At 42.4% G+C, this 57,671-nt stretch carries 31 protein-coding genes (1 of these 31 running past the window's edge); 14 read left to right on the forward strand and 17 right to left on the reverse strand.

The window, feature by feature from the left end; all coding sequences use genetic code 11:
- The first annotated feature begins 595 nt into the window (after positions 1–595).
- The 10 genes from BFS30_RS27685 to BFS30_RS03625 all read left to right on the forward strand — a co-directional run bounded on the left by BFS30_RS27685 (position 596) and on the right by BFS30_RS03625 (position 14,932).
- A complete protein-coding gene (locus BFS30_RS27685; RefSeq protein WP_157262868.1) occupies positions 596–793 on the forward strand; it encodes a hypothetical protein in 198 nt (65 codons plus the stop codon).
- Positions 794–862: 69 nt separating this feature from the next.
- The gene (gene gwsG, locus BFS30_RS03585; protein ID WP_069378014.1) at positions 863–1,819 is read left to right on the forward strand and encodes a grasp-with-spasm system ATP-grasp peptide maturase; all 957 of its coding nucleotides are present in this window, start codon (positions 863–865) and stop codon (positions 1,817–1,819) included.
- Positions 1,816–2,004 (forward strand): hypothetical protein, encoded by a 189-nt coding sequence (locus tag BFS30_RS03590; protein ID WP_069378015.1) that lies wholly within the window; start codon positions 1,816–1,818, stop codon positions 2,002–2,004. Before gwsG ends, BFS30_RS03590 begins: the two co-directional genes overlap by 4 nt.
- A 2-nt stretch (positions 2,005–2,006) precedes the next feature.
- Entirely contained in the window at positions 2,007–3,077 is a 1,071-nt protein-coding gene (gene gwsS / locus BFS30_RS03595; protein WP_069378016.1) for a grasp-with-spasm system SPASM domain peptide maturase, read from the forward strand.
- Position 3,078: 1 nt separating this feature from the next.
- The gene (locus BFS30_RS03600) at positions 3,079–5,286 is read left to right on the forward strand and encodes a peptidase domain-containing ABC transporter (RefSeq protein WP_069378017.1); all 2,208 of its coding nucleotides are present in this window, start codon (positions 3,079–3,081) and stop codon (positions 5,284–5,286) included.
- Positions 5,276–6,580, forward strand: coding sequence for an HlyD family efflux transporter periplasmic adaptor subunit (locus tag BFS30_RS03605; RefSeq protein ID WP_069378018.1), 1,305 nt, complete (start codon positions 5,276–5,278; stop codon positions 6,578–6,580). Before BFS30_RS03600 ends, BFS30_RS03605 begins: the two co-directional genes overlap by 11 nt.
- 806 nt (positions 6,581–7,386) lie before the next feature.
- Complete coding sequence (locus tag BFS30_RS03610) at positions 7,387–10,551, forward strand: SusC/RagA family TonB-linked outer membrane protein (protein WP_069378019.1); 3,165 nt, start codon at positions 7,387–7,389, stop codon at positions 10,549–10,551.
- Between the two features lie 10 nt (positions 10,552–10,561).
- The gene (locus tag BFS30_RS03615) at positions 10,562–12,499 is read left to right on the forward strand and encodes a RagB/SusD family nutrient uptake outer membrane protein (protein WP_069378020.1); all 1,938 of its coding nucleotides are present in this window, start codon (positions 10,562–10,564) and stop codon (positions 12,497–12,499) included.
- Positions 12,500–12,520: 21 nt separating this feature from the next.
- Positions 12,521–13,720 carry a DUF5000 domain-containing lipoprotein gene (locus BFS30_RS03620; protein ID WP_069378021.1) on the forward strand — a complete coding sequence of 400 codons (1,200 nt, stop codon included), beginning with the start codon at positions 12,521–12,523 and terminating at the stop codon, positions 13,718–13,720.
- Between the two features lie 15 nt (positions 13,721–13,735).
- On the forward strand, positions 13,736–14,932 hold the full coding sequence (locus tag BFS30_RS03625; RefSeq protein ID WP_083251940.1) for a DUF4998 domain-containing protein: 1,197 nt from the start codon (positions 13,736–13,738) through the stop codon (positions 14,930–14,932).
- Between the two features lie 72 nt (positions 14,933–15,004).
- Here the strand turns inward: BFS30_RS03625 and BFS30_RS03630 are convergent, their stop codons facing one another.
- The 7 genes from BFS30_RS03630 to BFS30_RS03660 form a co-directional block, all read right to left on the reverse strand.
- Positions 15,005–16,684: a sodium:solute symporter family protein gene (locus BFS30_RS03630; protein WP_069378022.1), complete on the reverse strand. Its 1,680-nt coding sequence runs from the start codon at positions 16,682–16,684 to the stop codon at positions 15,005–15,007.
- 15 nt (positions 16,685–16,699) lie between these two features.
- Complete coding sequence (locus BFS30_RS03635; protein WP_069378023.1) at positions 16,700–17,602, reverse strand: DUF4886 domain-containing protein; 903 nt, start codon at positions 17,600–17,602, stop codon at positions 16,700–16,702.
- A gap of 71 nt (positions 17,603–17,673) precedes the next feature.
- Positions 17,674–21,132 carry a hypothetical protein gene (locus BFS30_RS03640; RefSeq protein WP_208603028.1) on the reverse strand — a complete coding sequence of 1,153 codons (3,459 nt, stop codon included), beginning with the start codon at positions 21,130–21,132 and terminating at the stop codon, positions 17,674–17,676.
- On the reverse strand, positions 21,129–23,714 hold the full coding sequence (locus tag BFS30_RS03645) for a glycerophosphoryl diester phosphodiesterase (RefSeq protein WP_083251941.1): 2,586 nt from the start codon (positions 23,712–23,714) through the stop codon (positions 21,129–21,131). The genes BFS30_RS03640 and BFS30_RS03645 overlap by 4 nt, the downstream gene beginning before the upstream one ends.
- Positions 23,704–25,269, reverse strand: coding sequence for a RagB/SusD family nutrient uptake outer membrane protein (locus BFS30_RS03650; RefSeq protein ID WP_069378025.1), 1,566 nt, complete (start codon positions 25,267–25,269; stop codon positions 23,704–23,706). Before BFS30_RS03650 ends, BFS30_RS03645 begins: the two co-directional genes overlap by 11 nt.
- Before the next feature lie 24 nt (positions 25,270–25,293).
- Positions 25,294–28,446, reverse strand: coding sequence for a SusC/RagA family TonB-linked outer membrane protein (locus BFS30_RS03655; protein WP_083251942.1), 3,153 nt, complete (start codon positions 28,444–28,446; stop codon positions 25,294–25,296).
- 145 nt (positions 28,447–28,591) lie between these two features.
- Positions 28,592–30,868: an FAD-dependent oxidoreductase gene (locus BFS30_RS03660; RefSeq protein WP_069378027.1), complete on the reverse strand. Its 2,277-nt coding sequence runs from the start codon at positions 30,866–30,868 to the stop codon at positions 28,592–28,594.
- A 142-nt stretch (positions 30,869–31,010) separates the two neighbouring features.
- On the opposite strand from BFS30_RS03660, the gene BFS30_RS03665 reads away from it, so the two are divergent.
- Entirely contained in the window at positions 31,011–32,024 is a 1,014-nt protein-coding gene (locus tag BFS30_RS03665) for a LacI family DNA-binding transcriptional regulator (protein ID WP_069378028.1), read from the forward strand.
- Positions 32,025–32,056: 32 nt separating this feature from the next.
- On the opposite strand, the gene BFS30_RS03670 is transcribed toward BFS30_RS03665, so the two are convergent.
- Positions 32,057–34,789 (reverse strand): glycoside hydrolase family 78 protein, encoded by a 2,733-nt coding sequence (locus BFS30_RS03670; protein ID WP_069378029.1) that lies wholly within the window; start codon positions 34,787–34,789, stop codon positions 32,057–32,059.
- Between the two features lie 253 nt (positions 34,790–35,042).
- Here BFS30_RS03670 and BFS30_RS03675 point away from each other — a divergent pair, with 253 nt between their 5' ends.
- Together BFS30_RS03675 and BFS30_RS27350 are read left to right on the forward strand one after the other, a co-directional pair.
- Positions 35,043–38,210, forward strand: a complete 3,168-nt coding sequence (locus BFS30_RS03675) for a sensor histidine kinase (protein WP_167353123.1) — start codon at positions 35,043–35,045, stop codon at positions 38,208–38,210.
- Positions 38,195–38,959, forward strand: a complete 765-nt coding sequence (locus tag BFS30_RS27350) for a response regulator (RefSeq protein WP_083251944.1) — start codon at positions 38,195–38,197, stop codon at positions 38,957–38,959. The genes BFS30_RS03675 and BFS30_RS27350 overlap by 16 nt, the downstream gene beginning before the upstream one ends.
- An 8-nt stretch (positions 38,960–38,967) precedes the next feature.
- On the opposite strand, the gene BFS30_RS03680 is transcribed toward BFS30_RS27350, so the two are convergent.
- From BFS30_RS03680 to BFS30_RS03720, 9 genes are all read right to left on the reverse strand, one after another.
- On the reverse strand, positions 38,968–41,250 hold the full coding sequence (locus tag BFS30_RS03680; protein ID WP_069378030.1) for a GH92 family glycosyl hydrolase: 2,283 nt from the start codon (positions 41,248–41,250) through the stop codon (positions 38,968–38,970).
- Positions 41,251–41,265: 15 nt separating this feature from the next.
- Positions 41,266–42,237 (reverse strand): DUF4973 domain-containing protein, encoded by a 972-nt coding sequence (locus BFS30_RS03685; protein ID WP_069378031.1) that lies wholly within the window; start codon positions 42,235–42,237, stop codon positions 41,266–41,268.
- Positions 42,238–42,243: 6 nt separating this feature from the next.
- Entirely contained in the window at positions 42,244–44,217 is a 1,974-nt protein-coding gene (locus BFS30_RS03690) for a RagB/SusD family nutrient uptake outer membrane protein (RefSeq protein ID WP_069382282.1), read from the reverse strand.
- Between the two features lie 42 nt (positions 44,218–44,259).
- The gene (locus BFS30_RS03695) at positions 44,260–47,328 is read right to left on the reverse strand and encodes a SusC/RagA family TonB-linked outer membrane protein (RefSeq protein ID WP_069378032.1); all 3,069 of its coding nucleotides are present in this window, start codon (positions 47,326–47,328) and stop codon (positions 44,260–44,262) included.
- A 16-nt stretch (positions 47,329–47,344) separates the two neighbouring features.
- Positions 47,345–48,670 (reverse strand): IPT/TIG domain-containing protein, encoded by a 1,326-nt coding sequence (locus tag BFS30_RS03700; RefSeq protein ID WP_069378033.1) that lies wholly within the window; start codon positions 48,668–48,670, stop codon positions 47,345–47,347.
- Between the two features lie 295 nt (positions 48,671–48,965).
- Positions 48,966–51,467, reverse strand: a complete 2,502-nt coding sequence (locus BFS30_RS03705; RefSeq protein WP_069378034.1) for a glutaminase family protein — start codon at positions 51,465–51,467, stop codon at positions 48,966–48,968.
- A gap of 24 nt (positions 51,468–51,491) precedes the next feature.
- Positions 51,492–52,661, reverse strand: a complete 1,170-nt coding sequence (locus BFS30_RS03710; protein ID WP_083251945.1) for an aldose epimerase family protein — start codon at positions 52,659–52,661, stop codon at positions 51,492–51,494.
- Positions 52,662–52,685: 24 nt separating this feature from the next.
- Positions 52,686–55,148 (reverse strand): glutaminase family protein, encoded by a 2,463-nt coding sequence (locus BFS30_RS03715; protein ID WP_069378035.1) that lies wholly within the window; start codon positions 55,146–55,148, stop codon positions 52,686–52,688.
- 33 nt (positions 55,149–55,181) lie between these two features.
- Positions 55,182–57,014, reverse strand: a complete 1,833-nt coding sequence (locus BFS30_RS03720; RefSeq protein WP_069378036.1) for a glycoside hydrolase family 2 protein — start codon at positions 57,012–57,014, stop codon at positions 55,182–55,184.
- A gap of 208 nt (positions 57,015–57,222) precedes the next feature.
- Between BFS30_RS03720 and BFS30_RS03725 the strand changes: the two genes are divergently transcribed.
- On the forward strand, positions 57,223–57,671 hold the 5' end (the start) of the coding sequence (locus BFS30_RS03725) for a beta-L-arabinofuranosidase domain-containing protein (protein ID WP_237028708.1). Its footprint extends 2,074 nt past the window's final position; only the first 449 of its 2,523 coding nucleotides appear in the window; it begins with the start codon at positions 57,223–57,225; its stop codon lies beyond the right edge, outside the window.

The raw sequence follows: 57,671 nt of genomic DNA on the forward strand, positions 1-57,671 counted from the left end.
TACAATACTTTTAGCTGGTTACTTGATAACGAGGTACTCAGTCAGGAAGAATTCGATGAGAAAATTTCGGAGCTGGAGAAGTTATTACCCCCGGTCACCACTATAAAAGGATTCACACTTAATAATTAACCTGATTCTATTTAGGGTTTGTGGCTATCTCAGCTGCGCTATTTGCCTCATCCTTTACCAAGGATGAATATATAAGGTTTTTCATAATTATTTTCTTTCTTTTTATCGCATTACTTTCAACGATTTTGATCGATAAACTAGAACGCTTAAAAGCAGTTTATGTATTCCGAACCTATTATGTATTTCTGTTTTACTATACTGCAATTATTTTTCTCTTTTCCCTTTCAGTGATCGGTAACGCATTCACAAAGCTCTACGACCTTCAGTTCGTATTAAAAATGGTTACCTGTCTATTTATGATGGGAGTATAGTCAGCATTAATGTGTACCGATGATCTGACAATTTCAGATATCGAACAAAACACAACGAATATAAACTAATACATCCCGAAAATTGATTTCTTATTTAACAGGTGGGGATAAACCTATAAGTTAGGGCTAATAATCTAAATACAAATCCCAACGCTATGAAAAAGTTTGAAAAACTAAATTCAAAAAAAGTAGAATCAATTCATTCTATCAAAGGTGGAAGAGCGATGTACATGGAAAACTCAGTGGGTGTTAAGCCAACATTTCATGCTCAACCATCTGATCATGGAGACCACACCTGTACAGATGCGATTCCTGACCCTCCAGGTCCTCACGATTGCCCAGGCGGCTTTTAGAATTAAAGGCGATGCTAAATAAGCATCGCCTTTTTTAACCATACCTGCTTCATCCACCATAAAAAGAAAATGACAAAGAAAGTTTTAATTTTAAGCCAGTCCTATTCGGAAGGAACAACAGACTATGTTTGTCTGTGGCTTGATTATTACGGGGTTCCGTTTATCCGGCTGAATGGGGAAGATTATTTCAAAATGAAAAGATTGACGGATATTCCTGAAAACGAGGAAATCGCCTTCGCATGGTATCGTAGAAAAGCAGCCAGATTTCCAACACGGTACAGTTTTAAAAAAGAATCATTTGAGACCCATTATCTGATGCGCCGGTTTCTGATTGAAGAGTTCAAGGTACTGCATTCTCGTCTGTTTTATTCAATTGATAAACAAAAATGGCTTAATGATCCCATTATTGAAGATAATTTAAATAAGCTAAACGTACTCTTCCTGGCGCAAAAATCAGGGCTAAAAATTCCTTATACAGAAGTCCTGACCGATAAACAATCGGTAAAAGAGCTGCTCCGGAAGCACCCGGAATTAATCGTGAAACCTTTAAGTGAATGTATGATGCTGGAGGATGCAGATGGGGGACATTATAAGATGCTCACCAAGCCGGTTAGCGAAAGAAATATCCATTCTATTCCTGAAACCTTCTTTCCTTCATTGGTTCAGGAGCGTATCAATAAAAAATTCGAAGTACGAGTCTTTTATCTGGCAGGGAGCTTTTATGCGATGGCCATTTTCTCCCGGGAGAACAAAAGAACGGCATCCGATTTTAGAAATTACGACCACAAAAGGCCCAACCGTACCGTACGCTACCAACTACCCGATGAAATAGAAAGTAGATTAAAATGCCTCATGAAAGAGCTCAAATTTGAAACCGGATCAATTGATTTAATGGTCGATACAGAGGGCAGTTATTACTTTCTGGAAATCAATCCTGAAGGACAATTTGGAATGGTCTCTTACCCCTGCAACTATCATTTAGAAAGAGAAATGGCGCAGTTATTTATGCAAAAAGCAACGACATGAAAAAAAAATTCATCAGCAATCTAAAGGACAAGAAGTTCCTGCCCTTATCTATATATCTTCTGGAAAAAGACAGTTACGAACCAAAAGGTCTTCAGGGAAATATCGCCAAGTATGAAAAAGCGGTTAAAATTAATGCAGAAGGATATGAGTTACTGAATTTCTATAAAGCAATTTCGAAATTCTAAGCATGGAATATTTAAATATATATTCAAATTGTCAGCTGGTTAAAGGCGCGAGCAGATCGTTGATTTGCGACCTGCAAATGCGGAAATCTTATCCTGTTTCCAACGATGTATACGACGTGTTTTGCTTTTTAAAAGATCATTCGATCGAAGAATGTGTTGCGCATTATGGTGTAGATAATCAGGAAGCCATTCTAAGCTATGTAGATTTTATAGTTAAAAAGGAAATGGGTTTTAAAGACAAGGGTATTTTAGCGGAACTCAGTTCTTTAGATTTAAGCTGGGATGCATTTACAGATATTACCAACGTTATTCTGGAGTATAACGAGGATTTGAATTATGACAATCCTTTTTTCAAAGCGTTGTTTAATCTGAATGTCCACGGCCTGGAGGTTCGTTGTTACGACCAAACAGACCTGAAAAAATTAGAAGTGTTCTTAGCAACCTTTAAAGGGTCTGTTCTAAAATATATCAAACTTATCCTGCCCTATTCTTTGGCAACCAACACGAAAGTACTTGAGCAGCTGGTAAAAGACAACCTGAGGATAAAATCTTTCCTGATCCACTCGGCAGCTGAAGATCAGTTCATTCAAATATACAAGGATTCTGTTCCTGTTACCTATTATTCTGAAGCCATCAATTCCTGTCTGTCCTGTGGCACGATACGTTCCGCATATTTCATCACCAATATGGAGCTATTTACGGAAAGTCAGCAGCATAACACCTGTTTAAACAGAAAGCTATCCATCGATTTTAATGGCTTCATCAAAAATTGCCCTTCCATGCAGGATAGCTATGGCCATATGCTGGAAACAAACTTACCCGGACTATTGGAGAATCAGGATTTCCGTAAATACTGGGGTATTAAAAAAGATGACATCAGCGTCTGTAGAGATTGCGAATACCGCCATGTATGTACTGATTGCCGGGCTTATGTGGAAGATCCGGATGACATTTATTCAAAGCCTTTAAAATGTGGATACGATCCTTATACCAACGAATGGGAAGATTGGGCAATACATCCTATGAAACAGGCTGCAATAGAAGAATATGGTTTAAGCGCACTTATCAAATAGTATGAAACGGAAAGAATTCCCTTTTTATAAACAACCGGATAGTAAAGATTGTGGCCCTACCTGTTTACGGATTGTCAGTAAACATTATGGAAAACTTATTCCGCTTCAAACCTTACGGGACTTATCTGAAACCACCAGAGAAGGCAGCAGTTTTTGGGGCATGAGCAATGCTGCAGAACAAGCGGGGTTTAGAACCCTAAGTGTTCGTATTGATTTCAATACCCTGGTAGCAGATGTTCCCCTGCCTTGTATTGTCCATTGGAACAAGCAACATTTTGTAGTTGTTTATAAAATTGAGGAGAAGAAAGATCAGACAACGATCCATGTATCTGACCCAAGTTTTGGATTGATAAAGTACAACAAACAGGAGTTTATCAAATCCTGGATTGGCGGACAGGTTGCTGACGATGCAGAAGAAGGAATGGTCCTGGTGTTGGAAACCACACCGGTATTTTATCAGGCAGATTGGGATAAAGAAACGAATAAGATGAGTTTTTCTTTTCTTTCCAAATACCTGATCAAACACAAATCCCTGATCGTTCAACTTGCATTGGGCTTATTGGCCGGAAGTATTCTCTCTTTAATTTTTCCCTTTTTAACACAAAGCATTGTCGATATCGGCATCCAAAACCAGGACCTGAACTTTATCCATTTGATCCTGATCGCACAACTTATGGTGTTTATAGGAAGAATGGGAATTGGAGTGATCAGGAGCTGGATTTTACTACATCTTTCTGCCCGGATCAACATTTCTATCTTATCAGACTTTTTTATCAAGCTGATGCGCCTCCCGGTTAGCTTTTTTGACACCAGAATGATCGGCGACATTATGCAACGCATTTCGGATCATAACCGGATAGAAAAGCTATTGACCATCTCTTCCCTGGAAACGATCTTTTCTCTGGTGAATCTGATTGTATTCAGTATCGTTCTTTTACTTTATGACTATAAGCTATTTCTCATTTATATAGCGGGTTCTGCACTGTATGTGACCTGGATCTTATTGTTCCTGAAAAAAAGGAAGGAACTTGACTATAAACAGTTTTCACAGCTTTCTCAGGAACAGAGTAAAATGTATGAGCTGATTAACGGCATGCAGGTTATTAAAATACACAATGCCGAAAAATCTAAGCGTTGGGAATGGGAATATTTACAGGTAAAACTATTCAAAATAAAGATCAAAGCACTTTCATTAGAGCAATGGCAGTCTGTCGGGGGAGATTCTATTAACCAGTTTAAAGATATTTTTATCAGCTTTTTCGCTGCAAAATTAGTGCTGGATGGTCAACTTTCCCTGGGAATGATGCTCTCCGTGCAATACATCATCGGGCAATTAAATGGCCCCTTAATGCAACTGGTAGAATTTATCCGGCAGAGCCAGGATGCCAAAATTGCATTGGAGCGGTTGGGTGAAATACATGATAAAGAGGATGAAGAGCAAACTGGCATGCGTTACGTTACAGATGTACCCGAGCAAGGTATTGCACTTCAAAATGTTTCTTTCCGTTATACGGGATCAAATGATGCGGTTCTGGAAAATCTGGACCTGACTATCCCCTATCAGAAGACCACGGCAATTGTTGGGGCCAGCGGAAGCGGCAAGACGACCTTACTCAAATTGCTCATGAAATTTTATGAGCCTACAGAGGGAGAAATCAAAATAGGTCATTGTGACCTGAAGCACATTTCTCCAACAGCCTGGAGGGAGAAATTTGGTGCGGTATTGCAAGAAGGCTATACTTTTAATGATACCGTAGCCAACAACATTGCTATCGGTGAAGAGTATATTGATAAAGAGCGGTTAAAAAAAGCGGTGGAAATTGCCAATATCAAAACCTTTATTGAAGGCTTGCCTTTAAGCTACAATACACAAATCGGGCATGAAGGGCTGGGCATGAGTGGAGGTCAGACCCAACGTTTGATGATCGCCCGTGCGGTATACAAATCTCCTGAATATATCCTCTTTGACGAGGCCACAAGTGCCCTGGATGCAAATAATGAAAAGGTCATCATGGAAAACCTCAACCAGTTTTTTAAAGGAAAAACAGCTGTCGTTATCGCCCATCGTTTATCAACAGTGAAAAATGCCGATAAGATTGTGGTATTGGACCGAGGTAAAATTGTAGAAGAAGGAACCCACAGCCAATTGGTTGAGTTAAAGGGTGAATATTACAGACTGGTAAAAAATCAATTGGAACTTGGAAACTAGAAAAGACATATTAGAGGATCTTCAACTAAGGTCCGAAGGCGTTCAGGAAGTACTTTCCGAATCGCCAGCCTGGATGGTAAGATGGGGTAGCCTGCTTTTTTTGGCGATTATCTGCATGCTTATCGGAATCACTTACCTGATCAGGTATCCTGAATTTATACCGGCTCCTATTGTCATTACTTCTCATAATCCCCCGGAAAAATTAGAGGCGAGAACAGATTCTAAAATAGAATATGTTTTGATCAATGATCATCAGCAGGTTAACCAGGGAGATCTCTTAATGGTCTTGCAGTCCACCGCCGATTATAAGGACGTGCTGCAGCTGAAATCATTGATGAACCAGGTAAAAGACAAGGATCTTTCTCTGTTTCCTTTAAAGCCTGCCTCTAAATTCAATCTGGGAGAAGTTCAGGAAGTGTATAATACTTTTGCAAAATCTCTGCAGGATGAATACTTGTTTAATAAATTGCGCCCTTACGCACCTGAAAACCTTGCGGCCAATCAAAGTATCGCCGAATATAAAAGAAGGATCGTCAGCTTTAAGCACCAGAAACTACAGGAGATCGATAAATTTGAGCTAACGAAGAAAAATTATGAGCGTTCCGTTGGCCTTTTCAAAAGAAACGTGATTTCTGCTCTGGAACTGGAAACCGAAAAAATGAAATTCCTACAGGCACAACAAAGCCTGGAGAACATCGATATCTCATTGTCTCAGATGGAGGAGTCTGTAAATAATGCAAACAAGGCCAGGACCGGAGCCGCAATCAATGCGGAAAAGGATCAGGTAAATTATAAAACCTCATCTGCCCGGTTATTTGAGCAATTGAAAAAGACGATCAGAGATTGGGAACAACGTTATCTAGTGATTTCTTCCACAAAAGGTGTTGCCAGCTTTCAACAATTCTGGGCCTCCAGACAATTTGTAAAAACAGGGGACATACTCCTTACCATTATTCCTCAGGATAAGAAGATGATTGTAGGACGGATGTTTGTTCCCGCTGTAAATTCAGGGAAAATTATAAAGGGTGAAAAAGTGCTGATTAAATTGGATAACTTCAGGTATCAGGAATTTGGTATGGTTACCGGAAAAGTTCAGAATATTTCACTCTCTCCGGATAAAAATGGGAATTACTATGTAGAAGTCATTTTGCCGAAAGGACTAAAAACTTCTTATCAAAGGGAACTACCTTTTGATAAAGAGCTTCGTGGTAATGCTGAGATTGTCACGGAAGACCTCAGGTTAATCGAAAGAGTTTTTAATCAGTTAAGGAGTCTTTTAGGGCATCAAAATTGATTTATTTTAGATTAACACAGCATAAACCACTTATGAAACTATTCATAATTAAAACGTTTATCCTGGATTACAGAAATGAGTAACATTTCATGGTATCGAATTACCACTTGATCAGCATAGTAATCCAGGCTACAGGAAAAGTCATTCTTAATCCGTTATTATTTCATTTAGTCCTTAATGCGATAATTGAAATAATCAATAAAAAAATATCATAATCATTACAGAAAACCTGATCCAAAATACAACTACAGCAAGGCCAACATTCCTGCTTAACTTCTTTTAAAGAAAAATCTGGCATATGCAAAACTGTTGCACTTAAAGTAAATCAAACCATTCCCGTTAAATACAGCCATTTCAATCATCCAATTGTACATACAAACTACATAAATGTATAGACATTTTCCATTAAGATGCTATAATTTCTCGTAGCACCTATCTATTCGCTATAAAACAAATAAGAATTACCTTTTATTAAAAAATAACATAAGTATTGGTGACAAAACAACATAATATTATGCCAAAAATATCAAATAATTTGTTTGATTATAATTGTCAATTTGTTAATACCAATAATTTTCAGGTAAGTCCAAACATCTGAAATACAAGTTTTAGAGCCGCTCCTTTTTCTATAAAGAACTAAGATTTTACCAATATTATAACACCATCTTCCAGTAAAACTTAACCACAAATCAACCAGACCAATCAACCCTATTTCTCAACCAAACCCCAATCATCCTATCGAAACAAACCAGTAAAAAACCCCCACTACACAACCAACCAAATTAATTAACCAAACCAAACCAATTATGAAAATTACTTACCTTAGTTTTCTGGGGTTTCTTGTGCTCTTTTTTGCAGGATGTTTAGCATCGCTGACTACCCGGGCACAGGAAAAAACCACTGTTACGGGGACTGTTGTAGATTCTCTTTCTCAACCAATTCCCGGGATTAGTATTATTGTTGAGCGTGCGCCGAAAAATGGTACCAGTACCGATTCTAAAGGAAAATTCACCATCGAAGCGAAGAGCAACTCGGTTCTTGTTTTTTCAGGAGTCGGCTTTATTTCTAAAAAAGTACCTGTAGCAGGTAAATCCGTTATTAATGTAATACTTAAAGAAGATCAAAGCGGCTTAGATGAAGTTGTCGTAACCGCCTATGGAAAGAAGCAGAGGAAAGAAGCAGTTGTTGGCTCGGTTACCTCTATAAGCGCTAAAGATTTGAAAGTGCCCTCCAGCAACCTGACTACTGCCCTCGCCGGGCGTTTAGCTGGTGTTATTGCTTATCAACGTAGTGGGGAACCCGGCGCTGATAATGCCAATTTCTTTGTCAGAGGGGTAACCACCTTTGGAAACGGCAGTGGAAATCCCTTGATTTTAATTGACAACATCGAATTGACTGTTACCGATCTCGCCAGGTTACAACCGGATGATATTGAAAGTTTCTCCGTTTTAAAAGATGCCAGTGCTACCGCATTGTACGGTGCCAGAGGTGCTAATGGGGTAATATTTGTAACCACCAAACAGGGAAAGGAAGGAACTGCTCAGTTTAGCTTCCGCCTGGAAAATTCGGTTTCTGCACCTACAAAAAAACTAGAAATTGCCGATGCCATCACGCATATGGAGCTGTATACCGAGGCGCAATTAACCAGAGATCCACTGGCCAAATTATTGTATTCCCAAAATAAAATTGATCATACTAAGGCTGGCGATAACCCGGTTATTTATCCTGCAACAAACTGGACTGATCTCTTGTTTAAAGACCGGACCACCAATCAACGGGCTAATTTAAGTGTAAGGGGCGGTGGTAAGGTGGCACAATATTATGTAGCAGGGAGCTATAACTTAGACAATGGTACATTGAAAGTTGATAAGCGCAATAATTTCAATACCAATGTAAAGCTCAGTACTTATCAGCTACGCTCCAACGTAAACATACAAATTGCTCCTGAAACCGAATTGGTGGTAAGATTTTCAGGATTCTTTGACGACTATAACGGCCCGGCCGACGGAGGTTCCGGGGTGTATAAAAAAGCACTCAGAACAAGTCCTTCTTTATTTGCTCCCTATTATGCTCCTGATGCGGCAAATGTTGCTGCTCAGCACATTTTGTTTGGGAACTATCGTTCGGGTAGTTCGTTTTACATCAACCCCTATGCTGACCTGTTACGAGGATATAAAGACTATTCTCAAAGCAGAATGCTGGCCCAACTGGAACTGAATCAAAAACTATCTGTAATTACTACCGGCCTTAATTTTAAAGGCTTATTCAGTACCAACCGCTATTCCTATTTTGATGTGGTAAGGGCATATGGACCTTATTATTACGGGATATCAACCTACGATAAACTAAACAATGTGTATGCGTTAAACTGGTTAAATGAAACTCAGGGACCAGGTGCCCATGAAGACATCAGGCCGTTTGGAGGAAGCCGGGATGTAAATACAAATCTATATGCACAGGCAGCCCTGGATTACAGCAGGTTATTTAATGAAAAGCATAATGTGGGCGCAACGCTGATTTATACGATGCAGCAAAGTCTTTTTACAGCAAATGATTTTAGTGTGCAGGCTTCCCTTCCCCGCAGAAATATTGGCCTATCAGGAAGGGCTTCTTATGCTTACGACAACAGGTATTTTACGGAGTTTAACTTTGGGTACAACGGATCAGAAAGGTTTCATAAAGACAAACAGTTTGGTTTCTTCCCAACCATCGGACTTGGCTGGGTAATCTCAAATGAAAAATTCTGGAAGAGTTCATTTGTTAATAAATTGAAACTAAGAGGATCCTACGGACTTGTAGGAAATGACCGGATAGGTAGAGATGAGGACAGATTCTTTTATTTAAGCAGTGTAAATCTGGCCGCCAATTGGCGTGGTTCGTCCTTCGGATTTGACAATTCCTATTACAGGCCAGGGGTTTCAATTGACAGGTATCCCAATGCCCTGATTACATGGGAAAAGTCGTACCAAAAAAATCTTGCCATTGAGTTGAGCCTCTTTGATAAGTTAAATTTTGTAGGTGAGGTATATGAGAAGAGAACCAAGAATATATTACAGGACAGATCTTCCATACCCACTACTATGGGTTTATCGGTTACCACCCTTGCCAATGTTGGTGAGGCAAAGTCCAGAGGTGTTGATTTGAACCTGGATTATACGGAAAACTTTAGCGGAGGAGCCTGGTTTACTGTCAGAGGTAGTCTTACGTTCGCCAGAGGCGAATACTACAAATATGAGGAACCGGAATATAATGAGAAGTACAAACTTCATCCGGGACAATCTATCTCTCAGACCTATGGCTACATCGCCGAGCGCCTGTTTGTAGATGAAGATGACGTGCGAAATTCGCCTAAACAAAATTTCGGGCGATATCAGGCCGGAGATATTAAGTATAGGGATGTAAACAATGATGGCCAGATTACCTCACTGGATCAGGTACCTATAGGAAATCCGACAACCCCTGAAATCACCTATGGAGGTGGGATATCAGCGGGATATAAAAACTTTGATTTTTCTGTTTTCCTGCAGGGATTAGGAAGAGAGTCATTTTTTATAGATCCCTGGAAAACGGCTCCCTTTGTAAATTATGATCCTGATGGATTAAATTTTGGGCGTATCGGAGAAAACGCATTGTTAAAGGCATATGCAGACAATCATTGGTCTGAAGAAAACAGAGATATTTATGCGCTTTGGCCAAGGCTTTCCATAAGTCCGGTCGAGAACAACAACCAAACGAGCACCTGGTTTATGAGAAGCGGTAATTTTCTACGTGTGAAATCTCTTGAAGTCGGATATACCTTACCTAAGAGGTTCATAGAGCGGCTTAAAATGAATTCATTCCGTCTCTATTTCAGCGGCACAAACCTGCTTACTTTCAGCAAATTCAAGCTTTGGGATCCGGAACTTGGAAGTAGTGGCTTGGGATACCCGCTGCAAAAGGTATTTAACCTCGGTCTAAACGTAACTTTTTAATATTTCTGAGATGAAAAAATATATAAACATATTTGCTACGGCTCTTATTTTGTTATTTGCTGCCAGCAGCTGTAAAAAATACCTTGATGTAGTACCGGATAATATTGGCACCATAGATTATGCGTTCAGGATGCGTTCTGAAGCCGAAAAATACCTGTTTACCTGTTACAATAACCTCCCTCAATTTGGGGATGTTTATTCAGACCCAGGCTTCTTTACCGGGGATGAGTTTGCCGCGCAATATCCAAGTTCCATCTATTTTGATATTGGATTATACAGAATAGCACGGGGCGAACAAAATATTGTAAGTCCAATTGGCAATTATTGGGACGGAGCAAGAGGCGGTAAAGCCTATTATCAGGCCATAAGGGAGTGTAACCTGTTCCTGGAGAACGTGGATAAAGTACCCGATTTGTCTGATGTAGAAAAGAGAAGGTGGGTTGCGGAAGTTAAATTACTGAAAGCTTACTACCATTTCTTCCTGTTCCGCATGTACGGGCCTATTCCGGTTATCCGTAAGAATTTACCTGTTTCCGCTCCGATAGATGAAGTAAGAATACCGAGGATGCCTGTGGATTCTGTGGTGAATTATGTGGTCAGCTTAATTGACGAAGCCAGCCCGGACCTCCCTCCTCAGATCATGAATGAGGCATCGGAACTGGGTAGACTAACCAGGCCAATTGCCCTGTCCATAAAAGCACAGGTGTTAATTACTGCAGCCAGTCCATTGTTTAATGGAAATACGGGTTATGCTAATTTTAAAGATAAAACCGGGGTTCAGTTATTTAATCCGGCCTATTCCCTGGAAAAGTGGAAAAAGGCGTCAGATGCGTGTAAAGCTGCCATAGATGCCGCAGAAGCGGTCGGATCGAAACTACATTACTATATTCCGGAATCCGGGGAAAAGGTTTCTGATTCCACTAAGGTAACGATGAACATACGGTCGGCAATATCGGAGAAATGGAATTCGGAGACAATTTGGGGTGCCTCAAATTCGTATGCCGGCGGCGTTCAGGCCTTATCCCAGGCAAGGATTACTTCCTCAGATCCCTCCAATGTACCTACCCCACCAGCTGATAATGAGTCAATACGTTCCATATTATCCCCCCCTATCCATATTGCCGAGATGTTTTACAGCAACAATGGGGTACCTATTGAGGAAGACGTCAACTATGATTATGCAAACAGGCTGACCAGATTAAGAACGGTTACTGATAAAGACAGGTTTTACCTGAAAAAAGACTACGAAACCATTCAGTTAAATTTTGATAGAGAGCCAAGATTTTATGCAGACTTAGGTTTTGATGGAGGAATCTGGTATGGACAGGGTTTATATGATGATTCTAAAACCTGGTTTTTACAGGCAAAAGCGGGTCAGTTTGGAGCCAGACTTGGTGCCTCTCTTTTTTCAGTTACTGGTTACTGGCCAAAGAAACTGGTGAATTATAGAAATGATTTTGGCAGTAATTCCCAAGGCTATAATGTTATTGGTTATCCATGGCCGGCCATCAGACTTTCAGAAATGTACCTGCTTTATGCGGAAGCCTTAAATGAGCTCAACGGACCAGGTCAGGAGACCTACAAATGGATTGATCTGGTGAGAAAAAGAGCTGGACTGAAAGGAGTAGTTGAAAGCTGGGCAAACTTCTCTAAAAATCCGGCAAAACCAAATACAAAGGATGGTTTCAGGGAGATTATTCAGAGAGAGCAGATGATTGAACTGGTATTTGAGGGCAAAAGGTTCTGGAGCATCAAACGTTGGAAAAAGGCCGAAGAGTATTTAAATATGCCCATCAGAGGTTGGGATCTTGAACAGGAAGAAGCAGTCAATTACTATCGGATAAGGCAAATTGTGGCTCCTGTATTTACTCCCAAAGACTACTTATGGCCGCTTTCAGAAAATTCAATTGTGGTAAATCCTAAGTTGGTGCAAAACCCGGGATGGTAATTTTATCTTAAAAAGACGATTATGAAAAAAATATTTTATTACCTGTTTGTTCTGGCAACCGTAATGGGTTTATATGCCTGTTCGAAGACAGACTTGAATGTTCAGAAACCAATTGAAAATGATGATGTAAAACCAGGTATGGTTACCAACATTAAGGTTCAAAATAATCCAGGTGGTGCAATTATCACCTATGCAGTACCGGGGGATGTGGACTTGCAATATGTATTGGCTGAATATAACATCAATAGCACCACGGTAAGACAAGCCAAAACATCACGCTTTAGTGATACCATAAAAGTAGACGGTTTTAATAAAGCGGGTGCATATGATGTCAGGTTGTATGCCGTTGATAAAAGTGAAAACAGATCTGATGTGGCGGTGGTCAAGGTAAATCCGGATACCCCTCCCTATCGTTCTATCGCCAATACCCTCACTTTGAATGCCGATTTTGGAGGGGTAAACATCACTTTTGCCAATCCTAATGAAGCTAAAATTGCAGCGGTTATCATTACCAAAGACGCCAATGGGGAACTTGCCCCGATTGAGACCTTTTATACCGGGACAAAAAATGGCATCTTCTCTGCAAGGGGCTACTCCCCTTCTCCGAGGGTATTTGGGGTATATATAAAAGACCGCTGGAATAACAATTCCGATACCCTGTTTAAAACAGTTACTCCATTTTTTGAGAAGATGTTGGATAAAACCAGATTCAGGCCCTATAAATTACCTAACGATCAGCCATCTGCATATGGTTGGGATATGCCGTATATGTGGGATGGTAAAACAGGGGAACCTGGTTTCCATACGCTTCAGGGTGCCTTGCCTCGTCCGCATAGATTTACATTTGATCTTGGAGTAGTTACAAAACTGAGCCGTTTCAAAATACTACAAAGGATAGATGGCGGTTGGGCATATAATCATGGTAACCCAAGATCATGGCGTATGTGGGGTACTGCTACACTACCGGATCCTTCAGGAAATTGGGATGGCTGGGCAAAACTTATGGACTGTGAATCAAAAAAACCTTCGGAGTTACCTTTTGGACAGACAACGAATGAGGATATCGGTTATGCCAGAGGATCTGATGGCCTGGGTGAAGAATTTACCTTTCCAATAGCTGCGCCTGCTGTCAGATACATCAGAATGGAAATATTAAAGAACTGGGGAGGTACAGACTTCTTCCACTCACTTGAAATTACTTTCTGGGGAAATACACAATAACTAAAAAATAAGATCATGTTTAAAAAGAATATAAGTTACATAGGCTTGATTGTGGGCATAGCAATTTTTGTGTCCTGCCAGAAATCAGATGATTATAAAAAATATCTGGTTGACGGAGAAAAGGTATACCTGGATGGAGCAACGAAGTTTAAGGTTTTTCCAGGCAACAGAAGGGTTTTACTAACCTGGGCAAGAGGAGTTGACACCCGGATAAAGAGGTACAAAATTGTATGGAACAACAAAACGGATTCTGTAGAGTTCGACGCTACAGCATTTAAAGCAGGCGATACAGTTAAACGTCTTCTGACAAATATGGCCGAAGCCAATTACGCCTTCTCTATTTTTTCAATTGATGATAACGGAAATAAATCGATTCCTGTTCTGATCCCTTCCGTAAATGTATATGGACCGAAATATCATTCCACTTTACTAAACAGAACCGTCAAAGCTGCAATCTACTCAGAAAGCGACAAAGATGTCACTATTGTGTGGAAAAAGCCGGATACGATTAATCTCTCCACAAGCATATGGTATACCAATCTTGCAGGTACGCAGACGAAGCTTATGCTCGCTCCTAATGTTGATACCACAAAAATCGCTGACTGGAAAATGGGAACAAAGTTTTTCTATCAATCTTCTTATAAACCGAGAACGTTGGCGATTGATTCATTTCTGGTGCTGACTAAAGATTCTTTGAGTATCAAGAATTTGCCGTTGAGCAAAGCACTTTGGAAAAAGATAAACCTGCCGAATGATGTAGACGGAAATGGCTATGGCTCTAATTTTGCATCCATTTGGGACGGTCAGGGGGGTGGATATCCCAATATATATCATACCGAGGGAGGCAGCTTACCACATCATTTTACGATTGATCTGGGAGGCGTATATCAGCTGACAAAATTTGAAGAAATAGGCAGAACCGGCTGTGCCTGTCATAATCCAATTAAATTTGAAGTATGGGGAATAGCTGATATTACCAATGCGGCAACAACATTGCCAGGTAATGATGAAGGATGGAAGGCCCAGTCTATAGCAAAAGGATGGACACTGCTTAAAGAAGTGGAAAGATCTGATGATGGAATGGCGCCGTTTAAGGTAAATCTTTTGGAAGGGATTCCTCCGGTAAGATATATTAGAATCCGCGTTACAAAAACACTCGATAATAGTGTAGAAAGCCATATGAGTGAAATCTCCTTCTGGTACAACCCTTAAAAGAACCAGACCTGATTAACCCCGCATGCATACAGAACATGCGGGGTTATTATATCAGACCAAGCTACGTTATCAACTGGCTTTCCTCGAAGCATTAAAGGGAATCCATGCACTCAACAAGATGAGTGTTGCTATTCCGGCAACCATCCCTGTCCCTTTGGCTGTAAATGCGCAAAGTATATATAACATGAGTGCAATGAAACCTAATGAAAATGAAATGACCTGTAAGCCGAATTTATTTTGTCTTTTGATTTCTGCTGCTTCTGTTTCATCCACTATGATCACCTTTGCGTTTCTGGCCGCTTTAGTCACCTGTAGCTGCAGGTATTCTGAACTTACCTTGCCTTTTGAAGCCGCATACAACTCATAAGCCAGCAACAACAGGAAGGGAAGCAATACCCCCAGCAACATTTCATTTGCACGACTCAGCTTATAATCGATCAAAAGAGGTAACATGATCTTAAAGACCAGATTCACCACCAAACTGATCATGGTAATCCAAATCGTCGCTTTACCTGTGATCCGTTTCGAAAACAAAGCCCATATTGGCGGCGCAAGTAATGGCCCACCGGTAATCGCGCCAACACTCAGCGTAAACTCTACAATCCCCCCGATATAAGGTACAATCAGTGCAATCAAAATCATCCCGAATCCAAAACACCAGGAGGATGCACGGGCAATCTTCATTAACTTTTCATCAGATGCCCCCGGATTGATCGTCCCTTTATACACGTCGTTGGTAAACACTGCAGAAACTACATTTAAAGCCGTATTTGCAGAAGCGGAGGTAGAAAAATACATCCCTGTTAAGATCAGGCCCATCAAGCCCGCCGGAAGTACCTGCTTACAAACCATTAAATAAGCATTTTCCGTTTCCAGACCCGTTAAGCCAGGATTAATTGTCTGGTAAATCATCGGTGGAAGCATCCACAAAACCGGACTTACAATGTACAGTCCGGCAAAAAGAAAGGCTACTTTAGAAGCAGATTTCGGGGTATCCACACTCGTGTAACGCTGTACAAAAGTCCAGTTTCCACCAATATAAAAGATGTGATAAAGTGCAAAAGCGATAATAAAACCCCAGGTATATTCACCATTAACAACATTAAAAAAGTTATCCGGAACCCTAGATACAAAAGAAGCTATCCCCCCTGCTTCTGTAAAAGCCAATGGAATAATAAGCAACACGGCAGTGGTGAGAATCACAAACTGTAGGATATCCGTCACCATTACTGCCCATAAGCCACCAACAGCAGTATATGCAATCATAAATATTCCCAGCACTAACGTAACCGGTACGAGAGGAAATTCAAGTGAAGAACCCACCAGTTTAGACACAGAATACAATACCGAACCTTTAATGAACAGCGAGACCAACATGAAAATATAGATAAAGCTCTTTTGAACATGCTCACCAAGTCTTTCTTTAATAAATTCTGCAGCGGTCAGGTTCCCGGTTCCTTTCCATTTAGGCGCAATATATAATCCGGTCACCAGTCCTCCGATACACATCGTCCATTGAATGGTAACTGCTACCCAGCCATATTTATAGGCAATTGATCCCCAGGCTACAAAAGTACCGGCAGAGAAAAAACTCATAAAAAGAGACAAACCTCCGATAAACCAGGGTACAGCCTCACCACCTGCAAAAAAAGACTTAAGATTCCGGCCTGTACGTGAAAACAGCAAGCCTATAATCATAATGAATACTGAAAATACAACGATAACTGTGGTGTCTATTACTGAGTTCATATGCTTTTTTAAATATTATAAATCTCCAACTGTTTTTGCAGCAACACTTCTTAAATATGCAGCAAATCCTGCAGGAACCTCCTTTGGCTGGTATTTTATTTTCTCAGGCGACTCCTTAAATAAAACAGCATACCAGATTAAAGAACCCAGGTATCTCCCTGCTTCATTCGCATGATTGGGATCAAATACCAGGGCATTGTCTTTCCAATAATAGCCCATGTTTATGGAATTGCTCTGAACAGGAAGATTGGGGAACACCGGATGCTCATAGTCAAAATTCATATCTTTTGTAAAACGGTATTCCGTACCGGTGGCAACCGCATTAAAGGCATCTCCCACAGGGATGATGTCTACCTTCAGTTGCTTTGCGATCGTATGATAAGCAGCCCTTGATTTCCGCCACATTTCCTCCTGATTTTTGGCTGGTTGCTCGGGAGCAACGCGACCAAACTTCTTGGCGTCTGAGCGATATGCCCATCCCTGATGTAAAACGATCTTTGCATTTGGCTGCAATGATTTGATGTAATTGTAAAGCTTTTGAGCATATGGGCTATAGCTGTCCACATCTGCAGATAGATAAGAGAACTGCTGCATTGTCACCACATCCCAGGTACCGGCAGATAAAAGCATCCGCAATGATTTCCCTTTGTAGGGTTTCCCCTTAGGGTCTTCGGCATTGGCCTCTGCAGCTTCTACATATTCCCAATGCTGCTGTAAAGAGTGACCACCAAGTTCAGCCCGGCCAATCACCAGTTGCTGGTTATTTTCCTTTACCAGATTCGGTAAATAGGCCGTCGCATTTTGCGAAAAACTGTTGCCAATGATAAATAATCGCAAGGCTTTTTCGGCGACCTGTCCGAATGAAACCTGGCTGATCAACAGCAAGGAGAGCAATAAGGTTTTTTTTAGGTATTTCATCTTTATATATTCTAGTTTTAATCTTCAATATTTTTCATAACTATTTAAGTATCACCCTTATTCTTCCGATGTTATTTTTCATCAACTTCAAATACAACATCAACCTGCTGAACCTCAGCACTTCCCTTCTTCTTCAATTTTAAGCTGATGGAAGCCGGTTTAGCGGGATCAATCCGACTAAAAGACCATTCAAAAGGATAGCCTACACGCTTCACAAGGGTAGCTGGATCTTCATTTAAGCCCATCTCCGCTTCCACTCCCGTTAAAGGTGCTGTGCTCAGGTAGGCATAGATAGAATCCCAGCCAAAAGGTGAGCGGATTCTAAAAGCGTGGAGCTTGCCCCATGGTGCACCAATGTTAATTTCCTGCATCCCGTTTTTAACCGGCAACAACACTTTCTCTGCTATAGGCTGTTGAAGCGGAAAGGAATAAGCCGTTAGTCCTTTGCCCGCAATAACAGATTTCATTTTCCTCCCGGAAAGCACCATACTTTCTGGTTCAGCAGCTATTCCCTTGTAAAACTTAACCCCCGTATTTTTAACCGCCAGCTGATTCAGATCCAGTCCGATTTCAAATTGCTGTTCCTGCTGAGCTTCATTTAATAACACCAGCCAAAAACGATCATCAGAGATTCCTGTAATGTAATTAATCGCAGGATTATCAATATTAACCAGGCCTTTCTTTAGCCAAAGTTTTACACGGCTATCGTCAAAAATAGTTCCTTTGCCAGACCCATAAATCCGGTTGTTAAACCAAACAAAGCCCTCTTGTTTTCCCCATGGAAAAGTAATGCTGCCTTTAGACCTTTGAATCGCTTCCGTAACCAGAAAATCAAGGGTAAAAGCCAGGTGTGGCGAAATGTGATGGTAATAGATAGAATTGATATCCGGCCCTTTGTAAGGATAATCTGCCCGGTAAGTCAGGTCGGTAAAACCTGTAGCATAATAACCCGGATAGTTAGAAAAACGCCCTATAATGGAGTTTCTCGCATAGACCTCAAAAATATCCTTGTTGCTTTCAGCAGACAAGCGCAGTAAATGTGGCGCCCAGGTCGACATGAAGATATGACGTACATTTTTATTGGGAAGGAAGAAGGTAACCGGTTGTTCCAAACCCAAACCCACTGGTGATATCAACGATTGAGGGACATCTTTTTCTGTGACATCTCCATCTACACGTGGAAATCCTAAACGGAATTTCTTTCCATCTTTCCACCACAAATTCGTATTCCCCTCATAGCGGCCTCCTTCATGAATCAGCTGTTTTTGATTTTGAACAAGCGGATACGAACGGATACCGGCGATGGTAAAAAATGAAGCGTACTTAGCGGCCTCTAAAAAGACCTCGTCTTTATTGATTTCATACAGGTCCATCAAGTCCCACCAATAAGGATAAAACGAGGTATTGTAAAATGGTTGAGCCGTTAATAACTGTGTCTTTTGGCCATAAACTTCCTTCTGTACAAATTCCTGTGCATGCAAAACCGCTTTATCTAGCCATTGTTTATCTTTTGTGAGTCTGTAAGCCGCTAATTCCTGCGTCCATGCCGGAAGGTTTACGCTATAGCCAGACAGTTTTCTGGGTTGCTGATCCGGCATCCCCACCTGCACTAGCCATGGGTTCTTTTGATCCAGCAACTGGTTTAGCGCATCAAAATAGGCTGTATTAAACTGTACATTTTTATAAGGGTCTAACACCAATGAAGCTTCTTTGAGGTTGTATGGTGCACCAACAGCCTTAGCCCATCTGAATGCACTCCTTGATAAAGTATATTCTATGGTGGGCAGGGCACGGTTCAGATAAAGTTCTTCATCCCGGCCCATTATCGCTGCAGAGATCAGGGCCAGGGGGGCCGACTGAGCCACTGTTGGCGCTACCTTCGGATCCGCTTCTATGTCGTAAAAACCTTTCAGTTGTGCATTCCATCCCGAAGCATCGTCATTTTTGACCAGGTCAATCATGTTAAATACAGCATTGGTTAGGGAGCTGGAATCCTGAGAACGATAGTCCTTGACCTGGTAAATTGAGTTGGAGATGTATTCCAATGCGCCATTCCAGTTTTCGGGTACCGCGCCAAGGTTGAATGTCCTTTTTAAAGACTGACCTGCCTGCAATTTCGAATCTTCCAGACCGGGAACAGGCGCAAATGCAACAGGCTGAACCTTATTGAAGGCATTTTTAAGAGAGAAACCAATCCGGGAGGTACTGTCCTTGCCCCAGTCTAGCGGTAAATCAGTTAAAGAACCGGTTACAAAAAAGCTCAATTGCCTGTTACTCTGGCCAACCTCCACAATAGCCAGGGGCTGGGGAGTCATTGCCCCCGGAATCATGATCGGGGTTGTTGGCAAACGTTTATAATTAAACATCGGGGGAAGTTGTACATGCTGTACTTCTGCCTCAGAAACATCCTGGAAGGCCGAAACCACAAAGCTGTAGAAGCCGGATTCTTTCGCCGAATAGGCTAAATTTAGCTCATAATGTGATGCGCCGGGTTTAAGTTTCCATATTCCTTTCACCTCCTGACCTTTATCAGTCAGATAGGTCACCCAAAGTTCTTCAGGCGAAACCTGTTTCACTGCTGAGGGAAGACAAGCAGATAGTTCTCCGGACAGGAAAGGATTCTTTGCACCGTTCTGGTCCATCGGCCTATAGGTTTTACCCTTAACCACAAACTCTGTTAAGCTGGCCGAATTCTTCCAGGAGGCAAAGTAGGCCCCAAATTCTATTTTAGCTTTTTTAGTACTCAACAGGAAGATCCGGTTTTCTTCTACCGTCGCTTTCAATGTCGCCCATCGTTTATCCTGAAAGACAGCGGTAGTCGCAACAATCTGATGTTTCCCCGTCTTATCGTTCAGTACCTCTTCAAAATTCAACTTTAGCCGATCATTAGACAGTGTTCCGAGTAATTTTTCCTTTTTTGTAAAAGAAGCCGCTTCACTTATCGTTAATGGCATCGGAGTTTCCTTTACCAGAGTTGGTTTTATGGCATAACCTGCAATTGCTGATCCTTCCTTATTCGGATCAAAAGCTTCGTCAGTGCTCAACAATATGGCATCACAACGTACAAAATTTTTACTGGTATTTTTTAACCTCAACACATTTTCGTCAGCATCCAGATCAATCCGACCTACCTTTTCCCATGCATATCCTTCGCCGAGATGGGTACCGGACTCCTGAGTCATATTCTGCTCATTTATCAATAAAAGATACTTTCTCGTTCCCGGTTTATTGTCTGCATAATCCCTGGATCTGGTCCATACCAAAAAGCGGCCTTTCGTTTTAATGGAAATTACAGTCAGTGCATCAGGAATCGAATCTTTTGATGCAGCCGCAAATAAGGCCCCTTTTCCAGAAACATTTGTCCCTGCTTCCTTACTAAAGACCCAACCTGCCGGAAACTGAAAATCTTCTGCTTCTATAAAATAGGTGCTTTGTGCTTGTCCATATGCTTTACCTGAAGTAAAAACACAACAGGAAAATACCATATACCGCAAATAATAGCCATAGCTCAGGTAATTTATCTTTTTCAATAGCATACTTCTATTACTTTTAAGCCAAAAGGAGCTAGTTCAATACTCAGGGAATTGGAATTACCGCTCAGTAAGGTTCGCTTCCCTGCTACATCAATCAAAGCAATTTCTTTTGACACCGCCTCTGAGATGCCCGGAATTTTCCGCGGATTGAGCAGGACCTCCGTTTTCAAAGGTTGCTCACTATTGTTCATCAATACCACAAAACATTTACGCTGATCAGCACTTAATGCCGTCACATATTCTACATAAGGACTTTCGGCTTTCACCAATCCCTCTGTTAAAATCAAGGAGGCAGTTGTCCCATATACTTTACCCGCGGCGAAGCCATAAGTCTGATGCGGGCCTACTTTAGGAGTAATGAAACCTCTTGGAAATGAGACCTGCCCTCCTGAACGAAGGTCTGTCTCTGAAAGCAAATAATCCATGATCCAGCCAATCTGCCACCAGGCATGATGAGGAAATGGCCCTGCGCCCTTATCCATCGCATCCCAATAATACGAAGCAACACCCGTTTTCTGATCCACAAAAGCATCTCTGCCCCATGCTGCAGCCCTGGACATGGTTAGAAATAAAGAATCTTTAGTAATGGAGAACATCCTTAAAAACATTCCCGCATGACTGGCCAATAGAATTGGCCCATGATGATTGGCAGATCCAAGGATCCCTCCATGCTCAAAGCTTAATCCCGCCTGACTGATTTCCCAGTCTGCTCTTTTAGCCCCATTTACCTGTTTTTCCGCGGAAGAAGGAATTGGATGGGTGTAAACAGAAGCAGTGTAAATCTTTGCCGCAGCAATTGCGGCATTCTGGTATTTGAGGTCTTTCACCACCTCATAAAGATCCAATAGCGCCTGCACGCTTTGTGCAGTTGCAAAATCGGGTGCAAATCTGGTATCACCACATACCCCGATAAAAGATCCTTTATTTATCGCTTGTTCGATATACCAGTCGGCTCCTTTTTTAGCGGCCTCCAGGTACTTTTGATCTCCTAATAATTTATAGGCGATAAATAAACCATAAAACGTAGGCCTCAGGTCTAAAACATCCTTAAACATAGCTTCATTGGTTCTATTGTCATAAGCAACTTCCCAGCTTCCGTCCGGTTTCATCCAGGACAATAATTTTTCCGCAGCCAGCTTCAGTTCTGCACGTAAATCCCGATCCTCAGGATTAAACAGCAGCATATTTCCAATATCCATCATCAGGTAATAGGTACTTCCGATAGGCTCAGTATATGGCCCCCACTCTTCCGTAAATTTCCTGCTGTTTTGTAAAAAGTATTGTCCCTCGGCAGCACCATAGAAAAAATCTCTTTCCGAATGCTGTTGCGCCAGTTTAAAGTTTCTGGCATAAGGAAGCCGGTTATTGATCAGTTTCTGATTTCCTGTTAACCGCGCCAGCATCCACATCGCCCCATAATCGGAGTTTTTAATCGCATCTTTTTCGGAGCCATATACCCCGCCCAGGTATTTTTGAGCACCGATTTCCAGGTTCTTGTAGGGTGATAACTGCCACATGGAAAGGCTATCATCAATCACATAGTTTGCCATTCTCAATACACGATTGGTTAAAGAAGAAGATGTTTTCTTTAAGGCCAGCGCTTCTTTAAACCGGTATACATCATTTGCGGCATGTTTCATTACCGTAAACCAGTCGGCCGGCTGTATGGTATACCGGAAAGAGAAACTGAGCGATTCATTTTTTGCCAGATAAGATTTTCCCTGTCCCAATACAGGGTGATATACCGTTGGCATCATATGGCCTTTTCTGTTCAGTACAGACAGACCGAGATTCCAGGTTCCCTGAGTTTTTGTATTTAATGCCCAGGGATCCCTTCCTGTTCCAGGTTCCGGAATTACCGCTAAGGTGATGTTTTGGCTGTTTTGCACCAAGGGCGATAAAGTTGAAGTCGTACGCTCCCTTACCATCACCGGCACATCAGGGATCCCCTGCCCGTAAGCATAGGCATTGATAAAATTAGCATTTAGCTGATTGCCTTGAAAAACTCCCGGAACAGTGGCCCATTTAAAATTACTTTTATCAAAAAGTGCCAGCTCCGGCGAGGCAATGGAATAATAACCAGCCTGTTTAGCCTTTAATTTTACCGTCACTTTAAGATCGTTCGGATGTTCCGTATCAAACTCCCATGAGGAACTTAGGGAAAACAGCGTATGTTCTTTCTGCAAGATCAGTTGATCCTTCATTTCCTTTTTCCTGTCGGGGTAAAATTCAATCGCTTTTCCGGCCCTATTCAATTGTACTGAAGAAGTCGCCTGCTTCCAGATTGGTATAATGTAACGGTAAATAGATTCAGGGAATTCTCTTCCCCTGGTAATATCTCCCCCCTCCTTCAGAGCTAACGTATCTGCAGCATACAGGACAGAAAACTCTCCTGATGTTTTTGCAGATAAATCCATCCATGATCCTTTATCAAGGACCGATATTTTATTCAGGTGATATCCTTTTTTAGAATTTACCCATTCTAAATTCAACTGACCGTTAGAAAGCGACGGTCCTTTGGACTGAGCACAAACGGAGAAGGGGAAAAGGAATATCAACCATCTTAATCTACCAACCATAATTCTGTTCTATAAGCTTATTAACCGTTAGTTCTGTTGTGGGGATCGGGAAAAACAAGTCTCTCTCTGTTGTATTTTTACCGGCATTTGCAGCGTACTTGTACGCCGAAGGAGCTGTGGTGCTGATGCTTGTCCCTAAATCATTCATTGTTTTGACATAGATGCCCCATCTGATCAGGTCATGCTTACGGATTCCTTCAAAGCATAATTCTCTTAAACGCTCGTCCTGAATGGTCGCTAAAAACTGTGTTTTATTTTGGCCTGCCGGGATATCACAAATGGCATTTACACTTCCCAAAGGCTTATTGAAGGCCCTTCTTCTCACTTGATTTATGGCGTCATAAGCAGCGGGTGTAGGTCCTCCGTTTACTTCGTTTTCTGCCTCTGCCTTCATCAGCAACACGTCGGAATAACGGATCACAGGGAAGTTCGTGGAGGTAAAGCTACGGGCTTTGGATCCGGTTTCGTATTCTCTTCTCCATTTGCCAGGATTACGGTCATAGATCTGCTTATCCGTAAAATTAGACTTTACGGTATTGCCACCAGAAGTCACAAAGCGATACGGCGCAATGCTCCAGTTTCTCCTCGCCGTATCTGCAGTACCAAAAAGTTCATAAAGTTTGGCCGTAATCTTCATCGCACCTCCGGAATAACCAATAGCCTCACTCGGGCACTCAACCCCATTTTCTACACCCATAGACCCGGCAAGGTCTACCGTTCCTACTTTATTGCCATACATCCCCACTTCCCAGATACACTCTTTCTTTTCATTGATGTCCTGGGTGTGGTTGATGAAAATCTGTTTGTAATTCAGATTAAGCGAATGTTTATTCGATAAGATCACTTTATCTGCATATTCCAAAGCGTCTTTATACCGGGCAACATCTTTTAATGGTGCTCCCGCCATCTTCAGAAAAACCCTGGCCAGGATAGCCTGTACCCCGGTTTTAGAGATACGTTCATTATAAGCGAAATAATCAATGTCGTTCACCAGTTTTTCAGCTTGCTGCATATCATTTATTATTGAAGCATAAACCTCCGCTAATGGGGCACGGGGAAGATAGGGATCATCTGGTGATTGGGTAGCCCTTAATTTTAGAGGAACAGGCCCGAAAAGATCTGCAAGCAGGTAATAATAATAACCTCTTAAAAATAAGGTTTCCCCTTTGATGGCATCCCGCTGTTTCAAGTCCATGTTCACGCCGTCAATTTGTTCTAATAACAAATTTGCCCGGTTCACTCCTTCGTATAATACTTCCCAAAGCCTTCCGATATCCAGATGACTGGCATCCATCACCATTACGCGGATGTTGTTAATTGAAATGCCTTTAAAGAATGCTTCATCACTTACCACAAAATAGCTATACAATCCACGTCCGTACATACGTCCGTTAGGATCAATTAATCTGTTATACACGCCATTCAGACCATTTTTCAGGTCTTCCTCTGTCTTGTAATAAGTATCTGGCGTAACAAAATCAGGATCCTTGTTTAAGAGGTTGGAGCAGGAAAGCATCATGATGCTCATCAGCAATATTAATATTTTCGTTTTCATATCTCAATAATCTTTTTAACCGGTTTAAAAATTAGCGTTTAACCCTATCGTGATTGATCTTGGTCTTGGATATGGGGACCAGTCGAATCCCGGAGTCAGGGCAGTATGTCTGGTAGAAACCTCCGGATCCAGACCAGAATATCTGGTCCAGGTGATGAGGTTTTGAGCAGACACAGAAAACCGCAGGCTCTTCATTTTTAACGATTTCATCAATGATGCAGGTAAATTATAGCCAAGAGACACCGTTTTTAACCTGATAAAAGAGCCATCTTCGATGGTACGGGAAGAATAATATGCCGGCCCCTGTCCGCCTAACCGGTATAAATCATTGGTTTGATTTTCAGGGGTCCATCTGTTTGCAAAGGACTCAAACATGTTTAACAAGTTTCTCTGGGTAGGATCCCCACCTTCAAACTCTATACGGTTGGCGTTTAAGATGTCGTTACCATAACTCCATTGCAGGAAAATGTTCAGGTCGAAATTACCATAGCTGAAATTATTGCTAAAACCACCGATATGAACCGGATTCGGATCCCCGATTACACTGCGGTCATTATCATCGATCTGGTTATCACCGTTAATGTCCTTAAACTTAATATCGCCGGGAAGGATGTTGGCCCGTGGATTACCATTGTTGGGCACATTCGGTTTTAATACATAAGATCCATTTGGCTGAACTTCAAAGTCGCTATACTGATAGACCCCATCGAACGTCATTCCATAGAACTGAGCGATCGGTTGTCCTGGAACAGCGATATATGGGAAGGCGTTGTTAAAATTCCCCCAGGTGACCCTCGAAAGCAGGCTTGGTTCACCGTCATTCAGGGCAAGCACCTTGTTCCGGTTAAATGCAATGTTGAAACTCGAACTCCATGCAAACTTCTCCCCTTTAATGTTAGTACTGCTGAGGCTGAGTTCTATCCCGCTGTTAGATACCTTTCCTACATTTTTAAATGCAGACAAGAAGCCCATGCTAGGCGCCAGAGTAGCATTCAGTAAAAGATCATCTGTTTTTTTATGGTAATAATCAGCGGTTAAAGAGATGCGGTTTTTAAGGAAACTGAGGTCAATCCCCACATTGGACTGCACCGTGGTTTCCCATTTCAGCTTTGTATTTCCAAGGTTAACCGGTACAATTCCTTTTCCCGGAACATTTCCCGTAGGGTATCCGGTTGCAGGCAACATTTTCAAAGCAGTAAGTGCGGCATAATCATCCACCCGGTTGTTACCGGTATGTCCATATCCTACCCTGAGTTTTCCATCACTCAGAAAGCTTAGTTTCTTCATAAACGGTTCGTCGGTAAAACGCCAGGCAAATGCTCCGGAAGGGAAGGATGCCCACCTGTTGTTTTTAGGAAATCTGGACGATCCATCGGCACGGAAGGAAACCGTGAATAAATACTTCGATTTATAATTATAGTCGATCCTTCCCAGATAGGAAAGCAAACCATTTTTCAGATCTGAAACCGGAGCCACAACCAATTGTCCCTCTCCTAATCCTTTCATGCCCAGCGATTCATTCGGGATTTGAATAGAAGAAAAGCCATTCGAATAATTCCGGACATCCTGCATGGTTAAACCCGCAAGCACCTTTAAGGAATGTCCTCCCTTAAATTTGGTCTGGTAAGTCAAGGTGTTTTCATTTAAAAGATTGGTGATTTCGGTATTGTTGACCGAGCCATTTACTTTGTTGTTATTGTTCGGATTTCCAAGACGGGACGACGAATTATTGAAAATCTCCTGTCTGATGTTTGCTTTATTGAGTCCGCCGGTAATTCTTAAGGACAGATTTTCTAATATTTTATAATCCAGATAAGAATTGACCACCAGGGTGTTATTGAACAAAGGTTTATACTCGTTCTGTGCTGCCAGAAGCGGGTTAATCCGGTAATCGGCAGTCGCGCTTAAGTCCGGATCGTAAAGCTCATCGATCATATTGGCGTCGAAATCAATATTTCCGGTCACCGGGCGAAAGCCCCAGGCACTGTACATTAAACTGGCAGTAGGGCTTGTTTGCGATTCTGCGACCACCGTCCCAAATTTCTTTGAAGCCACGTAATTCAGGTTTACTCCTGCTTTCAATTTCTTACTAATGGTCTGATCTACAACAACGCGCCCCTGATAACGGCGGAATCCGCTGTTTATAATAATCCCCGGTTGTTCTAACAATGATCCGGAAATGGCGTACTTAGTTTGCTCGGTACCTCCGCGTAAGGAAAGACTATGGTTCTGAACATAGGCATTGCGAAAAATCTCATCCTGCCAGTTGATTCCTTCGCGGCCTCTATAACTTTCGAGTGTTTGTCCGTCTTTAAGATAAATGTCCCCGTATAATTCCGGATTTAGTTCTAACTGATATTTAACAAACTCATAAGGGCTTAACACCTTTTGTTGTTTGATGATAGAATTGATTCCTGCCCAGCCATCATAGCTGATTTGAGCTGCTCCGGTTTTCCCTTTTTTGGTCGTAATCAACACGACTCCATTTGCACCCCGGGCTCCATATATTGCTGTTGCAGAAGCATCCTTCAACACTTCAATAGATTCAATTTCTTCGTTGTTGATGCTATTGGCAGCGGCAATTTCTGTAGGAAAACCGTCAATTACGTATAAAGGAGAATTATCCTGTGTCACTGAGTTGGCTCCTCTGACGATGATATTCAGTTCATTTCCCGGTTGCCCATCGGCAGAAGAAACCTGCACTCCGGCAACCCTGCCCGCCAGGGCTTCCGTAAAAGTACCCACGGGTGCTTTGTTCATATCTTTTAGGTTTGCAGAGCCGACAGAACCGGTCAGATCTCGCTTAGTAGTGGTACCATATCCAATTACAATCACCTCATTCAATCCTTTGAGATCTTCATTCAGCGTAACATTGTAGGTACTTCCTGCAGCTAAAGTTACCTCCCTGGTCAGAAAACCAATATAGGAGAACACTAAAATCCCCCTCCCACCGGGAACGCCGATTTTATAGACGCCATTGTTGTCGGAGGAAACCACCGTTGTTTTCCCCTTTAACTGGATGCTCACACCAATAAGGGGTTTTCCTTCCTGATCGGATACTGTTCCGGTCATCAATTTGACAGGTAAAGCTGATTGTCCGTAGAGCAATTGCAGGGACATACAGAGGACCATTGATAACAATAGTCTTGTTCCAAAAATCGGGTAAATTTTTCTCATGCACTTAGTTTATATTTGGTTAGTTGGTTCAGTACAATTAGACCCGGGGCTTTACCTTCCCCGAATCTGTTGGCGGTTTAGGCCGAAAATAGCAAAACAAGGTTACCCCAAGGATAACAAATGCTTTACGTAGGTTCCATAAAACCTAATTATAGCATCGGATTGCAAACAAGGCAGCTGGTATATCTGCCGATGGATGCTCAAATTGCAACGTCAATTCATCGGTTAACACCGTCTCTTTCAATTCAATAATATTGATGGATTGGTAATTGTCTTTTTTAACAAAGAGCTGATTTCCATTTCCATCTGTTATGGTATAATTTCTAATACAAAAAGGCATTGTTCTTTCCGGATGGGTCATCAAGACTGATTCCATAGGATGATCGTAATCCGTATCAAAACAAAGCTCTATCCTGCTGATGCTGGTTTGATCCGCCCATTTTAAAGAGATCTTAGGATTTTGATCGTTGATCGACGACACCCAGGCATTGGGTCCATTGACAGGTCTGCCGATTCCATTTTTTAGTTGCTCAACTATAAAAGGATTTATTGGCGGATCTATTTTTAAAGCGATGTTATGCCCCTCAGGTCTGCGCTGCGGGCACCAGAATTCAAATTCATCCACGCCAATATCTTCCGTTGGTTTTTGGCTGCCAAAATTGGAAACGGCTTTATTTACGGAATTGAACACCGATAAAATGCCGGAAATGCGGGTATTGGAAAAGCCAAGTTTAACCGCAGGATTTTTTCTGAAACAAAGGTACACATAAGCGTTTTCGTTCAGTTTACTGCCAAAACTTGTGCTTAGTGTCTGAGCCCCGGTTTTTAGGGGTATTTGCTGAATTTCCAATAATTCATCAGGGCTAAAGTTTCCAGATTTGGTACTGATTCTGAGTTCGACTTGTAAGGTCGTTTCTTCTGATGATTCTAGTGAGAAAGTGAAACAAGGCACTTGCCCAGCCTGCAAAGGAATCATTTGTCCGGCGGAGATGTCGAGACTCTTCATGAAATCAAAAGGGATTTCATCGAGCTGCATTTCACTGGAAGCAGTAATATCTGCCGATTGTGTCAGGTCTGCGGCATCTGTCAATATCACCCCTGGAATATGCTGACCACTCTTCATCAGTTCCAGTTGCAGGGATTTCATCATCCCTTTTTCGTTAAGTTCTTTGGGCTGTAATCCATTTTTCTTTGCAATGAATGCGGCCATACCCACTGCTTGCCCCAGGTATGCTCCTGTTGCCATCACCCTCGAAGAGGCAAATGCGACATGGCTTGCACTAATGATCCTTCCGGTAAGGAAAAGGTTTTTGATGTTTCTGCTGTACAGGCACCGGTATGGTATCTGATAAATACCTTTACTATGCCATTGGTTACATCCTGGTTTATTGCTAAACACCCCATCTGCCGGATGCAGGTCAATAGACCATCCCCCATAACCGATGGCATCTTCATGCTGATGCTGGGAAACGATATCCTGTTGGGTCAACATGTAATCTCCTTCAAATCTCCGGCTTTCTCTTTTTCCCGGGATACTTCCCACCCATTCCAGTGTCATGGTTTCGGCTTCAGGAAATTCACCCGAATTTTTAATATAGTTCCAGACACCGTATACGACTTTCCAAAGTTCCTGCTTGATGTTTTCACTTTCATGAACGGTATCCATACGTCCGCCATATTCCAGCCACCAGAGTTTACAGCCAAATTCTTTGGCATTGAAACTTTTAAACCTTGGGATCTTTGTGATGTCGGCCAGAGCAAATGAAGGCGCAATATATTTGACGGGCTTGCCTGTGTCTTTACTATAGAAATAAATGCTATGTCCAAGAAGCTCTCCATACTCTTTGTCGGGCGCAAATTTTTCTCCAAACTCCTCTTTGTTCTCTGCTCCCATTCTAAATGCAGCTCCTGCTAAGAAACCTAAAATACCGTCTCCTGAGGCATCACAAAACAGACTGGCAGATAAGATATATTCGGTTGAGTTCTGGCTGCAAAAACATCTCACAGAGGAAATTTCATCGGCATCAGACTTTTCAAGGTCATATACCACTGTATTTAAGAGCAGTTTAATGTTTGGTTCCTGATATATTTTATCGAGTAATACGGTGTCAAAGATTACCGGATTACCTTCCGGATTGCGTTGCATGTTTTCAAGTAGAATTTCGTCAACTACTCCTCCTTCTCTGGCCCAACGGTTGTTATTTCCCATATGGGAGGTTGCTCCCAGGATCCATAACCGAACTTCACTTGATGAATTGCCACCCAGAACTGGCCTGTCCTGTACCAGAACAACTTTTAGCCCTTTTCTTGCAGCAGTGATGGCACAACATACACCAGATAAACCTCCTCCTACAACAACCAGGTCATAGCCGGCAGATTCTGATTTAACAGCTCTTTTCTTTTGAGATTCTTCCCTTATCATTTAGAAATATATTTGGTATTGGTTTCAAATGTATTCTGTACATGACAATTACGTATTGAAAATCAGGGCAAAATAAATTGGGAGCGCTCCCAATTTTAGGGACCGCTCCCATGAAACAGAAATTATGATATATTTGATCAGCATGAAAAATCATCAGATCACCATATTTGACCTGGCAAGGGAGTTAAATGTCTCTAAATCGACGGTATCGAGGGTATTAACAGGTCATCCGAACGTACATCCGGACACCAGGAAACGGGTATTGGACCTGGCAGAGAAGTTAGATTACCAGCGCAATATGATTGCGATACAATTGGCTACCCAACAAAGCCGTACCATCGGAATCATCATTCCCGAGATTTTGAGTTCATACTTCCCTTATGTCATTGCCGCCATTCAGGAAGAAGCCCGTAATGAAGGCTATAATGTGATCATCAGCCAATCTAATGAGTCGTATGAGACAGAGGTAACGAATGCGAAGGTCATGCTGGATAATCGCGTAGATGGGGTAATTGTCTCTATTACTAAAGAAACATTGAACTTCGATCATTTGAAGATATTTCAAAAGAAAGGAATACCAATTGTGTTCTTTAACCGGGTGTGCAATGAAATGGTGGTGCCGAAGGTTATTGTGGATGACTATGAAGGAGCATTTGCTGCGGTAGAACATCTGATCTTGTCAGGAAGAAAAAGGATTGCGCATTTATCCGGACCACCTTCATTAGCGATTAGCGTAAAAAGGTTGAATGGTTATCTGGCTGCATTAAAGAAACACCATATCCCGGCAGATCCGGAGCTGATCATATCGTATGACTTTAGCAAGGAAAAAATAGCCATATATGTGAATCACCTGATTAACCTTAAAAACCCACCTGATGCGATCTTTGCCATCAATGATCCTACAGCGATAGATACGATACAAATTATCAAAAAGAATGGTTTAAGCGTTCCTGAAGATATCGCTGTTGTTGGATTTAGTGATGATTACATTTCTGCGCTGATTGAGCCACCGTTAACCACAGTTGCCCAACCGGTGAGGGAGATTGGGATCACTGCAGCACAGTTATTATTCGATCAGATCAAGAAGGATTCTTCGCAATGGAAAACACCGGTCAAGGTACTTAAGACAAAACTGATTATTCGAAAATCATCATAAATTCAGTACATCAACTGAAGAGCACCTATTTATCATTTCATAGGGTACTCAAACTGATAGGTTCCTGAACCGATACTAAATCCAACATCTTTACCCTGAGTTGAGATCTTGCCAATCCTTTTAACCGCGTTTAGTTCCGTTCCACTCTCAGTAACCCGGGTATCGGCAGCAGCGGGCAAGCTGATCTCTGCAGTAGCATTTGCAGGAATCACCACTTTCAACTTAAAAATTCCGTTTTCAATTTTCCAGTCACTAACCGTTAAGCCATACAAAGTTTCCAGCTCTGCAGCCGCATGCGTAATATTTCCGCCTGGTCTGGGCGCAATCCTTACTTTTTTATATCCAGGTGCCGACTCATCCGTATCCAGACCTGCCATTACCCGGTACATCCAGTCCCCGATTGCACCATAAGCATAATGATTAAAGGAATTCATATCGGTAGTTTGAAAGCTGCCATCCTGTTTAATCCCATCCCAGCGTTCCCAAATGGTAGTTGCCCCCATTTTTACCGGATACAACCAAGAGGGATAAGTTTCCTGCAGCAACAACCGGTAAGCGATATCTGTACGACCAAAGCGGCTCAGCACATGACAAAGATAGGGAGTACCTAAAAACCCTGTTGTTAAGTGGTTGCCATAGCTCTCGATATTCCTGACCAGAAAGTCTACCGCTTGTGGTCTTAAATTTTCCGGAAGCATGTCAAAGTTCAGGGCCAGGACATAAGCGGTCTGAGATCCTGAAACCATTCGGCCATTGGGCGTAATATATTCTTTAAGGAATGCTTTTTTAATGCGATCCAGTAAAGCAGTATAATGATCCTCATCTGCTTTCTTTCCTAAAACTCTGGCCGTATTAATCAGCAGCTGAGTAGAATGTGCATAAAACGCCTGTGCGATCAGGTATTTATCAGTTATTGCCGAACGACCGTCATTATCATCATTCGGGCGATAAAACAACCAGTCCCCAAAATGAAAACCCGTATTCCAAAGATCATCTTTGCTTTTACTGGTCATAAAATCAACCCAGCCCTTCATACTTGGATACTGGGTAGCCAGTATTTCTTTATCACCATAAGCGACATACATGTTCCATGGTATAATGGTGGCTACATCTCCCCAACCTGTTGAACCGGCTTCATTTTCTCCCAACACATTGGGTACCACAAAGGGTACACTTCCATTCTTCAGCTGATCTGAAGCCACATCTTTCATCCATTTTGTAAAGAAACCAGCTACGTCCATATTAAATGCCGCCGTGCGGAAGAATACCTGTGCATCTCCTGTCCAGCCTAAACGCTCGTCACGCTGCGGGCAATCCGTAGGCACGTCCATGAAATTACCTTTCTGCCCCCACTCGATGTTGTGTTGTAACTGATTTAACAGCGGATTTGAGGTATGAAAGGTGCCTGTCGGATCCATATTCGAATAAACAGCCACCGCTTTAAAAGACGAGGGTTCTACCTTAGCTATATCTCCTGTTATCTTTACATAACGAAATCCCTGATAGGTAAAATGAGGTTCATAGCTTTCCAGACCGCCTCCTTTAAAAATGTATTTCACATGCTGTTTGGCATGCCGGAGATTGGCATCATAAAAATTGCCTGCCTTATCCAGTACTTCTCCATGCTCCAGCTGAATATAAGATCCTGCTTTAGCACTGAGTTTAAAAGATACCCAGCCCACCAGGTTTTGTCCAAAGTCAAGAACAGTCTCTCCTTTTGGCGTTTTGATGAGCTTAACCACGCTAAACTGTTCGTGTTTTTGTGCAAGCGGGCTAATGCTGCTTTCCAATATTTCTTTATCTGCCTTCATCACCACTGCTTTCTTCCAGCTTGCATCGTTATAATTTACGGTAGCCCAATCCTTTTTCTCCAACCTTGCATCGTAGATTTCTCCATTGTACAGGTCTGAAAAAAGAATAGGCCCTTCAGTGTATTTCCAGCTGCCATCACTATTGATGGTTTTCTTTGTACCATTGGCATATTCAATCACCAGTTGTGCCAGAGCGCTTAACCGTTTGCCATAATAGCCGCGTTTACGATCAAAACCAAGGTAACCACGATACCATCCATCGCCCAGTGTAAAGCCGATAGCATTTTGGCCATCTTTCAGCAAATTAGTCACTTCATAACTCTGGTAAAGTAATCGTTTATGATAACTTGTCCATCCCGGTGCCAGCTGATCATTTCCAATGCGTTTTCCATTCAACTGAGCTTCGTATAAACCATGTGCGGTGATGTAAAGTACCGCAGATTTCACCTTTCCTTCAGTAGCAAAGACCTTCCTGAAAACAGGGCTTGGCCCTTCAAGTGTATCTGCCAAAGAAGTACTGATCCATTGAGCTGACCATTCAGCAGGACTAAACAAACCGGTATGCCATGAATTGACGTCACTCCAGCCTGATCTATTGCCTTGATTGTCTTTTATCCTTACCTGCCAGTAATAACGTGTATCCGATTTTAAAGGGGAACCTCCGTAGCGCACAAAAACAGAAGCCTCGGTTTTCTGATCCCCACTGTCCCATACCAATGCTTTCCCTGCTGATAAACCCACAGAATCTGTACCTACCCGTATCTGATAAGCACTTTGCATGACATTACGCTTTGAGGAAACGATCTTCCAGCTTAACCGTGGTTCAGCAGCATCGATTCCCATTGGGTTTTTACGATATTCCGTTCTTAAAACGCTCACACTTAATTGCTGCGCAACAGCAGATAAATGAAATCCCATACAAAGTAATACGATTCCTATATAGTAGTTTTTCATAGTTGATGATTGAATTTTTTGTGGCCCCCGACTTCTTTTTTTAAGGGAGTAGCCCGAAAATAAATCAATGATTCCAAACTGGCAACCTGCTCCATCCTGTATGCAGTTTCATTAGACATCAGCCGAAAATAATTCAATAATTCAGCCCGACCCCGCAGATTTGAATCAATATTTCAGCATTTTGTATCAATCTCTATTATATACTAAAAGCAATGATATCTTTAATATATTTGAGATAACGAGCCAAATAACATTGAAGATAATCACTATTATTCTTTTGCTGCTATTCGCAGAAATATTGCATGCACAACCCTACTATTTTAAACACTATCAGGTAGAAAACGGGCTGTCTCATAACAGCGTATTTTCCAGTGTTCAGGATGATAAAGGGTTCATGTGGTTTGGAACAAAAGATGGTCTGAACAGGTTTGATGGTTACTCCTTTAAAACGTATCGGCATGATCCTGCAGATCCGACAAGCCTGGGAAATGATAAGATTTATTCCCTGCTCAGCAATAAGACTGCAGGCCTTTGGGTAGGCACGGATCTCGGGCTTTACAAATACAACCCGGAAAAGGAAACCTTTAGTCCGGTAAAGGAGACGCTCCAGATTGGCATCCGCAGCATACATATCGATAACAAAGGCAACTTATGGCTCCTTGCCAATAACAAGGTGTATCGCTATAATCCAGCAAGCAAAGCATTTTCAACAATACCAGTGAAGGACTCATTTGAAGTGGGTTCAATTTACTGCCGGTCGAACGGAGAAATTTTAATCACCAGCTCCGATGGAAAAATTGCTGTATATGAGCCCCGGAGCAACTCTTTTATTACCCGTTATCAAATGAATAAAAATAGTTCGGTTCGCATTGGCTGGATTTCGGTATTCACAGAAACGAAAGACAATCAGCTGCTGCTTGGATCCAATAACCAGGGGATTAAACTATTTGACCTGAACACAAAAGTGCTAAAAGATGTGATCACCCTGAATAAGGACCAGACTCATATTTTTGTAAGAGACATAGAGGCCAGAAACGACCACGAATTCTGGATCGGCACGGAATCAGGGTTATACATCTATAATCATCAGACCGGAAGCATTTCTCATTTACAAAAACAATACAGCAATCCCTACACACTTTCCGACAATGCCATTTATTCGGTATGCAGGGACAGCGACGGAGGCATGTGGATGGGAACTTATTTTGGCGGGACCAACTATTACGCTGCCCCCTCTTCCATTTTCACCAAATATTTCCCGGAGCAACAAAAGAACTCCATTAGCGGAAGTGATGTCCGCGAAATTTGTAAGGATAAGAACGGTAACTTCTGGATTGGCACCGAAGACGCGGGCCTGAATAAACTGGATCCCGGAACCGGTCGCTTTACTTCCTTTTTTCCAACGGGAAGCAAGACCACGATTGCGCATTCCAATATTCACGGCCTGGTAATGGATGGCGACCGGTTATGGATCGGCACTTTTGAACATGGATTGGATGTGATGGACATCAACACCGGCCTTGTGGTTAAACATTATGTACCTGGAAAGGGGAACTCACTGAAATCCAGTTTCGTATTAAGTCTCTTCAAAACCAAAAGCGGAGAAATATTGCTTGCGACAACGGTAGGCCTCTATAAGTATAACCGCAAAAAAGATGATTTTGATGCCATACCGGGCATGCCTTTTCACTTCTTCAACAATATCATGGAGGATAGTGAAGGGAACATATGGGCTGGAACCTATGATAAAGGGCTTTTTCGCTTCAGGCTGGGAGACAACCGGTACATCAACTTCATGAATAAACCGGAAGATAAAAGCAGCCTGAGCAACAATACCATCAACGGGATTTTTGAGGATAGCAAAAAGAACATCTGGGTGGTTACTGATGGTGGCTTATCCTTACTGGACAAGAAAAAACTAAGCTTCAGATCTTACCATACCAGTCATGGATTCCCAAGCAATTTCCTCTTTAGAATTCTGGAAGATCATGACCATAAATTATGGATCAGCAGTACCCGCGGACTGATTCGGTTTGATCCTGAGACAAAAGAAGTAAAGACCTATACCAAAGCTGATGGTTTACTTACCGATCAGTTTAACTACAACTCTTCCTATAAAGATACCGATGGCAGAATGTACTTCGGCAGTCTGAAAGGAATGATTAGTTTCTTACCGGAACAGCTCAACACCACTACTAAAACAGCCCCCCTATTTCTAACCGGCTTCCAGATCGACAATGCCGAAAGTCCGGATCCTGCAGCAGCGAAAGTGTTGGACAAGTCGGTGCTTTATACAAAGAGCATTACCCTGAAACACAACCAGTCGTCCTTTAGTATAGACTTTGCAGGAATAAGTTACGCTTCGCCCGAGACAACAGAATATGCCTATAAGATGACAGGTCTGTACAACAGCTGGGTATATTTAAAGACCAATAGAAAGGTGTATTTTACAAAATTAGTACCCGGAACTTATACCTTTCAGGCAAAGGCGATGATTAGCGGAAGTAAGGCCTGGAGTACAGATAATATTCGGCTAAGCATCACCATTCTGCCTCCTTTCTGGAAAACCTCATTAGCCTATGCGCTTTATTCCATTCTTTTCCTGGGATTGATTACCGCGCTGATCTTACAGTATCATAAAAAAACAGACCTCAAAAATAAGAGAAGGATGAAGCTCTTTCAGCATCAAAAAGAGAAAGAGATCTATCAGGCCAAGATTGAGTTTTTTACCAATGTAGCACATGAGATTCGCACGCCGCTCACCCTGATCAAAGGGCCGATGGAAAAGATCATGAAGTATTCAAAAGAGGTACCCATTATTGAGAAGAATCTGAAAACGATGAACCGAAACACAGATCGCTTGCTGAACCTCACCAATCAATTACTGGACTTCAGAAAAACAGAGGTTCAGGGGTATTCTTTAAACTTTGTCAAAGTCAACATCTCTGAACTTATTGAGGATGTCAGAATACAATTTCAGGATGCTGCAGAGAGCAAACAGCTTAGTTTTGAAACCGAGCTTCCTGCAGCTCCGTTTTTTGCCTATGTAGACACCGAGGCATTGTATAAGATTATGAGTAATTTGGTGGACAACGCGATTAAGTATGGCAAATCAACAGTAAAAGTGGTATTGAGCTTAAATCTGGAAGAAGATAAGTTTAGCATACAGACCATAAATGATGGACTTAAGATTGCACCGGAAATAAAAAACAAAATTTTTGAACCTTTCTTCAGATCCAGAGAAACCGAAATGCAACGGGGTACCGGTATTGGATTATCCATATCAAGATCACTGGCAGAACTGCATCAGGGTCGTTTATATCTCGAAGAAAGCGGTCCGGACTATAATGTATTTGTGGCGGTGTTCCCGATTCACCAGGCAATGGAATTTAACTTAGACGGAAAATGGAAAAAGAGATAACGATTCTGCTCGTAGACGACAACGAAGAAATTTTAGAATTTATCGCAGATGACCTGAGTGAAAAATTTCAGATCCTGACGGCAACGAATGGCCTGGAGGCGCTTTCAATTTTGGAGAACGAAATGGTCCATTTAATCATCAGTGATGTGATGATGCCTGAAATGGATGGTTTTGAATTTTGTATGAAAGTGAAGTCGAGCATTGAATTCAGTCATATTCCCTTAATTCTTCTGACAGCCAAGGACACCCTGGACTCTAAAATACAGGGTCTGGAACTGGGAGCAGATGTATATGTAGAAAAACCATTTTCACCGGAGTTCCTGCAGGTACAAATTAGTAGCCTGATTGCGAACAGAAATAAGATTAAGGCCTATTTTTCCAGTTCGCCGCTACTGCACCTGAAAGGAATTGCCCATTCTAAAGCAGATGAGCAATTCCTGGAGAAAATACAATGCATCATTGATAAAGACATCAGCAACCCCAATCTGGATGTAGATCATCTGGCCAGTCACATGAACATGAGCAGACCTACCCTATACAGAAAGATCAAATCCATTTCAAATCTAAGCCCCAATGAGCTGATCAATATTTCCCGTTTAAAAAGAGGTGCAGAACTCTTGCAGCAAGGTGCTTTAAAAATCTATGAGATTTCCGATCTGATTGGATATAGCTCTCAAACTCATTTTGGAAGAGTCTTCTCCAAACAATTCGGAATGTCTCCTACGGAATATGCCAATCACAAATCATAGCATTTTCTTTATTTTCCGATATCCTTACTGCTTAAAGAAAATGGCTGGTCTGCTTCGGCAATTCCTCGTGTCAGTTCCGGCTGGTCTGACATTTCCAGTTTCAATACCCCTCCTTTTAGAATATCGCCGTGGCGAATAAAATTAGCGGTATAGCTCTTTCCATTTAAAGTCGCAGATTTTATATATACATTTTTCGGACTGTTTGCCGGAGCCTCTATAATAAATTGCTTTCCATTCTCAAGATTGATGGTGGTTTTCTTAAACATCGGACTGCCGATCACATATTGATCAGTACCAGGTGTTACACTGTAAAACCCCAGCGCACTCAGTACATACCAGGAAGAAGTTTGGCCCTGATCCTCATCTCCGGGATAACCATTTTCTGTAGCGTCGTAAAGCCTGCTCATGACCTTCCTCGCATGAAATTGAGATTTCCAGGGTTGACCGGCATAATTATAGAGATAAACCATATGCTGAATGGGTTGGTTCCCATGCGCATATTGCCCCATGTCTGCCATCACCATTTCTGTCATCTCGTGAATCATTCCGCCATAGGTACCCACATTTACGGTATTAGGCTGGCTGAATACAGAATCCAGTTTGGCGGTGAAATTTTGCGGGCCTTCCATTAAATTGACCAGGCCTTTGATGTCCTGAAATACCGACCAGTGGTAGTGCCAGGCATTTCCTTCCGTATAAGGCCCTCCCCATTCAAAAGGATCAAATTTTGGTGTCCATTGTCCTTCCGCATTCTTGCCTCTCATAAATTTTGTGGAGGGATCATATACATTTTTATAGTTGTACATCTGCCTTTCGAAAATACGGGCATAAAAATCGTTTCCGGTCATTTTAGCCAGGGCCCAGGCACAATAATCATCGTAAGCATATTCCAACGTCTTTGCCGTGGCCTCTCTGTATTTAGGATAGGGTACGTAGCCCAGCTCAAAATATTCCTTCCAGCCATCTCTACCATTTGCAGGCCCCCAGGGTCCCTTGTTGCTGGCTTCATGTAAATAAGCAGCCAAAGCTTCTTCAGGATCAAATGTCCTGATTCCTTTTGCCCAGGCATCGGCAAGCAAAGAGATCGCATGGTTACCAATCATACTGCCCGCTTCACTTGGAAAGGACCAGGAAGGCAGCCAGCCACATTGTTTATAAGCATCGATTAATGCCTGCATATAGCGCCCATGCATCTCCGGATGCATGAGGGTATTTAGCGGAAACTGAGCACGAAAAGTATCCCAGAAACCAGTATCTGTAAACATATAGCCCTGATGCACTTTTCCATCATAGGGACTAAAATAATAAGGCTGTCCCTTCCCATCCAGTTCGTAAAACTTCCTTGAAAAAATACTGGCCCTAAAGAAACAGGAATAGAAGGTTGCTTTATCAGCCTCAGTTCCGCCTTCAACAATAACTTTCGATAATGACTTATTCCATACCTCAGCAGCTTTAGCCTGGGTAACTTCCAGCGTTTTATCGGCGCCCAGCTCTCTGCTCAGGTTCAATTCGGCCTGTTCCATGCTGATATAAGAAGAGGCCGTTTTAACCTGCACCTTTACGCCATCCTTAAACTGAAGATAAGCACCTATGCCCGGCCCTTCTGCTGCTGTCTCCTCTGCATTAATGATGTTTTTCCTGTTTTCCCATGTTCCATAAGCTTTAAATGGCTGATCAAAGCGGATCACAAAGAAACTCCTGAAACCTTCTTTGAAGCCCTCTCCATTGTTTACAAAACCCGTAATCTTGTTTTCCTTTGGATAAATTTTAACCCCACTGATACCGGTATAGCCATCCAAAACTAAAAAGCTTTTCTTACCCGCCGGATAGCTAAACCTCAAATGAGCGCCCCGTTCAACAGGGGAGATTTCGGTACTGATCTGATTTTCAAACCGGACTTTGTAGTAATTGGGCTTAGCAATTTCGTCGTTGTGACTGAACTTCGCTTCCCGGTCATTTTCATTAACTACCAGGCGGTCTGTCATTGGCATTAAAGAAAACACAGCATAATCCCTGGACCAGGAACTGCATTGATGTGCCTGTTGAAACCCCCTTATTTTATCTTTAAAATATTGGTACTTCCAACCATCTCCATTTCTTCCCGTCTGAGGTGTCCAGGTATGCATGGCAAAAGGCAGGGCCGTGGTAGGATAGGTATTTCCCCTGGTGAGTTCATGTTTTGAATTGGTTCCCTGCAGGGTATTTACATATTTTACAAGGTCTGTCTGCTGTGCGGAAACCTTTATCCAGGTCTGCAGACAAATAAAATAGACGATAAATTTGAGTTTCATACTGCGTGATAAAATTTAGGGTATAATGATCGTTCCCTGTTGGTCTTCATCAGGAATTAAGGTATTTCTCTTTCTTTCCAGTACCATCGACCCAACAAACCGGTAGTCAATTGGGAATGCCGGATTCGAAATGTCACTATACTCATATTCCAGATAGACGGTAGTATAGGTTCTCTCCAGATACGGAAGAACACCATCTTTTTCTTTCTTCACCGTATAGGTGCCGCGTTGCTGCGAAAACCGGATTGCGGGATTCTCAGCGCTCAGTGTTACGGTCTTATCAGCTGCATTAAAGGATGCCTTTATTTTATATTCGCGACGATCAAGTGCTTCTTCTTCCGTCACACCGGCGAAGAAGAAGACCGTCTTTTCATCTACAACATAGGCATTTCTATAAGGTACGGTTAATGGCTTTTGCTCATTCTGAGGGCGACTTCGATCCCAAACCTCACCGGCAATAGAGTATTTCCCGGAATAGTCATTAAATGGTACAATCCGCATCAGGGATTTTTTATATCCCCTGCCGGTAGCAATAGCCAATGAGGAAGTGGAGACGATCTGCACAGGTAAAATGTATTTATTACTAAAATCCAGTCCGGCCAGCTTCAGGTTCAGGTCGAATGAACCTACATTACTACCCGATGGGATGGTGGTGCTCATCGACCCAAATTCATAATACTCCTGAGGAAGTTCATTGAAGTACAAATCACTCCTCAGCCTGAACCGCTCGAAATTAAGATTTTGAAGGGTGTCTCTATCCGTATTTATCGTCACACTAACATTCCCGCTGTTCTCTGTCGATCCGCTTACGATAACAGGAACTTTAACCGGGATGGAGCCACCCGCCGCGCTATATTTAACATGGACTTCCACCACGCCGTTGTTAACAAATGAAACCGATTTCCGGAATAACTCATCCTTCCACTCCTTATTACAGGCACTGATGAGCATGCAGCCGATTAAAGCCAATATATATCCTCTTTTCATAAAATTTTAGTTAAAAGTAGTCCAACCTGGATTTTGGGTCAATTTTCTGTTTTTTCTCAATTCACCATGCGAAATAGGCCACAGATACATTTTGTCAACGAAAATGGTAGGCATAGAAGGAATTGGTACCGGGGTATTAAATAAGTCCCGCTGACTTTCCGTCATATTCATATTACAGCCTAACACGGGGCTTGCTTCTTCAACAGGAGCATCCTTCCAGCGTCTGAGGTCAAAATACCGCTGGCCTTCTGCAAACAATTCTACCTGTCGCTCTCTTTTTATTGCTTTTCTTAGCAGCTCCTGGTTTCCATAAACTTCGTTTCCAAAATCCGGAAGCCCGGCTCTGACACGTACCTCGCTTAAATATTTGCTCATTTCTGCGATATCTCTGCCCACAGATATGGGTTCACCGGTGTAGCTCGCAACCATATAGGTTCCGTTGAGCTCGTTCATCGCCTCGGCATAAATCAGTAAAATATCAGCATATCTCATCGCTGGCTCGACTTTCGGCACAATGAAACCGCCTTCCATATAAGAATCAATTGGGTTATAATATTTCTTGATACCCAGACCTGTCCTGATGTAAAAATCGGGAGATGAAGCCTGTTTTCCATTGGGATGATCCCTATAATAAAAGATCTGTATGTGCCGGTCGTCTGGCCTTAAGGCACTGGTATTTTCCCATATGCTTCCATTATAGGCAACAGAGGCATAGAAACGCGGCTCTCTTTCTGCATACTGCAAAGATACATTTGCAGGCAGTGGTAAATGTGATGTCGCATCAGTCGTGTATCCTTGTCGGCGGGGAAAAGTGGAAATATTACTTCCGTCATTCATATAATAAGCATCAGCTTGTTTCTGCGTAATTCCATGGGTATTCCACCCTTTCATAGAAAATGGCATCTGATGCAGCACCATCTGGTCTATTCCTTCTGTACTTTGCTCTGTAACCCTTGAAAAGATCAGCTCAGGATTATCTGAATAAGAAATGGCACCATTAAACAATTGCCGGTAAGATTCAAAAGGATCAATATTTTTCCACCCCTGAGGGAAGTTCTCATTTGAATATTTTGGGTGATGAGGAGGCACTATGGTTTTAGGTTGACCGGGCCCCTGATCAGCCGCTTTAAAGGGAGCGGTGAATAACCGGTATACATTCATGTTGATGACATCCCGGGCTGCCGCTGCTGCTTTCGCCCATTTTTCGTTCTTATATTCCTGAGGGATCAGTTTATTGCCTTCATTATCCACCAGGCCTGCAAATGCCGTATTGCCGTTGAATAAAGGGCTTGCTGCAAAAAGATAAACTTTTGCCCTTGCAGCCAGGGCAGCACCTCTGGAGGCCCGTCCTTTATCCCGGTTGCTATTGGAAACAGGCAGATCTTTTGCCGCCAGTGCAAACTCCGCAGTGATGAATTCTACACATTCGTCGTAAGAACTTCTCGGCCTTGCAATCTCTTTATACTCCTTGGTATAATCTTCCCCTTCATCAGGCAATAGCGGAATTGGTCCGTATTTCCTCAGCAGTAACCAGTAATAATAGGCCCGGAGAAACCTCGCCTGAGCCTTCGTATCGGCCACTTCACTTTTACTCATTTCCTGATTGCGATCGATGTTATGAATAAAAATTGACGCATCGCGTATGCCTTCATAGCAAGCCCCCCAGGTGCCTTGTTCGGCTTCCTCATTGTATTCGCCATTTTTGAAGGTTTTATAAGTATTACTGCGGTCGCCATAAAACATATCATCAGATATGAAATTAAAAGGTGTGAGTCCCTTACTCGCAACTTCTGCGTTGGCTCCCCGAAGATGCGTGTATACATCTGCAAGCCATTGATGGGAATAATTTTTATTTGAGAAGACTTTATCCAGACTCAGACGGTCTTCTTTAAAATAATGCTCTGTGTTCAGGTATTTTTTACATGCCCCCAATGAAAGCAGTACACCGGATAGCATCACTATATAAATATATTTTTTCATCAGTCTATTTTGTTTGTGGTTCATAATTGATTACCTCTATCTCTAAAAATTGACGGTCAGTCCGAGGGTGATGGTTTTAGAGATCGGATAGTTCATGCCATTGCCGCTACCCAATTCCGGATCCCAGATTTTCAAGCTATCCCATACCGCAAGATTATACCCCATCACATAAACCCTGGCCTTGTTGACATGAATGGACGACATCAGGCGGGAGGGTAAAGTATAGCCCAGCTCTACATTTTTCAGCCGCAGGTAAGCACCGTCCCGTAGCCAATAGGTAGATTCTCTATAGTTGTTTGCATTTCCCCCATAACTCAGACGCGGGTATTTGGCATTGGGATTCTCAGTGGCCGGGTTTCCTGAAATTTCTTTGGAGATCCAGCGGTTTTTAGGATCGCCTACCTCTGTTAACACATTCCCCCAGCCACTATCCACAAAGGGATACACACTTGCTCCGTTGATAAAATAAGAAGAACTACCGGCACCCTGTAAATGAATATTGATGTCGAACCCTTTCCACAGCACAGAAAAGCCAAAGCCATAGATTAAACTCGGAACACGTGACGCACCAATCGGTACCACATCATCATTGTTGATGATACCGTCTCCATTCACATCTTTGTATTTGACATCCCCCGGCATATATTCCCCGAAGGTTTGTTTAGGGCTGTTTCTGATTTCTTCATAAGATTGAAACAAACCCAAATCGATCAGTCCCCTCGCCTGTCCGAAGCGATAACCCTGTGTCATCCGATAAGGTAAGTTGTTCGCTTCTTCGTCAAACTCCAGCACTTTATTTTTAGCATAGGTGACATTTCCACGCAAAGTAAATTCTACCTCATTAAAGCGTTTGTTAAAATTAAGCTGTCCGTCAAAACCTCTGGACTCCATCTTGCCCACGTTTGCCCATGGCTTACTTGGTACGCCAACCATGGCAGGCAGATGGTCCCTTCTTTTAAATATCTTTTCCCGGGTGTCTTTGAAGGCATCCAGTCTGAAAGAGAATAAATTCCCCAACACATTCACATCAAAACCTAAATTATGCTTCTTTGCTACCTCCCAGGTCAACTGATCAGATGCAACCTGTGAGAAATATAATCCGGTATAAATATTCGGACTGATGCTCTCGCCAAAATTGTATCCTGCTCTTTCTTTGATCTCGCTCAGGTAAGGAAAACGATTGGCACCGAAATTATCATTACCTACTTCACCATAAGAATAACGAACCTTAAAAAGGTCCAGCCATTTCGTTTTTTTCTTCAAAAAGGACTCTTCAGATATGTTCCAGCCTACAGATACTGCCGGAAAAAATCCGAACTGATGACCTATCTTAAAATTCTCTGAACCGGTATAACCGAAGTTGAACTCTGCCAGATAACGGTCTCTATAGCCGTACATCAAACGTCCTGAAACGCCCATATTACGCCTGGCAATGCCTTTGATAATGTCTCCGCCAACATTTGAAGTTTCCCGCTGTTCGCGTTGGTTGTACTTGATCAGAGCCCCGATATTGTGTCTTTCGTTGATAACCGTATTGTAGATCAGGTCCGTTTCCAATACATTGATCCGTTCTCCCCAGGCATTCGACTCCTGATACATCAGCCTTTCCGGCGACACCCGTTTCATGATTAAGTTACCATCTCTGTCCCGTCTGCGTTCTACATTATATTGTTCCGGCCATTTCATCCGGTTGATGTTGTTGTCGTTATTGGTATCGTAAGCAAAACGGACAATAGTTTGCAGGCCTTTGGTCAGGAAATCCAGCTTTTGTTCAAGCGTGACGTTGATCTCGTTTTTATTTTTCCAAAACTCCCGGTATCCAGTTTGAGTAGCCAAAACCCATGGATTAGTCCGGTCACCGGTTCCAAATGAAGGAACCAGGCCATTGGAGTACATTACAGGTGTAGAGACCGGAGATTGTCCGACCAGTGAATTCCAGATTCCTGAAGTCAGGCCCGGAAAATTCTGCTTTTCAAGGAATCCGGAGACGCCCAGCTTCAGCAAAGTGGTTTTGGTAATGTCCATATCCACATTCGCCCGGTAATTAGACCTGGACATATTCGCATTGGTATTGTAGTCTTTAAGCGATTTATCTGATTTATACATTCCTTCTTCTTCGATGAAACTTCCGGATACGTAATACCGAACTGTTGATCCCCCACCGTCCAGGTTAAGGGATGCCCTGTAAGTATTGGCACCATCGCGCAACATCACATCCTGCCAATTCACATTTGGATATAAATCAGGATCAAGACCATTTTTAAACAGCATCAATTCGATGTCGGTATATAACGGTTCCTGATTACGTGTCGTCTTTGCTTCATTCACCAGGCCTGCATAAGTTGGCCCATCCACAAATTCCGGTGTACGGGTACGGGTAAGGTAACCGTATTCCGTCTTCCCGTTGATGTTTATTTTACCTGCATGTCCTTTTTTGGTGGTGATGAGCACCACCCCATTTGCCCCCTTTGAGCCATAGATTGCCGTAGCTGAAGCATCCTTCAGGATGGAGAAAGACTCGATATCCTCAACATTAATCTCGTTAAATGCACGTTCGAATCCATCTACCAGCACCAGGGCAGCAGTATTGGCTCCGAAAGTTGAAATTCCGCGAATCCAGAATTCAGAACGGTTGTTTCCCGGTTCTCCGGAACCTTGCATGGCAATTACCCCCGCAACATTTCCTGCCAGGGCATTGGTGATGTTTCCGGTTGGCGTACGCAGGTCTTTCACGTTAACCGTGGTAATGGCTCCTGTTACGGTCACCTTTTTTTGAAGCCCGGTACCGGTTACCACCACATCAGTGAGCACATTTGCCTCACTTTCCTTTAACAGGATCGAAATAACAGTTTTGCCGGCTATCTGGATTTCCTGCTTTTCGAAACCCAGAAAAGAAAAAATCAGGGTACTATACATTCCGGTTTTGATTTTATAATGTCCGGTTTCGGTGGTCATTGTTCCCAGTCCGGGACGGTCTTTTACGACTACAGTTACTCCCGGGATAGGTTTATTGTGGATATCTTTTACAGTTCCTGTGACCTCTATATCTCCCTGCGCATATATACTTATGGTGCAGAAGAGCAGAAGTAATGTGATATAATATAGTTTCATTTTAAGGCGTTTTAGGTTATTCGATAGAAATTGCGCGTATGCGACGGTTAATCAGATCCGCAACATAGAAGGTTCCTGTTGCAGAGTCGTATATGATTCCATACGGTTGATCGAACTGCGCATCTCTAAGTGCTCCATCTGCATAACCTGCGCTGCGGGGTCTGCCGGCAAAAGTGCTCACCACACCCTCGGGAGTGATCTTGCGGATACAATGATTAAATATATCTGCTACATAAAAATTATCATTTTCATCGAATGCACCCTGATGGGGCTGGTCAAATCTGGCATCTACCCCAACGCCGTCATTATGCCCTGCGCGTCCTCGTCCCCCAACAAAATGTACAGGGGCTTCCAGCTTTCTGGTTTGCCGGTTATACCTTGATTTCAGAATGTAATGTTGGTTAACTACAACGATGTAGGCAAAATCACCACTTGGCGCAAACTGAATGTTAAATTCCCAGTTATTATCGTCGACCCGGAATAATAATTCTGAGGAATTGGTTTCTTTGTTCCATTTAAAGACCTCTCCTTTTACATAACTATTGTAAAAAAAATCTCCTGTCTGAGGATGTGCAGCCCCTCCATTGGTGGTTCTGTTATAAATAAGGGAGTTCCATTCCGTAAAACCTGAAGCAGGTGTCAAAGCAGCGGTGCTCAAACCCCGTTCATCCCACTGATCATTCGTAACATATAAAGTCTCCCAGCTTGGGCTAAAAGAAAGCGTTCTGGGTCTGTCCAAACCTTTTCCGGTTCTGAACAAGGTTTTAACCTCTTTCTTAGCCATATTGATAAAACGTAATCCTCTCCTTTGCTCCAGTAAATAGATATTTTTATGTTGATCAAAGATCATCCAGTAGGGTTCTTCAAACTGTGCCTTATCAAAGGGTCCGTCTACAATTGCCGTCTTTCCATCTTTATCCGTAAAGCCCACCAGGGTGCTTACCGCGGGTCTGAAAAGGTATCTAAATTCGTTCTTAGAGATAATTTCCTGAACCTTATCGCCTTTACCAACCTGTACTTTGATGAGGCCGTTAGCGGCGCGGGAAGGCACCAATACATATAACGCTGAACCACTGGCACCAACAAGCGGTGCAGGCTTATCATTGATGAATACTTTAATCACCGAGGTATCCGTTCCGAAATTATTCCCTTCGATTACCATTTGTGTGCCGACTCCTCCACTATCCGGAAGAAAACGCAGCAGTTCAACGGGCTTATTAGGATCGTAGACCTGCTTAACCTGTTCAGTTTCTTTCTTACACCCCCAAAGGAAAAAGAGGAGGGTAAGAAAAAAAAGGCATATCCTGATATGCACTTTTAATAGCGTAAAATCTTTGTTCATATTTGTTTATTTGGTTTATAATCTGGCTCGTTAATGAAGTCCCTGTCGTCCGGAACTTGCGCAATACAAGTCCTGACAACCTGAAAAGAGATCATCGACTAAATTTTAATAAACCCGACAGAAGTTGTTTTGTGCGGGTTAACGATGGTTAACCTGCTAAGTTGAGTTACCGAAATAAGCGTTGCTGTTCATGGTTTGGTTTGGTTTAAAATATCTGGTTATTCTTTTGAATTCAACTTAATTTTGTCACTCGCAACTTCATCTAAACAATATGATTTTATGTAGCCTTGCAGGGCTACTTCTTTGTATTACTATTTCCTTCTTTAGGATCTTTATTCCATTTACGTTCCAGTAGTTTTATAAAATATCCGCCCACTACACTCCTTGCCGTGAAATTCTGACGAACGGCATCTTTGGTTTCATGCCAGTCGCTGATTGGAGAGCGGGAAGGGGTTTCTATCGCATATAAATAAATCGGATCTATTAAAGCTTCGAAATCCGGGCGGTTGCCGGCCAATACCGAGGTCCAGAGTACCCAATCCGATTTCGTATAAGATTTACGGCTATCAAGGGGTAAACCATACTTATTCTGCTTGCTCAGGTAATACTTCACTTCCGTATCATAAACCGTTTTAGTAAACAGCCCAAGATTTAACAACTTGTCCCATACCAAATTATACTTTTGGCTCCAGGTTCCTTTCTGACCAAAAGCCAGGCTATAATGATCTCCATCATCTGCCAGCTCCATCCATTTCTTAGCCATTTCTCTGGCCATATGGGTATACTTTACCGAAGTTTCGGTATCACCAAGTTCCTGAGCCATCCAGCCATAGGCACCGAGCGCGACAATTGCTTTGATGGATAAATTGGCATTTCTGTTCAGGTGCCCGGCAAAATCATCTGTACACAACTGATTGCCAGGGTCAAACCCTTCTTTACTCAGGTATTTTGCCCAGGTGCTCAGGGAACTCCAGTGCTTTTTAGCATAGGCCGGATTACCCTCTGCTTTTACTGCCGCAGCAGTAATGATGATCATATTACCCGATTCCTCTACCGGCATATCTTCGCCATAAGTCTGGCCATTTGCCAGAGGATAGGATCCCAGATCATGTGCCGGATAGGGCTTTTTCCACCGCCCGCTTTCACTATACTCAAACATTCCATTCAGTAAACCTTTAACCAGTTCAGGGTTATAAGCCAGAAATAAAGGAGCAGATGGGTACGTAATATCGACGGTATAGATGGAACCATTGCTATAGTTCTCTTTTGACATAAACAATAACTCTCCCTTTGGGCTCTTTACTAATTTATGGGCTGAAATCGCCTGTCTGTAAGCAATCACACATAACCCGGCATACTTTGCTCCTCCGGATGCTAAGGCATCAGCATACATTTCGGCGTCGAATTCATTGCACTTTTTGATGATCGGAGTATATTCAGCAGCGGATTTTTGAAGCAGGGAACCGAAGGTCCTGCTGCCATCATTGTTCCACCAGGCTTTTAGGTTTTTACCAAAATACTGTACAGACTCCAGGTCTTCATAGGCCAGCATCACAAACTGCCGTTTTGCACGATGATCTACCAGACCAAAATCCAATACCGTATTCAGCGCATACTTTGTGCCTTTAACCTGACCCGCGTTTACAGGTATTCCTCCCGACTGGAATAAGGCGGGACTTGCAGCAGCGGGGGCAATAAATTGCGTGCTTTTCTGTGACTCTGGTACTGCCACATATACATAACCCCAGTCTATGCGTACATTATCCCCACTTTTTTGCAGGACTGGCTGCGCCGTTGTACCGGCTCTTAAAACCGACAATCCAGGAAGGCTAACTGATTCTGCAACAATTTCCTGAGCAGGAGAATGTACCGCAATATCAGAGGATGCGCTAAACAGAACTTTAACCTGATGTTTCTTTTTATCGTTAGACTTCAGCTCGTAAGTAAGGTAAGAAACAGGTCTGGAAATCAGCTCCAGATCGTTCATCAATAAAGGAGAGGTAAAAGTAAGCGCCAAATCAATACCACCGCATTTAAATGTATAGGCAGTCTGGGTTGCTTTTATTATCCTGCTGCCCTGTTCGGCCGGAATAGTTTTAGGATTATTTGCCGGATCATCAGTAACCAGCCCGATATCCAGCCATTGTCCGCCGGCAGTATTTGCGATATGAACCGCTAAAACATTATTTCCTTTTTTCAGGCTTTTTAAGGCTTCTTCTTTTATAGGGACATATTCATATTTATGTGGTGCTGTGAACCCTTTTTTACGGAGAACCTCTACCCCATTTAAATACACTTCGACCTGATCATCATGGCTGATTTTAAGATACAATACCTTTGGCATGCGCTCATTGAGTTGAAAATTTCTAAGCGCCCAAAGCTCGTTGCTTTTCCATTTTGTTCCTGCCTGATCGGAGGGATTTCCAAAAGGTGCCAGACCTGATTTCCATGCCGAAGCATCGAAATCAAGTTCATTCCAGTCATTTTTTGGTGCAATCTCTGTAAAGCTCAAAGGGTAAACTTTTTCATCTGCAGCGGGCAATATGGTTTTATAAACCTTTTCAGCAGGTCCCAGGAAATTATAAGTCTTACCGTCTACCTGAATTAATCCGCTCAGCGCCTGTTCAGCACCTGTCCAATGGGTGCTTACCGACTCGTTCAGCTGATCTGTATTTGACCATATACTGAAATATGGGTCATGAGTAATTAAGGGATAGGATGGCGCTTTACTTTGCTGTGCATAAGCGACAACTGAAGTCAGTCCGAAACTAATAACGATTAAAATTCGACGGATCATAGGTATAGGGAATCTTTTCAATGGTTATTTGGATACAGAAAATTTATAAATGGACTGGCTTTGGTAAGATTCGCCTGGTTTCAATACCGTACTTGGAAAGGATGGCTGATTCGGGCTGTCAGGAAAATGCTGCGTTTCTAAAGCAAAGGCGGTTCTGAAATCATCTTTATGATTTCCTTTCATCGTGTTTTTGCTTTGCATAAAATTTCCACTGTAAAACTGCAATCCCGGCTGATCGGTATATACGCTCATCACAATTCCGGTTTTATCACCGGTAACAATCGCAATGGCATCATTAACCTGGTGTGGATTTAATACGAAATTATGATCGTACCCCTTGCCGTTCTGAAGTTGAGTATCTTTGGCTTCAATATCCCGGCCTATTGTTTTAGCATGGGTAAAATCAAATGGACCGCCTTTCAGATCTTCTATTTTACCGGATGGAATTAAAGTAGAATCAACAGGGGTATATTTGTCTGCATTGATTTTAAGCAAGTGATTTAATATACTTCCACTTTGAGATCCATTGAGGTTAAAAAAGGCATGATTGGTTAAGTTTACAACCGTATTTTTATCGGTACTAGCCTTATAACTGATCTTAAGGGCATTGTCATCGGTTAAGGTATAGGTTACCGTAACATTCAGGTTTCCAGGGAAACCTTCTTCCATATCTTTTGATAAATACCGCAGTTCTAAGGTCTGTGAATCCAGCAAACTGGCATCCCAGACCACATCCTGATACCCCTTTTTTCCACCATGTAAAGTATTACTGCCATTATTGGTGAAGATTTTATAGGCTTTGCCATCTAAAGTAAAGCGTCCTTTTGCAATCCGGTTGCCATAACGACCAATCGTTGCGCCAAAATAAGGCTCAGTAGATTTCTGGTATCCATCAATGCGGTCAAATCCTGCAACTACATCCACCAGCTTACCTTCTTTATCCGGGACCAACAGTCCAACCAGCCGGCCACCAAAGTTAGTGATCAGTGCTTTTGAACCGGACTTGTTTTTAAGGCTGTACAGGTGAACGGGTTTATCGTCTATCAGCTTCTCAAAGGCTTTAGCGGAAATGTTACTGGTATCCGAAACACCCTGATCCTGCGCAGATTTTTGCGTAGAAGAATTACAGGCAGCCGCTAAAAGCAAGGTCCCTGTAACTAAAGGTGTCATCGTTTTTCTTAAATAAGTTTTCATCAGTCTATTGTTTTTAAAGGTTCATTACCTTTTATTCAGCATGTAATCCAATAATTTTATAGCATATCCCCCCACTACACTACGCGCCTGGAAACCTACCTGCTTTCCATTGGTGGTCTCATGCCAGTCACTCATTGGAACTCTATCCTCAGTTTCCATGGCAAACTTATAAACCGGGTTTACCAGTTTATCGAAATCAGCGCGGTTATCAGTAAGCGTCGCAGTCCAGATGATCCAGTCTGATTTGGTATAAGTACGGCGACTGTCCAGCGGCAGGCCGAATGCATTTTGTTTATTCAGGTAAAATTTGATTTCTTTCTGGTATACCTCTTTTGGAAAAATATCCAGGTTCAACACCTTATCCCATACCAGATTGTATTTTTGGCTCCAGGAATCTTTGTGATCAAAAGTTAGTGCAAAATGATCTCCGGCATCAGCCATCTGAATCCACTTTTGAGCCATTTCCTTTGCCATATTTTTATATTTTTCTGCCACTTCAGTTTTACCTAATTTTTCCGCAAGCATGCCATAGCTACCCAGGGCAACGATTGCTTTAACAGATAAATTGGTATTACGGGCCAGGTGACCGGCAAAATCATCGGTACACAATTGGTTGGCAGGATCAAATCCCTCTTTGCTCAGATAATCTGCCCAGATGCTTAATGTTTCCCAATGTTTTTTAGCGTACTCTGCATTTCCTTCAACTTTGGCGATTGCTGCAGTTAAGATGATCATGTTTCCAGATTCTTCAACTGGCATATCCTCACCATAGGTTTGCCCGTTTGCCAAAGGATAAGTACCCAGATCATGTGCTGCAAATGGTTTTTTCCATCGCCCACTTTCGCTATAATAGAAGATTCCATTTAGCATGCCTTTCAGCAGATCAGGATTATAGGCAAGAAACAAAGGTGCGGAGGGATAGGTCACATCTACCGTATTGATAGAGCCGTTACTAAAGTTCTCTTTTGACAGGAAAAGCAGATCGCCCTCCGGGCTTTTCACCAGCTTATGTGCAGAAATGGCTTGTCTATAAGCAAGGACACAAAGTGCTGCATATTTATCGCCTCCGGCTTCCAGTGCTTTTTTATACATCGCAACATCAAAATCATCGCATCTTTTGATGATCTCTTTATAGCTTTCCGCAGCACTGACCAACTCGTTTTCGAAAGATTTATCTCCATTGGTATTCCAGTATGCCTTAAGGTTTTTCCCGAAATACTGAACCGATTCCAGGTCGTCATAGCCAAGCATCAGGTATTGTTGTTTTGCGGTACTTCCTACCTGTTCGAAAGACAATACGGTACTTAAGGACAATTTGGTGCCGGTAGCAGAAGTCTGCAGAGCCATTTTATCAGGCTTAACAAAACTGCTTACCGCATTTTTTAGCGGAACAACATACTGGCTGGTTGACGCGGCGGATGGAGCTGCCACATACAGATAACCCCAATCTATCCGAAGGTCATCACCGGATTTTTTCAGCACTTTCTGGTCGGCAGTTCCGGCTTTCAATACGCTTAAACCATTTGCATTTGCTTTCGACACCTGTACCCGCTGCCCGGTGGTATTCACCGCAATATTCGTGGAAGCATTAAAAAGTACCTCTACCTGATGTTGTTTTTTATCATTAGAATGTACACGATAAGTGATATAAGAGACCGGCCTGGATATCAGGTTCAGATCGTCCATCAATAAGGGAGAACTGAAGGTCACCAGGAGATCTACCCCTCCCGCTTTGAACTCATAACTGGTTTGAGTGGCCGTAATGTTAACTCTTTTCTGTTGTGCTCCGGCAAGCTGTTTTACAGGTACAGCGCTGGAAATTAGTCCGGCATCAAGCCATGCACCACCAACGGTATTTTTGATGTGAACGGCGAGTACGTTTTTACCTTTTTTAAGGTTTTTTAATACCGCGTCCTTTAATGGGATATAAGAAAACCGGTTACTGGTCCAGCCAATAAAACTATATACCAGATCGCCATTCAGGAAGACCTCAATATTATCGTCATGGTTCAGTTTTAGCGTAAGGTCTTTTAGTGCAGGGTTGCCCAGTTCAAAAGTTCTTCTAACCCAAAGTTCTTTTGAGGTCCAGGCTGTACCTGCACCATTGACCACATCACCGAATGGAGCACTACCAGATTTCCAGCCGGATTCTTTAAAGTCGATACTGTTCCAGTTTGCTGCCGGGGCGGACTCTGTATAGCTGAACTGATAATCCTCATCATCGGATGTCGGAAGCACATTGGTGTAAGGCTTTGAGCTTGCCCCTAAAAAACTATAGGGGATTCCATCAACCTTAATGACACCTGTTAATGATTGTTCTGCACCTGTCCAGTGCCTGGTGACAGCTGTATTAACCTGATCTGTGGCAGACCAGATGCTAAAATAAGGGTCGTGAGTAATTAACGGATATGATGGAGCAATACGTTCCTGAGCGGAGGCATTCAACAGCATAGCCGATAAAGCTAAAGTGATCAATAATCGTTTCATATATGTGTTTGGTTTGTGTGTTTATCTTAAAAATTAGGGGGTAACCAGATACAATCTGTCGTTCGCCGCTTTTATTTTTGCTTCAGGAAGTTTCAGAACCCTGTCGTAAGTCATCAGTCCGTTTGTTTCCTGCTCCACATCGGTGGTTTGTGTGTACACTGCTGCAGATAATCCTTTTTTGATTAAACCTTCAATACTTCGGATAAATGAATCGTATTTCTCAAAAAGCTCATCGGCAGTTTTGAAAGACTGGTATCCCCAGTTGTCTTTTTCTTTCCAGGTATGGCCTGATACCGGTAAGCCCAATCCGCCGAACTCTCCCAGCACAATAGCATGAGTGGGACCAAAAAGGTCTGGTCTCGGCATTTTCGGGTCCGGATAATGATGCAGATCCACGATATCGCCGGTGATGACGTGATTGCCTCCGCTCGCACTATTTACCAATCTGGAAGGGTCTTTTGCTTTGGTCCATTCCGCAATTTCTTTCGTTTTAAATTGCCCCCAGGCTTCATTGAATGGAGTCCAGACCACAATGGATGGGAAATTATGAAGGTCATCCATAATTTTACTCCATTCCTTACGATACATCGCTTCTGATTCAGGGCTACGGTTTTTATCCGTTCCTCCCATTGTACCGAGATTGGGTTCCCAATGATTGCCAAGATCACCACTAGGCATATCCTGCCATACCAGCATCCCCAACTTATCACATTCATAATACCATCTTGCCGGCTCTACTTTAATGTGTTTTCGGATCATATTAAAACCCATTTCTTTGGTTTTCAGGATATCAAAAATCAAAGCTGCTTCTGTAGGAGCGGTATATAAACCATCCGGCCACCATCCCTGATCAAGGGGACCATATTGAAAGACAAACTCATTGTTTAACAACATCCTCTGAATGCCATTCTTATCCCTGGCCATTGATGATTTACGCATGGCAAAATAACTACTGGCTTTATCAATGACCTTCCCTTTGCGCAGGACTTCAACTTTAAGATCATATAAGAAAGGATTTTTCACAGACCATAGTTTTGGATTTTCTATGGCTAAAGAAATCGCCTCGTTAACAACTGCTTCTTTTTGAGCAACTTTATTTTCACCATCCAGCGCCGTGATTCTAATCTGATCACCAGGTTGCGCAGACTCCACATTTACATGTACTGCCAGTGTTTTCGCATCAATATCCGGGGTTTGTCTGGTCGCTACGATATGTGTTTTCGGAACGCTTTCCAGCCATACAGTTTGCCAGATTCCGGTAACTGGTGTGTACCAGATCCCTTCAGGTTTCCTTACCTGCTTACCTCTTGGCTGTGGTCCTTCGTCGGTTGGATCCCATACACGCACTTTTATTTCCTGTGTTCCGCCTTTTTTAAGCAGACTGGTAATGTTAAAAGTAAAAGGGTCAAAACCACCCTCATGCTTACCCGCACTTTTGCCATTCACAAAGATTTCAGCCTGCCAGTCTACCGCTCCAAAATGTAATAGTACTTCCTGATTTTTCATGGAAGCCGGAACAGTAATATTGTTCTTATACCACAAGACGCTATCCTTGCCTACGGTTTTGGTTACGCCTGATAATGCCGATTCTACCGCAAAGGGCACCAGGATACTACCTTGATATTTTACCGGGTCATTTTGATTTTTTGGGGTAATTGCGTAGCTCCACAAGCCATTCAGGTTTTTCCAGTTTTGGGTACGCACAAGTTGCGGACGGGGATAATCCGGCAATGGGGATTTAGGATCCACCTGTTCTGCCCAGGGCGTTACAATTCGATCTTTAGTTAACGCCCATTTTTTTTCCTGCGCATGTAGTGAAGAGTAGCTGAGCACAAAAAGCAATGCGCCAGATAATATTTTGTTCATAAAATTTAAATTTGGTCAGGTCTGTAAAACAATCAATTGTCTGCTTCGAACAAGACCAAATATTGGACTTTTACCTTTAGATCGCTCTACAGTTCTGTATCATAATTTCTTCATATTGTATCAATCTGTCACTCCACCAGAGAATAGCTGGTATTTTACAATAACTTGTCGTCAAAACAGGTACACACAATGCACCATTTATAAGACTATGAGCCTCAGGAAATCTATGATTTTAGCGCTGGCTATGATTCCATCATGGCTATTTGCTCAGCATGAATCTGGCAGCCCCTACATATTTAACCGGATACCGTTAAATACAGATGCCTATGTACAACTTCCATTAGGTAGTATAAAAGCTAAAGGATGGCTGTTAAAGCAACTGGAACTACAAAAAGATGGCGCTACCGGAAATGCGGAATTACTTTATCCTGAAAGCAGCAATCTTGGGGCAGATTCTGACTGGCTGGGGGGCAAAGGCGAAAGCTGGGAACGTGCTCCCTATTATGTAAAAGGGCTTATTGCACTTGCTTATACCCTCGGAGATCCCGGTTTAAAAGCAAAATCAGAAAAATGGATCAACTGGACATTAGATCACCAACAGCCAGATGGCTCTTTTGGGCCAGTCAAAATGAAAGACTGGTGGCCAAGAATGCCCAT

The organism is Pedobacter steynii (assembly GCF_001721645.1).
In the GTDB taxonomy this organism is placed as follows: Bacteria; Bacteroidota; Bacteroidia; order Sphingobacteriales; family Sphingobacteriaceae; genus Pedobacter; species Pedobacter steynii_A.

What these genes read in the sequence shown, in the direction of transcription:
- BFS30_RS27685 (WP_157262868.1), top strand. Translation starts at nt 596, where the DNA reads ATGAAAAAGTTTGAAAAACTAAATTCAAAAAAAGTAGAATCAATTCAT.
- gwsG (WP_069378014.1), top strand. Translation starts at nt 863, where the DNA reads ATGACAAAGAAAGTTTTAATTTTAAGCCAGTCCTATTCGGAAGGAACA.
- BFS30_RS03590 (WP_069378015.1), top strand. Translation starts at nt 1,816, where the DNA reads ATGAAAAAAAAATTCATCAGCAATCTAAAGGACAAGAAGTTCCTGCCC.
- gwsS (WP_069378016.1), top strand. Translation starts at nt 2,007, where the DNA reads ATGGAATATTTAAATATATATTCAAATTGTCAGCTGGTTAAAGGCGCG.
- BFS30_RS03600 (WP_069378017.1), top strand. Translation starts at nt 3,079, where the DNA reads ATGAAACGGAAAGAATTCCCTTTTTATAAACAACCGGATAGTAAAGAT.
- BFS30_RS03610 (WP_069378019.1), top strand. Translation starts at nt 7,387, where the DNA reads ATGAAAATTACTTACCTTAGTTTTCTGGGGTTTCTTGTGCTCTTTTTT.
- BFS30_RS03615 (WP_069378020.1), top strand. Translation starts at nt 10,562, where the DNA reads ATGAAAAAATATATAAACATATTTGCTACGGCTCTTATTTTGTTATTT.
- BFS30_RS03620 (WP_069378021.1), top strand. Translation starts at nt 12,521, where the DNA reads ATGAAAAAAATATTTTATTACCTGTTTGTTCTGGCAACCGTAATGGGT.
- BFS30_RS03625 (WP_083251940.1), top strand. Translation starts at nt 13,736, where the DNA reads ATGTTTAAAAAGAATATAAGTTACATAGGCTTGATTGTGGGCATAGCA.
- BFS30_RS03630 (WP_069378022.1), bottom strand. Translation starts at nt 16,684, where the DNA reads ATGAACTCAGTAATAGACACCACAGTTATCGTTGTATTTTCAGTATTC.
- BFS30_RS03635 (WP_069378023.1), bottom strand. Translation starts at nt 17,602, where the DNA reads ATGAAATACCTAAAAAAAACCTTATTGCTCTCCTTGCTGTTGATCAGC.
- BFS30_RS03645 (WP_083251941.1), bottom strand. Translation starts at nt 23,714, where the DNA reads ATGGTTGGTAGATTAAGATGGTTGATATTCCTTTTCCCCTTCTCCGTT.
- BFS30_RS03650 (WP_069378025.1), bottom strand. Translation starts at nt 25,269, where the DNA reads ATGAAAACGAAAATATTAATATTGCTGATGAGCATCATGATGCTTTCC.
- BFS30_RS03655 (WP_083251942.1), bottom strand. Translation starts at nt 28,446, where the DNA reads ATGAGAAAAATTTACCCGATTTTTGGAACAAGACTATTGTTATCAATG.
- BFS30_RS03660 (WP_069378027.1), bottom strand. Translation starts at nt 30,868, where the DNA reads ATGATAAGGGAAGAATCTCAAAAGAAAAGAGCTGTTAAATCAGAATCT.
- BFS30_RS03665 (WP_069378028.1), top strand. Translation starts at nt 31,011, where the DNA reads ATGAAAAATCATCAGATCACCATATTTGACCTGGCAAGGGAGTTAAAT.
- BFS30_RS03670 (WP_069378029.1), bottom strand. Translation starts at nt 34,789, where the DNA reads ATGAAAAACTACTATATAGGAATCGTATTACTTTGTATGGGATTTCAT.
- BFS30_RS27350 (WP_083251944.1), top strand. Translation starts at nt 38,195, where the DNA reads ATGGAAAAAGAGATAACGATTCTGCTCGTAGACGACAACGAAGAAATT.
- BFS30_RS03680 (WP_069378030.1), bottom strand. Translation starts at nt 41,250, where the DNA reads ATGAAACTCAAATTTATCGTCTATTTTATTTGTCTGCAGACCTGGATA.
- BFS30_RS03685 (WP_069378031.1), bottom strand. Translation starts at nt 42,237, where the DNA reads ATGAAAAGAGGATATATATTGGCTTTAATCGGCTGCATGCTCATCAGT.
- BFS30_RS03690 (WP_069382282.1), bottom strand. Translation starts at nt 44,217, where the DNA reads ATGAAAAAATATATTTATATAGTGATGCTATCCGGTGTACTGCTTTCA.
- BFS30_RS03695 (WP_069378032.1), bottom strand. Translation starts at nt 47,328, where the DNA reads ATGAAACTATATTATATCACATTACTTCTGCTCTTCTGCACCATAAGT.
- BFS30_RS03700 (WP_069378033.1), bottom strand. Translation starts at nt 48,670, where the DNA reads ATGAACAAAGATTTTACGCTATTAAAAGTGCATATCAGGATATGCCTT.
- BFS30_RS03705 (WP_069378034.1), bottom strand. Translation starts at nt 51,467, where the DNA reads ATGATCCGTCGAATTTTAATCGTTATTAGTTTCGGACTGACTTCAGTT.
- BFS30_RS03710 (WP_083251945.1), bottom strand. Translation starts at nt 52,661, where the DNA reads ATGAAAACTTATTTAAGAAAAACGATGACACCTTTAGTTACAGGGACC.
- BFS30_RS03715 (WP_069378035.1), bottom strand. Translation starts at nt 55,148, where the DNA reads ATGAAACGATTATTGATCACTTTAGCTTTATCGGCTATGCTGTTGAAT.
- BFS30_RS03720 (WP_069378036.1), bottom strand. Translation starts at nt 57,014, where the DNA reads ATGAACAAAATATTATCTGGCGCATTGCTTTTTGTGCTCAGCTACTCT.